Origin of the sequence: Micromonospora sp. DT43 (assembly GCF_049841645.1) — a bacterium.
Classification (GTDB): Bacteria; Actinomycetota; Actinomycetes; order Mycobacteriales; family Micromonosporaceae; genus Micromonospora.
Map to the genome: position 1 here is coordinate 1 of NZ_JBNCKR010000003.1, position 57,094 is coordinate 57,094.

Consider the following 57,094-nt stretch of genomic DNA (forward strand, 5'->3'; position numbering starts at 1 on the left):
AACGTCACCACACCAGGCCTCGCCACCAGCACCTCCACCACAACCAAGATCAGTTGCACTGAAGCCTAGAAACCACCCGGCGTGTCGTGGCAATAACGTCATGATCACCGGCGTCCGGGCGGGGGTTGGGGTCCGGGCCGGGGTCTGGGCGGGCACGTACGATGGGGGGGTGACTGATCTCCGGACCGGCAAGCGCGTGCTCCTGGCCAAGCCCCGCGGCTACTGCGCAGGTGTGGATCGCGCCGTGCAGACCGTCGAGGAGGCGCTGAAGCTCTACGGCGCCCCGATCTACGTCCGCAAGCAGATCGTGCACAACAAGCACGTCGTGCAGACCCTGGAGGCCCAGGGCGCGGTCTTCGTTGAGGAGAACGAGGAGGTGCCCGAGGGCGCCACAGTCATCTTCTCCGCCCACGGTGTGGCACCCGAGGTCTACGAGCAGGCCCGGGAACGCTCGTTGAAGGCCATCGATGCGACCTGCCCGCTTGTCACCAAGGTGCACCAGGAGGCGAAGCGCTTCGCCGCCGAGGACTACGACATCCTGCTGATCGGCCACGAGGGGCACGAGGAGGTCATCGGCACCGCCGGCGAGGCTCCCGCGCACATCCAGCTCGTGGACGGTCCGGACGGTGTCGACAAGATCACCGTCCGTGACCCGGAGAAGGTCGTCTGGCTCTCCCAGACCACGCTCTCGGTGGACGAGACGCTGGAGACGGTCGCCCGGCTCAAGACTCGGCTGCCGCTGCTCCAGTCCCCGCCCAGCGACGACATCTGCTACGCCACGTCCAACCGGCAGCACGTCGTCAAGGAGATCGCCCCCGAGTGCGACGTGGTGATCGTCGTCGGCTCGACGAACTCCTCCAACTCGGTCCGGCTGGTCGAGGTTGCCCTGGACGCCGGTGCCCGCGCCGGTCACCTGGTCGACTTCGCCCACGAGATCGACGACGCCTGGCTGACCGACGCCCGCACGGTCGGGGTGTCCTCCGGCGCGAGCGTCCCGGAGGACCTGGTCAACGATGTGCTGACGCACCTGGCCGCGCGCGGTTTCGCCGACGTCGAAGAGATCACCACCGCCAACGAGCGGCTGACCTTCTCGCTTCCGCAGGAACTGAAGCGGGACATGAAGGCCGCCGCGGCCCGCGGCTGAGCACGTCGGACACGCCGCGCCGCCTGCGCTTCGGCCGGGGAGCACGTCGGACACGCCGCGCCCCCTGCGCTCCGGGCGGGGAGCACGTCGGACGCGCCGCGCCGCCTGCGCTTCGGCCGGGAGCACGGCGGAACGCCGCGCCTCAAGCGGCGGATCGCGGCGGGAACGCCGTGCCGTTCCCATGCGTCGAAGGCGGCATGAGGACCTTTCGGCTCGTCGTCCCCGCCCTGGTCGTCTGCGCGGCGCTGAGCGCCTGCGGTGGGACGAACGGCCCCGCCACCCCCGACACGCCGTCGACAACGAGCGGGCAGCCCACCTCGGCCGCGCCGAGCACCCCCGTCCCGGCGGCCACGCCCACCCCGCCACTCAAGTCGCCGGGCGGGCCCACCGTCCCGCCGCCTGTCGGCGCCACCGAACTCACCGGCACGATCACCGCCGGGGTGGAGCCGAACTGCGTGCTGCTCGACGGGTACCTGCTGGTGGGTGGCCCGCGGGACGTGCTGACCGCCGGCGCCCGGGTCACCGTCACCGGCCGGGTGGAGAAGGGCACGATGACCACCTGCCAGCAGGGCACGCCGTTCGTCGTGGAGGGCGCCCACCGCAGCTGACGACCTCGGCGGCCGCGCAGCGGTCAGCGGTCCGCGTCGTCGAGCAGTTCGGGGGCCTGCGGCTGGCGGGGGGTCAACTCGATCTGGGCGGGGGTCGCCAGGTCGTCGTCCGAGACGCCCAGCTCGGCGAGCTTGCGGGCGCTGACCAGCACCCGCGCCTCCAGGGAGCCGACCGCCCTGTTGTAGGCGGTCACCGCGCCAGCCAGCGACGAGCCGAGCTTGCCCACGTGGTCACCGAGGGTGGAGAGCCGGCCGTACAGCTCCCGGGCGAGGGTGTGCACCGCCACCGCGTTGCGGGCCAGCGCCTCCTGTCGCCACGAGTAGGCCACCGTGCGGAGCAGGGCGACCAGGGTGGCAGGCGTGGCCAGCACCACGTTGCGGGTGAACGCGTGCTCCAGCAGCGTCGGGTCGCGCTGGAGTGCGACGTCGAGGAACGGGTCGGCGGGCACGAACAGGACCACGAACTCGGGCGAGCTGTCGAATGCGGTCCAGTACGACTTGGCGGCCAGGGCGTCGACGTGCCCCCGCAGGTGCCTGGCGTGCGCATCGAGGTGGGTGTCCCGGCCGCGCTCGTCGCGGGCCTCCATGGCGGTGAGGTACGCGTCGAAGGGCGCCTTCGCGTCCACCACCACCGACCGGCCGCCGTGCAGGCGGACCACCAGATCAGGGCGGACGACCTGGTCGTCGGTGGCGGCGGTGACCTGCTCGGAGAAGTCGCAGTGCTCCAGCATGCCGGCCGCCTCCACGATCCGGCGCAGTTGGTGCTCGCCCCAGCGACCCCGCACCTGCGGCGCGCGCAGCGCGGCGACCAGCTGCTTGGTCTCGGTGCGCAGCTCCCCGGAGACCGCGTTCATCGAGCGGACCTGCTCGCGCAGCTCGGCGTACGCGTCGACGCGGTCGTGCTCCAGTTCGGCGACCCGCTGCTCGTAGCGGCGCAGGCTGTCGTGCAGCGGCGCCACGGCACGGGCCACCGCCTCCTGGGACTGCGCGGTGGCCTCGTAGCTCAAAGCCCGCATGGACTGCTCCAGCCGCCCCTCGCCCTCCCGGGTCGCGGTCAGGGTGGCATCCAGCCGGGCGATCTCGGCCGCTGACCGGGACCGGGCCGCGAGCCAGCCCACCGCCCCGCCGGCACCAAGGCACACGATCACCACCAGCAACGTCGAGACGTCCATCACCGGAGCTTGCCAGACGGGTACGACGTGACACCCGGGGGTACGTTCGATGGCATGGAACTTGTGCTGTGCCTCGCGGTCGTGGTGATCGGGGCGCTGGGCGCCGCGGCGCTCATCCGCTCCCAGTCCACCGCCCGTCGGCGCACCGAGCTGGGCGACGCCCGGGCGGAGGCGCACCGCTGGTACGAGCGCCTCGGTGGTCAGCTGTTGACCCTGCAGGGCGACGAGCCGGCGGTCCGCCAGGCGCTGGCCGATGCCGGTGAGCGGTACAACGCGGCGGGTTCGCAGTTGGAGCAGGCGCGTACGCCGCACCAGTTCGCGCTCGCCCGGGAGACCGCGCTGGAGGGACTGGCGTACATCCGGGCGGCGCGGACCGCGCTGGGCATCGATCCCGGCCCCGAGGTGCCGGCGCTGGCCGCCGCGCGGGGCGTCGGGCAGCTCACCAAGGAGCGCGAGGTCGACGTGCAGGGGCAGACCTTCCGGGCCGGCCCGCAGCCCGGTCGGCAGACGCCCTACTACTACCCCGGTGGGCGGTACCAGGGCCGGCCGGTGCCGGCCGGCTGGTATTCGACGCCGTGGTGGAAGACCGCGTTGGGCGCGGGGGCCGGTGTGCTCGGCGGCATGCTGATCGCCGACGCGCTGTTCTCGCCGGCCTTCGCCGACCCGGGGTACGGCTACGACGAGGGCTACCAGGAGGGCTTCGGTGACGGCGCCGACTACGCCGGGGACCAGGGCGCCGATGGCGGTGACCAGGGTGGCGACGCCGGTGACCAGGGTGGCGACTTCGGCGGCGGCGGCGACCAGGCGGGCGACGTCGGCGGCGGTGACTTTGCCGGCGGCGGTGACTTCGGTGGTGGTGACTTCGGCGGCGGCGGCGACTGGTGAGCGCCCGGGCCGCTGACCGAGGGCGGCGACGCTGAGCACCGGCGGCGGCTGACCGGGTCGGCAGCGGCGAGCGCAGGGGCCGCCGACTCGTGAACATCACCTGCTGACACGTGCAACGGGCCCCGGTCGTGACGACCGGGGCCCGATTGCTGTGCTGACCTGTCAGCCGGTGTTGCGCATGCCGGCGGCGATGCCGTTCACGGTGGTGAGCAGCGCCCGCTCCAGGGCCGTGCCGTCGCTGGGTGCGCGCCGGCCACCCGGCGCGGTGGCCACGGCACGACCGGCCGCGCCGGACTCCCGGTACTGCCGCAGCAGGGCCACCTGGAGGTGGTGCAGCGGCTCCAGGTAGGTGTCCCGGACGGCCAGGGTGCGCTGGAGCACAGGCGAGTTCTCCAGCAGGGCGGGGGAGGCGGTCACCGCCAGCACCTCGCGCTTGGTCAGCTCGTACTCCCGCTCGATCTGCTCGAAGATGGGGTGCAGCTTCTTCGGCACCAGGGTCTCGACGTACCGGCGGGCGATGCTGAGGTCGGTCTTGGTCAGCATCATCTCGACGTTCGACAGGAACGTGCGGAAGAAGTGCCAGTTGCGGTGCATCTCGGCGAGGACGTCCGCCAGTCCGGCCTCCCGGGCGGCGGCCAGCCCGGAGCCGACGCCGAACCAGCCCGGCACGATCTGCCGGGTCTGCGTCCAGCCGAACACCCACGGGATGGCCCGCAGCCCGGACAGCCCGGCGCCGGTGTTGGGTCGCTTCGCCGGTCGGGAGCCGATGTTCAGCGCGCCCAGCAGCTCGGTGGGGGTGGACGCCCAGAAGTACGCAGGCAGGTCCGGGTCCTCGACGAGGGTCCGGTACGACCGGAACGCGGACTCGGAGACCACGTCCATTGTCGCGTCCCAGCGTTCCAGCATCTCGGCCGGCTGCCGGGGCGCGGTGTGCAGCAGCGTCGCCTGGAGGACCGCGGCGAGGGTCAGCTCCAGGTTCTCCCGCGCCAGCGAGGGCAGGGTGTACTTGTCGGAGATGACCTCGCCCTGCTCGGTCACCTTGATCGCGCCGTCGAGCGTGCCGTACGGCTGCGCCAGGATCGCCTCGTGCGTCGGGCCGCCGCCGCGCCCGACAGTGCCGCCGCGGCCATGGAACAGCCGCAGGCGTACGCCGTGCCGGGCGGCCACGTCACGCAGCGCGCGCTGGGCCCGGTGGATCGACCACTGACTGGTGGTGATCCCGGCTTCCTTGTTGGAGTCGGAGTAGCCGAGCATGACCTCCTGCACGTCGCCGCGGGCCGCGACGAGCGCCCGGTACGCGGGCAGCGACAGCAGCTCGTCGAGGATCTCGCCGCCGGCGTTCAGCTCACCCGGGGTCTCCAGCAGCGGCACGAAACCGATCCTGGCTCGGCTGCTGTGCACGTCGACAAGCCCGGCCTCGCGGGCGAGCACCACGGCGGCGAGCACGTCGTCGACGCCGAGGGTCATCGAGATGATGTACGACTCGATCACCTCGTTGCCGAACCGGTCCTGCGCCTCGCGGATCGTGCTGAACACGTCGAACGTCTTGCGGGCGCTCTCGGTCAGCGGGGTGTCCAGGGTGGAGAGCGGTCGACGGCCGGTCAGCTCGTCGGCGAGCAGCTTGGTGCGCTCCAACCGGCTCAACGACGGGTAGTCGGACACCTCGCCGACGGCGCCGTACAGCTGGGTGAGCACCTCGTGGTGCTTCTCGGCGTGCTCCCGGACGTCCATCGTCGCGAGGTGCAGGCCGAACGCGGAGACCGTCCGGATGGTGGAGGCCAGTCGGCCGACGGCGGTGAGCTGCCCGGAGTTGCGGGCCAGCGAGGCGCGCAGCAGGTCCAGGTCGGCGATCAGCTCGGCGGAGCCGCGGTAGTCGCGGCCCGGGACGTGCGCGGTGCCCTGGCGCAGCCGCTGCCGGGTGTTGGCCAGCTTGGCCTTCACGCAGCGCGCCTTGAGCCGGTACGGCTCCTCGGCGTTGACCCGACGGAACCGCTGCGCCACCTCGGGCAGCGCGTCGAGGTCGGCGGCGAGGCTGGCGGAGAGGTCCAGCGACACCCCGCGCAGTCGGCGGGACACCGACACCTCGTTGATCAGGTGGTCCATCGCCTTCTCGGTGGCCGCGATGCCGTGCTCGTGCTGGATGGTCAGCACCTCGCGGGTGACCGCCGGGGTGACGAACGGGTTGCCGTCGCGGTCGCCGCCGATCCAGGTGCCGAAGCTCAGCGGGCGGGCCGTCGGGGACGTCTCCACGCCGAGGGTGCGCAGCGTGTCGGCCAGGTCGTCCAGCACCTGCGGGGCGGCCTCGGCGTACAGGTCGCGCAGGTAGTAGATGGCGTTGCGGGCCTCGTCGGTCGGGTCGGGCCGGTCGAGGCGCAGCTCGTCGGTCTGCCACATCAGGTCCAGCAGTTCGGCCAGCCTGCGGTTGGCCGGGCCCTCGTCGCTGGCGCCGTAGAGGATCGCGTTGGCGGTCTCGTTGTCCAGCTCGTCGGCGATGGCCCGCAGCTTGGACAGGATCGAGCGGCGGGCCGCCTCGGTCGGGTGGGCGGTGAAGACCGGCCGGACCGCCAGCCGGCGGGCCGCGGCGGCGATCTCCTCGGCCGGCACCCCCCGCTCGGCGATCATCTTGGCCGCCTGGTCCAGCCAGCCGCCCTGCACGGCGCGGCGGCGACGCAGGTCCCGAGCGCGGTGCACCTGTTCGGTGATGTTGGCCAGGTGGAAGTAGGTGGAGAACGCGCGGGCCAGCTTGGTGCCGGTGGTCACGTCGAGCCCGCCGAGCCGCTGGGCGGCGGCCGGGACGTCGGAGCGGACCTGGGCGCGGATCTCCTCGACGAGGTCGAGCAGCGGGCGGCCCTCCTGGCGGGCCAGCGTCTGGCCGAGCAGGGTGCCGAGTCGGCGGATGTCAGCGCGCAGCGCGGCGTCCGGGCCGTCGTGGTCATGCTGGTCGGTCACGATGCGCTCCTTACGTGAGTACGAAGGACAGCGCTGTCCGACTCCCTGGATGGTATCCGCGCCGGGCCGGCTGGCAGGAGGGGCTCTCCGCATACCGGGCCGTGACACGGAACACCTCGGAGATCACTTCAGGGTCTTGCGCGGTGGATCGCCCGGCGCCCCCGTATCCGGGTCGCGCCGAGCAGGGCGGCAAGCGCGAGCACCGCCCAGAGCGCCAGACCGGTAAGCGGCCAGCCGATCGAGCGCATGTCGAAGTACACGGCCGACTTGATCAGGTCGGTGGCCAGGCCGGGGACGTTCCATCGGTGCATGCCGCGCAGCCAGGTGGGCAGGAACTCGGGGGCGTAGATGCCACCGGAGCCCGGGTTGCCGAGCACCACCAGCAACAGGATTACCAGCCCGGTGCCGAGGACGCCCAGCCAGCCCTGGACGGCGGCGGCGACCATCGCGGCGGCGAAGGCGGCCAGCATTCCCGTGCCCGCGATGGCCGGCAGATCGTGGTGCCAGACGTCAAGCACCGGGCCGACGATCACCGCCCCGGCGATGCCGAGCACCACGCTGTAGACGGCGAGCGCGCCGATGCGCAGTCCGGCGTCGCGCGGGGTGCGCGGGGCGGTGCCGGCGGAGATGCCGAGCACTGTCGAGGCCAGGTATCCGCCGAGGACGTACCCGATGGCGAGGTAGAAGGGGACCAGGCCGCGGGGGTCGGTGCCGGCCACCGGGACCTCGTCGGTCACCCGCAGCGGAACCCGGGCCTGCTGGGCGGCGCTGGTGAGCACCTGGATGACCAGGTCGGTGGCGGACGGCGCGCCGGCGCTGGCGGTGGTCAGGACGAGCCCGCCGTCGGGGGCCGCGCTGAGCACGGCGTACACCTCGCGGCTGGTCAGGCCGTCGTCGGCGGCGCCCGGGTCGGCGTACTCGATGGCTTTGATCTTGTTGGTCCGGTCGCGGACGGCGGCCAGGACCGTGCGCGCGGACTGGTCGCTGGCCGCCACGCCGACCGGCACGTCGCGGGGGTGGGGCTGGTGCAGCGCGCCGACGTACGCGGCGATGAAGGCGGTGGCCAGCGCGAGGGTGCCGAGCAGCAGACCGGTGGTACGGGGGAGCCAGTCGCGTACCCGGACCTCCGACGCCTCGTCCACCAGGCCAGCCTAAGGGGGCTTTTGCCCTGCTTGTGGCGTTTCTGCGGGCGGAAAACCCCTGGTGCCGGCGGTTAGCGTCTGATCATGGTGTCACCGAGCTACCCCGCCAAACCGAAGCCGGGCGACCGGGTCGCGGTCGTCTCCCCCTCCGCCGGACTGCCGGCGATCTTCCCGCACGTGCACGAGTTGGGGCTCCGCCGGCTGCGCACGGAACTCGGGCTGGAGCCCGTGGAGTACCCGACGACACGCGAGTTGGGGGCCGACCCGCGTGACCGGGCGCGCGACCTGACCGCCGCCTTCGCCGACCCGACGATCACCGCCGTGCTCGCCACCGTCGGCGGCGACGACCTGATCACTGTCACCCCGCACCTCGACGACGACGTGCTGCGGGCCAATCCGAAGCCCTACTTCGGCTACTCCGACAACACGAACGTGCTCAACCACCTCTACCGGCTGGGGATCGTCGCCTACCACGGCGGCTCGGTGCTTGTGCACCTCGGCCGGCCGGGCCGGCCACACCCGCTGACCTTCGACTCGCTGCGCGCCGCCCTGTTCACAAGCGGCTGGTACGAGTTGTCGCCCGCCCGCGAGTGGGGCGACCGACCCAACTCGTGGACCGAGCCGGAGACGTTGGCGCACGAGCCGGAGATGCTGCCGGGTGAGGGCTGGCGCTGGCAGGGGCCGGCGCGGGTCGTACGGGGGCGCACCTGGGGCGGCTGCCTGGAGATCGTGCACTGGCTGCTGGCCACCGACCGGGTGCCGAGCGTCGACGAGCTGACCGGGTCGGTGCTGGTCGTCGAGACCTCGCAGGAGATGCCCAGCGCCAAGGAGGTCTTCCGGATCGTGCGGAACCTGGGGGAGCGGGGGCTGCTCGCCGCCTTCCCCGCGATCGTCGTCGGCCGGCCCAAGGCCTGGGACTTCGACAAGCCGCTGACGGTGCCCGAGCGGCGGGCCTGGGGCGAGGCCCAGCGGGACGCCATCACCCGCGCCCTGGCGCCCTACAACCCGGACGCGGTCGTGGTGTTCGACGTCGACCTCGGCCACACCGACCCGCAGTTGATCATCCCCTACGGCGGGGAGATCCGCGTCGACGCCATCGAGGGCCGCATCGCGGTGCGCTACTGAGATCCGTGCACCGCCCGCAGCGGCGGGCGGTGCACGGTCGCAGCTCAGTCGGTCGCGCAGAGGACCGATCGCAGGGCGGCCAGGAAACCCTCGCTCGACGGCACCCTGGGCTGCCCCTGGACGTCCCGGTCGATGTCGAAGACGTTTGCGGCCAGGACGAGCTGCCGGGAGTTGTCGAGGCTGGTCACCGCAATGCTGGTGAAGCCCGGCCCGCCCCCGTCGGTCGTCCACACTCCGATCGCGCCCGACGCGCACGGCAGCATCACCCGCTGCACCCCCAGGCCGTACTCGCTCGGCGAGTCGCCCATCGGCACCACGGTCTCCAGTTCTCGCTGCTGTGCCGGCGCGAGCAGTCGTCCGCCGAACAACGCCCGATGGAACCGCGCCAGGTCAGCCGTCGTCGAGATCATCGCCCCGGCCGTCCAGTCGTACGACGGGCTGAACACCGTCACATCCCGGCCGGTCAGGTCGTAGCCGTGCAGATGCCGGCCGTGGATCTCCGGGTCGGTGATCGGGAACGAGGTCCGACTCAGGCCGAGCGGCCCGATGATCCGCCGCCGCACCTCGGTCGCCGCGTCCCGGCCGGTGACCGCCTCGATGACCAGACCGGCCAGCAGATAGTTGGTGTTCGAGTAGCGCCACGAGGCGCCGGGCGCGAAGTCCGGCCGGTGCGCCACCGCCAGGGCGATCACCGTACGGGGCGTGATGACCCGGTCCCAGTCGTGCTCGTCCAGGTACGGGGCCCAGAAGCTCCGTTCGCCGGTCGGGTCCCAGATGCCGCTGGTGTGGTTGAGCAACTGCCGCACGCTGACCGTCGAACCGTCGTTGCCGTTACCGTGGACGACCCCCGGCAGCCAGCGCTCGACCGGGTCGTCGAGGGTCAGTCGGCCCTCGCCCACCAGTTGCAGCAGCACAGTGGAGACGAACGCCTTGGTGTTGCTGGCGATCCGGAAACGATCCTCGGGCCGGGCCCGCGCTCCGGTCGCCCGGTCGGCCACTCCCGCCGCCAACTGCCACCGTCGGCCGTCCACCCGCCCGTAGGCCACCGCGGCGGGGAAGCCGTCCGCGACCAGTTGGTCGAGCGCGGCAGCCAGTGCCCGGCGTTCCGGTGCCTGATTGTCGGCGCGGACCGGTTGAGGTGGAACGGCGAGGGTGGCGACAATCGTGCCTACCGACACCACCACCGTCCAGAACGAACGCATCACGACCTGCTCCCATCGACGAAACGTGTGATGCCGTCGACAGTGCCGGCCTGTGGACCGCAGCGGCATGTGGCTCTCCCGCCGATGGGGTGGGGTTAACCCGACGGGTTGTCCGGCTGGGCGGACGGTCCGCATCCGGGCATGCTGATCCGGAACACCCGCTGCCGGCTCGTCCGGGACGGTGTCGTCCGGCACGGTCGGGAGGATCAGATGACGCGTCTCCGGCAGCTCCGCAACCAGGTCGGGTACGTGCTGGCCAGCCTGCCGCTGGCGGTGGTCGGGTTCGCGTACGCCGTCGTCACGGTGGTCGTCGGCGGGGCGCTCGCGTTGACGCTGCTCGGCCTGCCGCTGCTCTCCTCCGGCGTCCTCGGCGCTCGCGGTTGGGGGTGGCTGCACCGCGCGCTGGCCCGGGCGACGCTGGGGTTGCGGGTGGCGGGCCCGCGACCGGTCCGACGACGGCCCGGGCCGGTGGGGTACGTCCAGAGCGGCCTCGGTGATGCCACCGGCTGGCGGGCGCTGGCGTACCTGATCGTGAAGCTGCCGGTGACCCTGGTGGCGACGGCGGTGATCGCAGCCTTCCTCTGCTACCCGGTGTTCCTGCTCAGCCATCCCCTCTGGTGGTCGCAGCGCCCCGCCCTGCAACTCGGTGACTTCCTGTTCGACACCTGGCCCCGGTCGTTCCTGCTGGCCGGGATCGGCGCCGGGATGCTCCTCGCCGGCACCTGGCTGCTGCGCCTGATCCTGCTCCTGGACGGGCTGCTGATCCGCGGCCTGCTCGGCCCGACCAGCCTCGACGAGCGGGTCGACGACCTCGAAGAGGCCCGCGCGCTGGCCGTCGACGACGCCGCCGCGCTGCTGCGCCGCATCGAGCGCGACCTGCACGACGGTACGCAGGCGCAACTGGTCGCCCTGGCCATGAAACTCGGCCTGGCCAAGGAGAAGCTCGCCGGTGACGCCGCGCCCGAGGCCAGGGCGCTCGTGGAGACGGCACACCGGGACGCGAAGATCGCCATCACCGACCTTCGTGACCTGGCCCGGGGCATTCATCCGCCGATGCTCGACAACGGTCTGGAGGCGGCGCTGGACACCCTGGTGGCGCGGGGCGCCGTACCCGTGCGGCTACGGGTCGAGGTGCGCGACAGACAGTCACCTGCCGTCGAGACGACCGTCTACTACTGCGTCGCCGAGCTGCTCACAAACGTCGCCAAGCACGCGGCGGCCCAGCGGGCGACAGTCGAGGTACGGCAACTCGACGGCCTGCTGCGGGTGCAGGTCGCGGACGACGGCGGCGGCGGTGCCGTGATCGGGAAAACGACACACGCGCTGCCCGGCGGCGGGCTGGCCGGCCTGCGCGACCGGGCCCGCACCGTGGACGGCACGATGCGGATCGACAGCCCACCGGGTGGGCCGACGCTTGTCACCCTGGAACTCCCGGTGCGGCGATGACCGGGCTGCGCGTGGTCATCGCCGAGGACTCCGGGATCCTCCGCGACGGGCTCAGCTACCTGCTCGCCGACCGAGGTCACCTGGTGCTCGCCGCCGTTGCCGACCCGGAGGCGTTGCGGGCCGCCGTCGACGAACACCGCCCCGACGTCGCAGTGATCGACATCCGGATGCCGCCGACGTACACCGACGAAGGGCTGCGGGCCGCGCTCGCCGTACGCGCCGCCCATCCCGGTACGCCGGTGCTGCTCTTCTCCCAGTACGTGGAGACCCGGTACGCGGCGCAGCTCCTCGCTGGCGGTGCCGAGGGTGTCGGTTACCTGCTGAAGGACCGGGTGGCCGAGGTCGGCGAGTTCGTCGACGCCCTGACCCGCGTCGCCGATGGCGCGACAGTGCTCGATCCGGAGGTGGTGACGCAGCTCCTCGGCGCGGCCCGGGGCCCCGGGCGCCTGGCCGGCCTCTCGGAGCGGGAACGGGCCGTGCTGGCCCTGATGGCCGAGGGACGCGCGAACGTGGCGATCGCCTCCGCGCTGTTCCTCAGCGTGGGGGCGGTGGAGAAGCACATCACCAGCATCTTCGGCAAGCTCGGCCTGCCGCCCACCGAGACCGATCACCGTCGGGTCCTCGCGGTGTTGCGGTACCTCCAGTCCGGACGGTGACGCGTCGCCGTCGCACTCTGCCGGTGCCGTCGCTGTCCGCCGTCGCCGTCCGCCGTTGTGGCTGCCCGCTGCCCGCTGCCCGCTGCCCGTCGCCCGCTGTCCGCTGCCCGCTGCCCGTCGCCCGCTGTTGCTGTCGGCGTCGATGCGATCGAGGGCCGGCGATACGAGCAATTTTCTTCAAGACCGTGGACGGGCACGCCGGAAGGATGGATCACGTCGGTCCGGAGGCCGCCCCAGGGGGCGGCCCCTCGGGCACGCGGACCTGTTCGGGGAGGTCCGACGCCCCCGGCCGGGCCTTGGGCGGGCCGCGTTCGCGCGTGCCTGAGGAGGTGCCGCACGCCCCCCGTGCGGCACCTCCGACCGCCTTCGGTCAGGCCGCTCCGGTCAGGCCGCTCCGGTCAGGCCGCTCCGGTCGGGTCTTCGCCGGTCGCGGTGAGTAGGCGGCGCAGTCGGGCCGGTGGGTGGCCCACCTGCTCGCGGACCACCCGGGTCAGGTGTGCCTGGTCGGCGAAGCCGTACTCGCTGGCGAGCGCGCCGAGTGGCCGGCCGTCGGGCTCGGCGAGCGTGTCCAGCACCGCACGGACCCGCAACCGGTTGCGGTAGGCGGTCAGGCTGCTGCCGGTCATTCGTTGGAACACCCGGCTGAGGTGGTGGGGCGAACTGCCCACCTGCCGGGCCACCTCGTCCAGGCCCATCGTGAACCCGGAGTTGGCGAGCACCTCCCGGGCCTGGTCGGCGAGCCGCCGGTGCGCGGCAAGCGTCGCCGGCCGTCGACGGACGGCCCGCTCCACCTCGGCGCCCGGGTCGTCGGAGTGGAGGGCGCTGTGGTGCAGCAGGCGGGCCAGGAACCGCTGGAGCCGTTCGGCCATCTCGAACCCGTCCAGCCCACGCCGGAACTCGGCCACCAGCAGGCGGTGCGCCAGGTCCAGGGTGGCATCCGACGTGCCGGCCCAGCCGTCCTGGCCCAGCCAGCGCTCGGCGTCCGGCCGTTCCCTGAGCACCGCCGAATCGATCTCCAGGCAGGTGTACGAGTCGCCGCAGCCGAACGGGTGCGCCACCGCCATCTCGTCGCCGGGTCGGGTGAGCAGGACCGAAGTGGCGTCGGAGAGCCCCACCCTGCCGTTGAGCCGCCGCCGGTACGCCCCGGAACGACCCAGCACGATCTTGTGCCGGTCCTCCGCGGCGGTCTCCGTCCAGCCGTGGTCTTCCACGATGCAGCGCACCTGGTAGATCAACATCCCGTCCGGGTGCCCCAGCACCCGCCACCGCGCGGGCGTCGTGCGGCGACGCGGATCACTGCCGACTCCCTCAGCGGGCATCGCTTCCCCCTAGCGCGGCGACCGTCGACTCTCCGTAGGAATGGTGCCGACTCGCCATCCCCTCCGTCCAGCCCTCGCCCGACGCGGTGGATCAGCCGGCGCTGCTGTTGACGTTGGTCGGCCGCACACGGACCCGGCGTCGCGGTCGCGTGGTCACCGGCCGACGACGGCCTCAAGATCCGCACGACATCAGGGAAAGTGCTGCCTCCCGCGCCTCGGAAGCAGCAACTTCCGGGAAGTTGCGCGGATCTTGGGACCGGGGTGGCGTGCGGGGCGCGCGGTGCGGGAGGGAGGGGCGCGGGGCGACGCGCCGGGGTGACACCGGACCTGGGCGGAAGGGGGTGGCTGTCGGTGGACGGGGATAGGCTTGTGGGCGTGCACCCCCCGTCCGGCTGGACGAGGGGCCGCAGTCGTGTGCGTCGACTCCCCGGAAAGGTTTGCCTTGCTCACCGGTCTGTTCTCCGCCGCCCTGGCCGACCCCGGGCTGACCCGGGCGCGTGACCTGGCGCGCTCCGGTGCCGCCCAGGTCGACGGCCTCGACATCACCGCTCCCGCCGCGCTGCGTCCGTTCGCCGTCGCGGCGGTCGCCGCCGACGAGCAGGGGGCCGGGCGACCGGTGCTGGCGGTGACCGCCACCACCCGGGAGGCCGACGATCTGGCCGCCGCGCTCGGCGGGTTGCTGCCGCCGGAGCAGGTGGTGGTCTTCCCCTCCTGGGAGACGCTGCCGCACGAGCGGCTCTCCCCCCGCTCGGACACGGTGGGCCGCCGGCTGGCCGTGCTGCGCCGCCTCGCGCACCCGGAGGCGACCGACGCACACGGCGGCACCGGGCCGCTGCGGGTGGTCGTGGCACCCGTCCGGTCGGTGCTGCAACCGCAGCTCAAGGGCCTCGGTGACCTGGAGCCGGTGCAGCTCGCCGCCGGTGAGGAGGCGGATCTGGAGGAGGTCGCCCACCGCCTGGTCGACATGGCGTACGCCCGGGTGGACCTGGTCACCAAGCGCGGCGAGTTCGCGGTGCGCGGCGGCATCCTGGACGTCTTCCCGCCCACCGACGAGCACCCGTCCCGGGTCGAGTTCTGGGGCGACGAGGTGGAGGAGATCCGTACCTTCGCCGTCGCCGACCAGCGGACCATCGAGCAGGTTCCGCTGCTCTGGGCGCCGCCCTGCCGTGAGCTGCTGCTCACCCCGGAGGTGCGTGCCCGGGCCGCCGCGCTCGCCGAGCAGCACCCCGAGCTGGCCGAGATCCTCGACAAGCTGGCCGAGGGCATCCCGGTGGAGGGGATGGAGTCGCTGGCTCCGGTGCTTGTCGGCCCCGACTCGCTGGAGCTGCTGCTCGACGCCATGCCGGCCGGCACCCACGTCCTGCTGTGCGACCCGGAGCGGATCCGCACGAGGGCGCACGACCTGGTGCGTACGTCGGAGGAGTTCTTGCAGGCCAGCTGGGCCGCCGCCGCGGTCGGCGGCCAGGCCCCGGTGGACGTCGGCGCCGCCGCCTTCCGCACGCTCGGCGAGGTCCGCGCCACCGCCGGCGCGCTCGGCCAGCCGTGGTGGACGCTGTCCCCGTTCGGTCTGGTTGAGGCCGAGACGGCCGAGACGCGGCAGCCCTGGGAGGACGCGCCCGAGCAGGCCGCGGTCACCCCTGACGACGCCATCGCGGTGACCCTCGCCGCCCAGCCGGCGCCGCTCTACCACGGTGAGACGTCGCGCGTCGTCGACGACCTGAAGCGCTGGGCCGGCGAGGGCTGGTCGATCGCGCTGGTCTTCGAGGGGCACGGCCCCGCCCAGCGGGCGGTGGAGGTGCTGCGCGACGCCGGGCTGGGCGCCCGGCTGACCGAGGAGGTGCCGACCGCGCCGGCCCCCGGCGAGCTGGTCGTCACCTGCGGCGCGCTGAGCAGCGGGTTCGTCGACGAGGCGTCCCGTTTCGTGCTGCTCACCGGCAACGACGTGACAGGCGGTCGGGGCACCTCGACGCGGGACATGCGCAAGATGCCGAGCCGGCGGCGCAACACCATCGACCCGCTGGAGCTCAAGGCCGGCGACTTCGTGGTGCACGAGCAGCACGGCATCGGCCGGTACGTCGAGCTGGTGCAGCGCACCGTCAACGGCGCCAGCCGGGAATACCTGGTCATCGAGTACGCGGCCAGCAAGCGCGGCCAGCCCGGCGACCGGCTCTTCGTCCCCACCGACCAGCTCGACCAGCTCTCCCGCTACGTGGGCGGTGAGCAGCCGACGCTGCACAAGATGGGCGGCTCGGACTGGCAGAAGTCCAAGGCGCGGGCCCGCAAGGCGGTCCGGGAGATCGCCGCGCAGCTCATCCAGCTCTACGCCGCCCGCAAGGCGTCCAAGGGCCACTCGTTCGGCCCGGACACCCCGTGGCAGCGGGAGCTGGAGGACGCGTTCCCGTGGCAGGAGACGCCGGACCAGCTCGCCGCGATCGACGAGGTCAAGCGGGACATGGAGCAGACCGTCCCGATGGACCGGCTGATCTGCGGCGACGTCGGCTACGGCAAGACCGAGATCGCGGTCCGGGCGGCGTTCAAGGCCGTGCAGGACGGCAAGCAGGTGGCGGTGCTGGTGCCGACCACGCTGCTGGTGCAGCAGCACTACAACACGTTCGCCGAGCGGATGAGCCAGTTCCCGGTCGAGATCCGGCAGCTGTCGAGGTTCCAGACCCCGAAGGAGACCGAGCGGACGCTGGAGATGGTGGCCGACGGCACCGTCGACATCGTCATCGGCACCCACCGGCTGTTGCAGACCGCCACCCGGTTCAAGCAGCTCGGTCTGGTGATCGTCGACGAGGAGCAGCGCTTCGGCGTCGAGCACAAGGAGCACCTGAAGACCCTGCGGGCCTCGGTGGACGTGCTGAGCATGTCGGCCACCCCGATCCCGCGCACCCTGGAGATGGCGATCACCGGCATCCGGGAGATGTCCACGATCGCCACCCCGCCGGAGGAGCGGCACCCGGTGCTCACCTTCGTCGGCGCGCAGGACGACAGGCAGGTGGCGGCGTCCATCCACCGCGAGTTGCTGCGCGACGGTCAGGTCTTCTACCTGCACAACCGGGTCGAGTCGATCGACCGGGCGGCGCGGCGGCTGCGGGAGCTGGTCCCGGAGGCGCGGGTCGCCGTGGCGCACGGCCAGATGGGTGAGGACGCCCTGGAGAAGGTGATGGTCGGCTTCTGGGAGAAGGAGTTCGACGTCCTGGTCTGCACCACGATCGTCGAGTCGGGCATCGACATCCCGAACGCCAACACCCTGATCGTGGAGCGGGCCGACCTGCTCGGCCTGGCCCAGCTGCACCAGATCCGCGGTCGGGTCGGCCGGGGTCGGGAGCGGGCGTACGCGTACTTCCTCTACCCGCCGGAGAAGCCGCTCACCGAGCACGCCCACGAGCGGTTGGCCACCATCGCGCAGCACACCGAGTTGGGCGCCGGCATGTACGTGGCAATGAAGGACCTGGAGATCCGGGGCGCCGGCAACCTGCTCGGCGGCGAGCAGTCCGGTCACATCGAGGGCGTCGGCTTCGACCTGTACGTGCGGATGGTCGGCGAGGCGGTGTCGGCGTTCAAGGGTGAGCGGCCGGAGGAGGAGGTCGACGTCAAGATCGACCTGCCGGTCGACGCGCACCTGCCGCACGACTACGTGAGCGTGGAGCGGCTGCGCCTGGAGATGTACCGCAAGCTCGCCGAGGCCCGCGACGAGGAGCGGCTGACCGAGGTCGTGGCCGAGATGACCGACCGGTACGGCGAGCCGCCGGCCCCCGTGCAGAACCTGGTGGCTGTGGCCCGGTTCCGCCTGCTGGCCCGCCGGTACGGCCTGACCGACGTGTCCATGCAGGGCAAGCACGTGCGGTTCGGGCCGCTGCCGCTGCCCGACTCGAAGCAGATGCGGCTCAAGCGCTACCACCCGGACGCGGTCTACAAGCTGGCCACCGACCAGGTAAGCGTGCCCCGGCCGACCACCCGTCGGATCGGCGGCGAGCCCCTGCGGGACCAGGCGCTGCTCGAGTGGTGCGCGCAACTGCTCTCCGACGTGCTGGGCGCACCCGCCCCGCTTGTCGCCGCGGCCGGGTGAGGTGGGGGCCGTCACAGCGGGCGGAAGGGCATGAGAGAGTGACGGGCATGCGTGCTCGCCGTGTGATCGCCGCCGCCAGCGTCGCGGCTCTGGGTGTCCTCTCCCTCGCCGCCTGCGGGAAGTCCGCGCCGGACGTCGCCGCGTACGTCGGTGACAGGAGCTATTCGCTCGACCGGGTCAACGGGATCTACGACGAGGTGCAGGCGAAGTACGGTGACGCGGTCCGCCAGGAGGCCGGCCAGGCCAGCGCGACCCCGTCGCCCGAGCAGTTGCGGGCCCCCGTCACCCGGCAGGATGTGGTGAACCTCCTGGTCAGCCTGGAGCTGGGTAAGCGGTTGGCGGCTGCCAAGAACCTCCAGGTGCCCGACGAGGTCACCCCGCAGCAGCTGGAGCAGAGCCTGCGGGTGCCGGCCACCACCGAGTACGCCAAGCTCTGGGCGGAGTGGGTCGACCTGCTACAGGTGTTCAACCAGCAGCTTCCGCCCGCCGAGGTGAGCGACGAGTCGGTGATGGCCGTCTACCAGGCCCTGGTCAAGGCCGAGGCGATCGAGGGCGGGCTGCCTGTGGCCGACGTCCGCCAGAAGTTCGGCGAGGGAGCCTTCGTCGGCAGCGCCACCGCCCTCAGCGCCGCCCTCGAGGAGGAGGCGAACCGGGTCGACGTCTCGATCAACCCGCGCTACCGCGAGGTGGGGGTGCCCTCGTTGGTGAGCACCGGCCAGTCGGTCATCTTCTACTCGCTGCCGTACATCAACGAGGAGGGGCCGGTCACCGACATCTCCAGCCCGGACGCGGCGTCGCCGAGCGCGAGCCCGGACGCCGAGGGCACGGCCAGCTGAGCATGACGGCACGGATCGTCCTGCTGGTCACCTCACCCCGGTTGCCGGCCGGCCTGCTGACCTCGGCCGCCTGGGACGTCGTACGCCAGCATCCGGTCCTGGCCGGCGCGGAGAGCGAGTTGACCACGGCCGTGCGTCAGGCCGGCGCCGAGGTGACAGTCGTGGACGGCCCGGCGACGCAGCCCCTGCTGGACACGGTGGCGGCGCACGGCGCGGCGGTGTGGTTGGCCGGCCCGGCCGGCGACGAGTCGCTGGCCCGGGAGCTGGGCCTGCGGCTGGCCCGGGAGCCGGGGCTGGCCGAGTTGGAGCTGATGTACGGCTCGTGGGACCCGCCGGGGGCCCGGCTGCTCGACGCGGTGGCCGTGCTGGACCGGCTGGCCTCTCCGGGGGGCGACCCGTGGAAGCGGGCGCAGACGCACCGCAGCCTCGCGGGTTATCTGCTGGAGGAGAGCTACGAGGCGTACGACGCGATGGTCTCCGACGACACCGACTCGCTGCGTGAGGAGTTGGGCGACGTCCTGTTGCAGGTGGTGCTGCACGCGCGGCTCGCGGAGGACCTGCCCGAGGGCGAGCGGTGGACCATCGACGACGTGGCGGGTGGCCTGGTCGACAAGATGATCCGGCGCAATCCGCACGTCTTCGCCGGTGCCGAGGCGGGCACCCTGGAGGAGATCACCGCGAACTGGGAGCGGATCAAGCGCGTGGAGAAGGCCCGTGATTCCGTCCTGGACGGTGTGGCGTTCAGCCAGCCCGCGCTGGCCCTGGCCACGCAGATCCTGGACCGGGCCGCCCGCAACGGCCTGACCACCCCACTGCCGAACCCGGACGCTGAGCCCGACGACGAGGCGAAACTGGGCGCCACCCTCCTGACGATGGTCGCCAAGGCCCGCGAAGCCAACCTGAACCCGGAAGCGGCCCTCCGCAAAACAACCCTGACCCAAGCCCAAAAAATCCGCGAAACGGAAACCCAACCCCGCGACTGACCCGCGTTGATCATGAAGTTACTGCCACGACACGCCGAAGCGGGCGGCAACAACTTCATGATCGACCGAAGTGGGGTTGGGGGTGGGGGCGCGGGAGGGCTCGGTAGGGTGGGTTGGTGGAGGAGTTCGGGGTACTTGCGGAGCGGGTTGTCGAGGCACTGCTGGAGTCTCGGCCGGGGGTTGCCACCGCTGCCGGGGATCATCGGTTCGATGACCGGCTTCCGGATCTCTCCGTCGACGCGCTGGCCGCCGACCGGGTGATGCTCGCCGACGCGGCGAACGCGCTGTCCGAGCTGGACCCCGACGCGCTGGACGTCGACGAGCAGGTCGACCACGCGCTGCTCACCTCCTTCGTGGACCGGGAGCTGTTCGAGCTCACCGAGATCCGGTCACACGAGTGGGACCCGTTGCACCACAACCCCGGCCCGCTCCTGCACCCGCTACTGGCCCGCCCGTACGCCCCGGCCGAGGTGCGGTTGACGCAACTGGCCGGCCGGCTCGCCGACGTACCGGATGCCCTCGCCACCGCCCGCGCGACGCTGCGGGACATGCCGCGGATCCACGCCGAGACGGCGGTCGGGCAGTTCACCGGCACTGCCGCGCTGATCCGCGACGAGCTGCCGGGGCTGATCGCCCAGGCGCCGGGCCGGCTCGACGAGGTCGAGCCGGCGGCCACCGCCGCGCTCGCCGCGCTTGACGAGTTCGTCGCCTGGCTGCGTACCGGCCTGGCCGCCGACGCGGGCCCCGGCCGTGACCCACGACTGGGCCGCCGCCGCTGGGAGGCGCGGCTCTGGCACACCCTCGACACCGAGCTGGGGGCCGCCGAGATCCAGCGCCGCGCCTGGGCCAACCTGGACCGGATCACCGCGGAGATCCGCGCGGCGGCCGTCGAGCTGGTCGGTGGACCGGCAGACGACGCTGCGGTACGTCGGGCGCTGGACGTGCTCGCCGCCGAGCACCCGGACGACTCGACGATCGTCGAGCTGGCCGGGGTGACCCTGGACGAGGCGACCGACTTCGTCCGCCTCCACGACCTGGTCACCCTCGTCGACGACAGGTGCGTGATCCAGGAGATGCCGGAGTTCGCGCGGGGTGTCGCGGTGGCGTACTGCGACTCGCCAGGCCCGCTGGAGACGGCGCAGGTGCCGACCTTCTACTGCATCGCGCCCACCCCGGCGGACTGGTCGGCGCAGCGCGTGGACTCCTTCTACCGCGAGTACAACGATCACATGGTCCGCAACCTGACCGTGCACGAGGCGATGCCCGGCCACTTCCTCCAGCTCGCCCACGCCCGGCGGTACGTCGGTGGCACGCGGGTGCGGGCGCTGGCCCGGTCCGGCCCGTTCGTCGAGGGCTGGGCGGTGTACGCCGAGGAGCTGATGGCCGGGCTCGGTTTCGGTGGCCTGCCGGTGCGGTTGCAGCAGCTCAAGATGCAGCTGCGGATGACCATCAATGCGCTGCTCGACCAGTTGGTGCACGCCGAGGAACTGCCCGAGGCCGAGGCCATGGCGCTGATGACCGGGCGCGGCTTCCAGGAGGAGGGCGAGGCGGCCGGCAAGTGGCGTCGGTCCCTGCTCACCTCGACGCAGCTCTCCACGTACTTCGTCGGGTACAGCGAGGTGGCCGAGATCGCCGCCGCCCGCCCGCAGGGGGTGTCGGTGCGCGACTGGCACGACGCGATGCTGGCCCACGACTGCCCGCCTCCGCGCCACCTGCGCACCCTGCTGGACGTCTGACCCTGCCCTCCGGCCGCAGGTCCACCTCGCGGGATCACATTCACCATCGTTGTCCCCTAGGGTCGGCCTTGGCCGCTGACGGCCGGCAGGCGCGGCGTCCAGCCGCGGGAACGGGGGTTGTGGTGAGGCATACCATCAGGAGGCGTCCGCCCGGGTTCGGCGCGCGTGCCGGTCAGGTGCCGGGCCGAGGTCGGGCCTCCCGGCTGGTCGCGATGGCCGGCCTGCTCGGCGCGGGTGTCCTGCTGCCGATGCCGGCGTCGGCGGTCAGCGGGGGCACGCCGGCGGACGCGTCGTACGGCTTCGTCGCCAAGGTGGACGTCGGGGTGCGGGCCTGTTCCGGCGTGCTGGTCGACCCGCACTGGGTGGCCACGGCCAGCTCGTGCTTCACCGAGGACGGGCAGCCGGTGCCCGCCGGCCCGCCGTCGCGGGCCACGTCGGTGACGGTCGGCCGGATCGACTTGACCACGACCGCCGGGCAGACCCGGGCGGTGACCGAGCTGGTGCCGCACGCCGAGCGCGACCTGGTGTTGGCACGGCTCGCCGCGGCGGTCACCGACGTCGTCCCGGTGACGCTCGGCACGACCGCGCCGAGCGTCGGCGAAACACTCCAGGTGGCCGGCTTCGGTCGCACCGCCACCGAGTGGGTGCCGGACAAGCTGCACGTGGCGCCGTTCACGGTGGAGGCGGCAGCGGCGGCGACCGCCCAGATCGTCGGGCAGAACCCGCAGCAGGTGAGCACCTGCCGAGGCGACTCGGGCGGCCCGGCGCTGCGGCGGACGGCCGGCGGGCTCGAACTGGTCGGGTTGCACAGCACGTCCTGGCAGAGCGGCTGCCTGGGGGAGACCGAGACCCGGCAGGGAGCGACCGAGACCCGCACCGACGACCTGGCGGGCTGGTTTGGCGCCTCAATCGCAGCCGCGCCGGACTGGCAGGCCGGTCGGGCGTTGCAGATCGCCAGTGCGAACAACGGGAAGTGTCTCGTGGTCCCGTCCGCCCGCACGGATCATGCCGCGTCGTACTGGACCTGCGACACCCCGTACGCCGACCAGTTGTGGACGATGATCCCGGCCGACAGCGGCTACTTCCAGCTCAAGAACTCCAACAACGGCGAGTGCCTGGTGGCGCCCACCTGGGGCGGCGGCAACATCATCTCCTACCCCTGCGGCGCCTTCGCGGATCAGCAATGGCGGATCACCACCGGCGCGTTGCAGAGCCAGCTCCAGAACCGGCGCAACGGGCAGTGCCTGGTCGCCCCGTCCTGGGCCCCGAACGACGTGGTGCTCTACAACTGCGGTACCCCTGCGGACCAGTTCTGGATCCAGCGGGGCGTTGGTGGCGGCGGCACCGGTCAGGTCAGCGGGCTGGCGGGCAAGTGCCTGGACATCCCCGACGCCGCACCGGTCGACAACACCCAGATGCAGCTCATGACCTGCGGCACGAGCCGGGGTCAGGTCTGGACCCAGAGCGGCGTCGCGCTGACCGCCCTGGGCAAGTGCCTGGAGGCGCGGGGCAGCGGCACCGCGGACGGCACCGCCGTACAGATCGCGCCCTGCACAGGCAAGACGGCGCAGACCTGGGTCACCGCCGCCAACGGTGCGCTGCGCAATCCCAACGCGGAGAAATGTCTCGCCGTGCCGAACAACAACTCGGGCGACGGGACCAAGGTGATCATCTGGACCTGCAACGGTGGCGCCGACCAGCGGTGGACGCTGCCCTGACGGTGAGGTGCCGCCCGGCCGGCTCACGGCCGGGCGGCGACCAGATTCCGTCGGTTCGACCGTCGGCTACTGGCCGCCCGGCCGGCGGTCCACCACTCCGGCGCCGGCGGGCGGGTCGAACGCGGTCTTCTCCACCGTCTCGGAGTAGGCGCTCAACGCCAGCTCCATCGGTTTGCCGTCGACCGAGCCGAGGAAGCTGCCGAGCACGCCCTCGGTGGTCACGCAGGCGCTGAAGTCGCCGTCCGAGCGCTGCACCTCGACGCAGGCCGCGTGATGCCCCGCGACTGTGGTGTCGCTCTGCTTGATCACCGCCTGTGGGTCGAGTGCGGCGGCGGTCAGCAACCCGACCACCACCGGTGGGGTGACGAGACCCTGCCTGTTCGCCTCGGTGAAGAGCGCCACTGTGGGCTTGCTGCCCGGGCTGGGCGGCGCGACGAGCGTGCACGCCATCCGGGCGCCGGTCGCCGTGCAGCGGGTGACGGCGTCCGGCGTGACGGTGAGCCGCCCACCCGGGTAGGTGTAGGCGGAGCGGGCCGGATCCTGCGCCTGCACGATCGCGGCGGTCTGGCCGCCAGGCAGCTGGTAGTCGGCCGAGTAGGTCAACTCCAGCGCCCGATCGAGGCGGGCGGCGAGGTCGTTGACGAGATCCGAGCGACCCATGGCGCGGCCGGCGTCCTCGAATGTCTGACAGCCGGTGACCGTGAGCGACGCGATGACCGACACGGCGAGCATGCGGAGGGTGGTCGAGGCGGCGGGCATGACGACCAGCCTGGTGGATCAAGTCGGCGCAGCGCAAACCCGTTGCCGGTTGACGCCCGGAAATCCGGGAATGTCCGTCAGCGCGGGGCGACTCGGGTGCGCGGGCGACGCCGTGCCCGATCCCGCCGCCCGATACGCTGCGTTCAACACCTGCCTCAGCCGCACCGTCGCGGCCCACCCACGGACCGGATCACAACAACGAGGAGCGACTCAGTGGCAACCATCGAGGGAATCGTCGCCCGGGAGATTCTCGACTCGCGGGGCAACCCGACGGTCGAGGTCGAGGTCGGCCTGGACGACGGCACGGTGGCCCGCGCCGCAGTGCCCTCCGGCGCCTCCACCGGCGCGTTCGAAGCGATCGAGCTGCGCGACGGTGACGCCGACCGCTACCAGGGCAAGGGCGTGGAGAAGGCGGTCTCCAACGTCGAAGACAAGATCGTCGACCAGATCATCGGGTACGAGGCCAGCGAGCAGCGGCTCATCGACCAGAAGATGCTCGACATCGACGGCACCGACAGCAAGTCGGAGCTGGGCGCGAACGCCATCCTCGGGGTCTCCCTGGCGGTGGCGAAGGCGGCAGCCGGCAGTGCCGAGCTGAGCCTCTTCCGCTACCTGGGCGGCCCGAACGCGCACCTGCTGCCGGTGCCGATGATGAACATCCTCAACGGTGGGGCGCACGCCGACTCCAACGTCGACATCCAGGAGTTCATGGTCGCGCCGATCGGTGCGCCCACCTTCCGCGAGGCGCTGCGCTCCGGCGCCGAGGTCTACCACGCGCTGAAGTCGGTGCTGAAGAAGAAGGGCCTGTCGACCGGGCTCGGCGACGAGGGTGGCTTCGCGCCGAACCTGCCGACGAACGCGGCTGCCCTGGACCTGATCTCCGAGGCGGTCGAGAAGGCCGGTTACCGGCTCGGCACCGACATCGTGTTCGCCCTCGACGTGGCGGCCACGGAGTTCTTCGACAACGGCACCTACACGTTCGAGGGCGCCGCGAAGTCCGCCGAGGAGATGAGCAACTACTACACCAAGCTGGCCGGTGACTACCCGATCGTGTCGATCGAGGACCCGCTGGCGGAGGACGACTGGACCGGCTGGCAGACGCTCACCGCGTCGATCGGCGACCGGGTGCAGATCGTCGGCGACGACCTGTTCGTGACGAACCCGCAGCGCATCGCCCGCGGCATCGCGGAGAAGGCGGCCAACGCCGTCCTGGTCAAGGTCAACCAGATCGGTTCGCTCACCGAGACCCTGGACGCGGTGGACCTGGCCCACCGGGCCGGCTTCAAGTGCATGATGAGCCACCGCTCCGGCGAGACCGAGGACACCACGATCGCCGACCTGGCGGTGGCCACCGGCTGCGGCCAGATCAAGACCGGCGCGCCGGCCCGCTCGGACCGGGTCGCCAAGTACAACCAGCTGCTCCGGATCGAGGAGGAGCTGGCCGACGCGGCGCGCTACGCGGGCGCGGGTGCGTTCCCGCGTTACCGTTCGGCCTGAGAGGTTGTCGGGAAGCCCCGCAGCGGTCCTGGGGCTTCCCGGCGAACTCGGCAACACACGTAGCCTCGGGGGAGGGGTGGGACGATGCAGCGCCGCACACCGGGTGGTCAACGTCCCGCGCGTCGGCCGGGTCAGACCGGTCGACCGGGTGCTGGCCGGGCCACCCGTGGGTCGCTCCGGGACGCCGGCGTACGCGCCGAACCGCGCGGCGCCGCCGGTCGGGCGCCCGGCGCGGTCCGGGGCGCCGAGGGCGTACGCTCCGCGAACCGTCCGGCCGCTGCCCGGCGTACTGCCGCCGGCGGTTCCGTCAAGCGGCTCGCCGCACCCCATCCCCGTCGCTTCACCGGCCGGGCCACCGTGCTGTTCGCGGTGTTGATCGCCCTCGCCCTCGCGTACACCTATCCGGTGCGGGTCTACCTGGATCAGCAGGCCGACATCGAGCGGATGGAGGCCGCCCAGGCGGCGCAGGAGGAGGAGATCGCCAAGCTGACCGCGGAAGCGGCCAAGTGGCAGGACCCCGAGTACAAGATGACGCAGGCTCGGGAGCGGTTCTTCATGGGCCGGCCGGGCGAGAAGATGATGGTGGTGCTGAACGACCCGGTGGGCGCCGCCCGCGACGCCGGCAAGTCGCCCGGCTCGGGCGCACCGGCGGGACCGACGACCTGGTACGACACGCTCTGGTCGAGTGTGCGGGCGGCGGACACCCAGCAGCCGGGTAAGTGACCCACCGATCAGCACACCAGGAGAGACGAGCACCGTGACTGTCGCACCACCGCCGGAGTCGGCGGCGGATTCCGTACCCCTGCCGCAGCGGGAGCCGGCCACGGAGGCCGACCTGGCCGCGGTGGCGGCGCAGCTCGGCCGGACGCCCAGGGGCACCCGGGCGGTGGCCCACCGCTGCCCGTGCGGCCTGCCCGACGTGGTGGAGACGACGCCCCGCCTCGCCGACGGCACCCCGTTCCCGACGCTGTACTACCTGACCTGCCCCCGGGCCACCGCGGCGTGCAGCCGGCTGGAGTCGGCCGGGCTGATGCGGGAGATGGCCGACCGGCTGGCGACGGATCCGGAGCTGGCCGCCCACTACCGGGCCGCGCACGAGGACTACCTGGCCCGCCGCGAGGCGATCGGCGAGGTGCCGGAGATCGCGGGCATCTCCGCCGGTGGGATGCCGGGCCGGGTGAAGTGCCTGCACGTGCACCTCGGCCACGCCCTGGGCGCCGGCCCCGGCGTGAACCCGTTCGGTGACGAGACGTTGGCGCTTGTCGAGCCCTGGTGGGCGAGCGGCAGGTGCGTCGACGTGCCCCCCACGGAATGACGACGCAGGCCGAGGGTCGGATCCTGGTGCGGCGGGCCCGCACCGGGGACGTGCGGGGCATCCGCCGGTTGGTCGACACGTACACCGACGACCGGCGGCTGCTGAGCAAGGCCACCGTCACCCTCTACGAGGACGTGCAGGAGTTCCGGGTGGCGGTCCGGCCCGACGACGGCGTCGTGGTGGGCTGCGGGGCGTTGCACGTGATGTGGGAGGACCTGGCCGAGATCCGCACGGTCGCCGTCGACCCGTCCTGTCGTGGTCAGCGGATCGGGCACCGGCTGGTGAGTGAGCTGATCGACGCGGCCCGGGAGCTGGGCGTGGCGCGGATCTTCGTGCTCACCTTCGAGACCCGGTTCTTCGGCTCGTTCGGCTTCCGGGAGATCGACGGCGCTCCGGTGCCGCAGCCGGTCTACGAGCAGTTGCTGCGCTCGTACGACGAGGGTGTCGCGGAGTTCCTGGACCTGGAGCGGGTCAAACCGAACACGCTTGGCAACACCCGGATGCTGCTGCGCCTGTAGCTCAGGCGCGGCGGGGGTGGCTGGCGAAGAAGTCCCAGATCAGGTCGGTGGCGGTAACACCCGCGGCGGGCGCGGCGAGTTGACCGGAGGTCGCCCCCGGCCAGCTGTGGCCCATGTCGGCGATGGTGTAGACGCTCACCTCGCTGCCGTCCGCGCACCGGGCCTCGGTCCGCGTCACCCCCGGCACCCCGGACGCCTTCGACGCCGGCGTGCACCGGAGCCGTTGCTGCCAGGTCTTGATGCCCGCCTGGAACTTCGGGGCGTACTCGTCCTGACCGCCGATGAAGGTGATCACGGAGACGGGTGACTTCGGCACGTAGCTCTCATCAGTGGTCAGCGCACCGCTGTAGCCGCCGCTGACCACCCCGATTGCGGCGTACCTGCCGGTGGCCTCCACCGCCGCCCGGAAGCTCATGTCGCCGCCGTTGGAGATGCCTGTGAGGAAGACCCGGTTGGGGTCCGCCCGCCAGGTCTGGACCAGGTGGTCGGTGAGGGCGTTGAGGAAGCCGACGTCGTCGGCGTTGCCGCAGCAGGTCAGCGCGTTGTACCCACCGTCCAGCCCGTCCGGGTACGCGACCAGGACGTTGTCCCTGTCGCCCCGAGCCTCCAGGCCCGCCAGATCCCGGACGAGGTAGCCGGATCCGGGATAGAAGTGCAGCGCGATGACCAGGGCGGGCGCACGGCTCGGGTCGTACCCGGGTGGGGCGTGCAGCAGATAGCCGCGGTCGAGCGCGTTGTGCTTCAGGGTGAGCTGGTGGTCGCCCGGAGCCGGGCGTTCGCTCGACGCGGACGGGGTCGACGAGGGCTGCCCCCGCTCACAACCCGCGGCCACGACAATGAGGCAGAGCCCCGTCAACACCGCCACCGTTCGCCGCACGTCGGCCACCCCCCGTCGACCCCGCGTCCACACTGGAGGCGGTCGGTGCGCGGATCAACCCTTTCGGTCCTGACCGAAGGAGGGCAGGCTGTTTCTCATGCTTCGCCTCCAGCTCGGCCCGGCGGACCTCTGCCGGGTGCGGTTCGGCGATCGACTGCACCCGGTCGGCACCGCGCTGCTGGCCGGTCAGTGGCTGCGCGATCCGGCGGTCGCCGTGCTGGCCCCCGCGCTGGCCGAGCAGGCGCCGGCGGTCGAGGCGACGGGCGCGGCCCAGGCGGCCACCGCGATCCTGCGACACCTGCTGCCGGAGCGGGGGCGCCTGCCGGATTTCGTCACGCCCCTCGACGGTCTGGAGTCGCTGGCGGCGGGTCTGGAGGCCATCCGTGCCACCCCGGCTTGCCGGGTGCGCGCCGAGGCCACGGCGTCGTACGCCGGCGTGAGCGCCACCCCGCTGCGACGACGGTTCGCGGCGGCCGACCCGGAGGTGCTGGACCTGTTCGGCGGTGCCGTGGCCAGCTGGTTCGACACGGTGCTCGCGCCGCTCTGGCCCGACCTGGTGTCGACACACCGCCAGCAGGTGACCCTCGCCGGTCAACGACTCGCGCAGCACGGCCTCGCCGGGCTCTTCGCGGGGTTGCATCCGGCGATCCGGTGGCGTGAGCCGGTGCTGGAGGTGCGGACCTGGTGGAGCGGGGACGTGGCCGGAACCGGTCAAGGGGTGATCCTGCTGCCCTCTCCGTTCGCCGGGCTCCGCCCCCGGGTGCTGGTCCAGCCGGGACGGCCGATCCTGCTCGTCTATCCGGCGCCGATGCCGATCCGCGCCGACGCCCCGGAGGGCGATCCCCTCGGCCGACTGCTCGGCGCCACCCGCGCCGCGGTGCTGCGTCGTCTCGCCGGCGAGGGCGGGCTGACCACCACGGCGCTGTCCCGGTCGGTCGGGGTCAGTCTGTCGTCGGCCTCGGAGCACGCCACCGCGTTGCGGGCGGCCGGCCTGGTCGTCAGCGAGCGGGAGGGCGGGACCGTCCGACACCACGTGACGCCGCTCGGCGCGGGTCTGTTGGGCGTCGGGCCACCCGGAGGGCTGTCGTAGGGTTGCGGGGTGACGACGCGTGTGGCGGCCATCGACTGCGGGACCAACTCGATCCGACTGCTGGTCGCCGACCTGCCTGAGGAGTCGGCCGGGCCGCAGGCCCCGCTGACCGACGTGACCCGACGGATGGAGATCGTCCGGCTCGGGCAGGGCGTCGACCGGACGGGCCGGCTGGCGCCGGAGGCGATCGAGCGGACGCGTGTGGCGCTGGCGTCGTACGCCGCCGACATCGAGAAGCTGGGTGCCCAGCGGGTGCGGATGTGCGCCACCTCGGCCTCCCGGGACGCCGCGAACGCGGCCGACTTCACCGAGATGGTGCAGCGCACCCTGGGCGTGGCGCCCGAGGTGGTCAGTGGCGACGAGGAGGCCCGGCTGTCGTTCACCGGCGCGGTGCGCGGGCTGCCCGCCGACGCGTCGGAGCCGTTCCTGGTCGTCGACATCGGGGGTGGCTCCACCGAGTTCGTGGTCGGTGACCGGGCCGCAGGCGTGCGCTCGGCGATCTCCGTGGACATCGGGTGCGTCCGGATGACCGAGCGGCACCTGCCGGGCGACCCGCCGACGGCCGAGCAGGTCGCGGCCGCGGAGGCCGACATCGCCGCCGTCGTGGACACCGCGCTAGCGGCGGTGCCCGGCCGCGAGGCCGCCACCCTGGTCGGCCTCGCCGGTTCGGTCACCACGGTGGTCGCCATCGCCCAGGGCCTGCGGGAGTACGACCCGGAGCGCATCCACCACGCCCGGGTGTCGTACGAGGCGGTGGCGCGGGTGACGGCGGACCTGCTGGGTCAGACCCGCGCGCAGCGGCTGGCGGTTCCGGTGATGCACCCGGGCCGGGCCGACGTGATCGGGGCGGGCGCGCTGGTGCTCCGCGTGATCATGGAGCGGGCCGGAATGCCATCGGTGGTCGCCTCGGAGCACGACATCCTCGACGGCATCGCCTGGAGCCTCCAGTAGGCCACCCGCGCCCGTGATCGACTCGGTTTCGGTGAAATCGGGGTGTCCCTGGCATTGGGATGCCCCGATTTCCAGGAACTCGTGTGGATCAAGCCGCCCAGCCCCGCCCAGGCCCGCCCGGCCCCCGCTCGGCGCGTCGGGGGCGAATCGTTGACGGTACTTCGCATTGCGCACTAGTGTGCAATGCGTGGACACCACACAGTTGTTGAAGGGCGTGCTCGATCTGGCCGTCCTCGCCGTCCTTCGGGAGGAGGACGGTTACGGGTACGACATCCTGCGCCGGCTCCGCGAAGCCGGCCTGGAGGAGATCGGCGACGCCTCGGTCTACGGCACGCTGCGCCGTCTCTTCGCCGCCGGCCTGCTCACCACCTACGTCGTGCCGAGCGAGACCGGCCCGCACCGCAAGTACTACTCACTCAACGCCGCCGGGCGTGACCAGTTGACCCGCTCCGGCAAGCTCTGGCGCTCGTTCGCCACCACCATGGACACTCTGCTCGACGATCGGGGGCTGGCGGCATGACCGTCACGGAGCAGGAGATCACCGACTATGTGGCGCGGGTTCGGGCCGCTCTGGCCGACCTGCCGCCCGACCGGCGCAACGAGCTGACCGAGGATCTCGCCGACCATCTCACCGAGGTTGCCGCCGAGGGCGACGGCACCCTCGTCGAGCGGCTGGGCGAGCCCGAGACGTACGCCGCCGAACTGCGCGCCGCGGCGGGCGTCGGTGTGGGCGGTGGACGCAACCTCGACCAGCGGGTCGCCACCGCGGTGATCCGGGCCCGCAGCCGGCTGCGGGCCGTCGACGTGCGGCTCGGCCCACCCCTGGGGTACGAGACGGCGAGTGACTTCCTCCGGTTGCTGCGCCCCGCCTGGTGGGTGCTGCGCGGATACCTCGCGGCGATGCTGGTCACGGTGGTCACCACCGGCGGCGACTTCGGCGTGCTGCCCCGGCTCGGTGGTGAGCTGCTGGCCGGCCTCATCATGCTGATTGGTTTCGTGCTCGCCTCGATCTGGCTGGGTCGCCGTTCGGCCCAGTTGAGTCGCTGGCCGCGCTCGGCGTTGCAGGTCGGCAGCGCGGTGCTGGTGGTCTTCGCGCTCTCCGCCCTGGTGCAGGCCGAGGACCGGATGCGCTACGGCGACTACGGCTACCAACCGACCTCGGTCGACAACCCGTACGACCGGATCATGGACGTCTTCGTCTACGACAGCGAGGGTCGGCTGGTGGAGAACGCCCGCCTCTTCGACGAGAACGGCAACCCGATCCGACTGGGCTACCCGACTTGCGAACAAGCGCTCAACAGCCCGGACAAGCCGTCGCTGCGGGCCTATCCGCTCTGTCCGGAGCAGGCCCCCTTCGGGCCCCGCGGCCCGGGCATGCCCGTCCCGCCCCGGACACCCGCCACCACGCCGGAGCCAACCACCACACCAACTCCGACAGTCACCGGTCAACCCACGGCGAGCCCGAGCGAGACGCCGAGTGGCACTCCCAGTGGCGGCCCGACTCCGACCAGGACGAGCTGACGGGTGATGTGAACCAGATCATGCACATGTTGCTGGGAAATAGCTGAACGGACGAGGCGAGCGGGACGACACCGGAAATCAATGATCGTTACGGTGTCGTCTGCTCATCCACCCCTCGGAAGGAACCCCCGTGTCAGAGCAGGTCGCACCGCCCTCCGCGTCCGACGCCGCGCCGCAGCCGCCGGTCGGCGAGACGCCCGCCCAGCCGGTCGGCGAGACGCCCGCCCAGCCGGCCGTCGAGACGCCGCCCCCGGCCGAGCCGGAGGCGAAGAAGTCCGGTGGGAAGAAGGCGCTCGGCATCATCGGCGCGATCGTCGTGTTCCTCGTCGTCGCCGGCCTGAAGTTCGGTCTCGCCTCGGCGATCGGCAACTTCCTGAACAAGGACGAGACGGCCGACGCCAAGGCCGGCGACTGCATCGCCGAGCTGCCGGAGATCAAGGGCGACAAGGAGGAGAAGGTCGACGGCGCCAAGGTCGTCGAGTGCACCTCCACGGACGCCGCGTACAGCGTGGTCGGTCGGATCGACGGGCAGACCGAGACCCAGGCCAAGTCCGAGACCACGTGCAACGAGTTCTTCAAGGAAGACCAGGAGGGGTACGTCTTCTACAGCATCGAGTCGGGCAAGAAGGGCTACGTGCTCTGCCTGACCAAGAAGGCCTGACCGACAGGGCCTGACCACGAAGGCCTGACCGACAGGGCCTGACCGGGCTGCGACACCGACGACGGCGGCGGGGAGAGTTTCCCGCCGCCGTCGGCATACCCGGAGTCACCGCCCGGCGAACGGGAGGTGAATGCCACTGTTCCGGCGTCTTCCGGGCGGGGGGCGCGGCATGGCAGGCTACCGGCACGTAGGACCACTGGGCGACCAGCCAACGATGACTGACCGCTAGGAGGACGGCCGATGGGCGACATGGTGAGCTACCGCAGCAACGGGGGGACGAGCGAGGGGTATCTCGCGATACCCGCCAGCGGCACGGCCAGCCCCGCCGTCATCGTGATCCAGGAGTGGTGGGGTCTCGTCCCGCACATCCGGTCGGTCGCGGACCGGTTCGCCGAGGCCGGCTTCGTCGCCCTGGCCCCGGACTTCTACCACGGTGAGACCACAAGCGAGCCGGACGAGGCGCAGCGCCTGCTGCTGGGAATGCGGATGGACGAGGCGGCGAAGGACATCGCCGGCGCCGCCGACTACCTCGCCGGCCGGCCGGAGGTCACCGGCAAGGTCGGTGCCGTCGGGTTCTGCGCAGGCGGCAGCCTGGCCCTCTGGTCGGCGACCCTCTCCGAGCGGATCGTCGCGAGCGTCGGCTTCTATCCCGTGCTGCCCTGGGAGTCGATGCGCCCCGACTGGGTCGACTACGCCGGCAAGGCGGCGGTCATCCACTGTTCCGAAGAGGACGGCACCTCGACCGACGAGGGTGTGCAGACCGCACGCCGGGCCATCGAGGAGGCCGGCGGCACCTGCCAGCTCTACGACTACCCGGGCAGCTCGCACGCGTTCTTCAACGACGACCGGCCGGAGGCGTTCGACCAGCGATCCGCCGCCAGCGCCTGGGCCCGTACCCTCGAGCTCTTCCGGGCCAAACTTGGCTGAGTCGCGTACCCCCGACCAGGTCGTCGCCCGCGCCGCGCGGGCGACCGACCTGGCCGACCTCGACGCGGCGGTCAGCGACTGTTTCGCCTGCCCCCGGCTCGTGCGATGGCGGGAGGAGGTGGCCCGCACCCGGCGGGCCGCCTTCCGCGACCAGGAGTACTGGGGTCGACCGGTGCCCGGCTTCGGTCCCGCCGACGCGCGGATCGCCATCCTCGGGCTCGCGCCCGCCGCGCACGGCGGCAACCGCACCGGCCGGATCTTCACCGGCGACCGCTCGGGCGACGTGCTCTTCGCGGCCCTGCACCGGGCCGGGCTGGCGAACCAGCCGACAAGTGTCGCCGCCGACGACGGGCTCACCCTGCGCGACACCCGCATCTTCTCCGCCGTCCGCTGCGCACCGCCGGACAACAAGCCCACCCCGGACGAGCGGGACACCTGCGCGCCCTGGCTGCACCGTGAGGTCACGCTGATCCGGCCCACCCTGCGCGTCGTGGTGGCGCTGGGCGCGTTCGCCTGGGCCGCGTGGTGGCCGGTGCTGCGCCAGGTGTACGGGCAGCGCCCGCCCAGCCCGCGACCGGTGTTCGGCCATGGGGCACACTGGTCCGGCGCGGCCGTGCCGGAGTTGCTCGGTTGCTACCACGTCAGCCAACAGAACACCTTCACCGGGCGGCTGACACCGGGGATGTTGGACGATGTCTTCGGCCGGGCCAAGCAGCTCGCCGAAGTGGACTGAGAACGCGTGGGGTGGTGGCGATGACGAACGGAACACGTCCGCCCACGCCGTCCCCGGTCGCCGGCTCGGGTGTGGTCCGCCCGGTGCTCGGCCTGCTGCGCCGCTGGTGGCCGGTGGGTACGGTGGTGGCGCTGCTCGCGGCCGCCGCACTGGCCTCGGCGCACTCGTCGATCGGCGCCAGTCAGATCCCGCCGGCTGCGGACAACGTGCCGTGGGTGCCCGAGTATCCGACGGACATTCCGACGCCACCGCCGTCGATCCCTGTCGAGCCGAGGGACGCCGGCGAGGCCACCCAGGCGCACATCCCGCAGTGGATCGCCACCGTGGCGATGGTTCTGCTCGGGCTGGCCATCCTCGCGGTGCTGGGTTACCTCGGCTGGCTTCTGATCCGCGGTGCGTTGCGCCGCACCACCCGGGCGCTGCCGGCGCAGCGGGCCCGGCGTACGGCCGAGGGCACCGCCCGCGAGGTGGTCGCCGCCCTGGACGCCGGCCTGGTGGAGCTGGACGACCAGGCCACCGATCCACGCGTCGCGGTGATCGCCTGCTGGGTACGCCTGGAGGAGGCCGCAGCTGTGGCCGGCGTGGCGCGGCAGCCCGGCGACACCCCGACCGACCTGGTCACCCGGCTGCTGCGGGGCGATCCGTCGACAGGGGTCCCGGCGATCGTCAGCGCCGACGTGCTTGCCGAGTTCGCGCACGTCTACCGCGAGGCCCGGTACGCCACACGGGACGTCGACGAGGGCACCCGCGACCAGGCCCGCGCCGCGCTGCGGCGGTTGCGCGGTGAACTCACCATCGTGACGGCGGGCGCTCCGGAGGTGCCGTCATGAACGGGACGGTGGAACGGTGAGCGGCAGCGCCAGCATCGACGACCTGCTCACCTTCGAGGAGGAGCGGCCGAGGCGGGACGACCGTGATCGGGGTGGCCGGGCCGGGCGCGTGTTCCGGGCCCTGGCCGGCAACGCCGCCATGGTCGCCGTGCTGGTCGTCGGGCTCCGGGCGGTCGGTCTGCAGATCTCGCTGATGATCCTGATCGCCGGGGTGTTCGCGGTGTCCGCGGTGCGCCGGATCGCCGCCGCCCTCGCGGCGCCACCGCCGCCGGCGTCCCGGCGCTCCTCCACCACCCAGTACGAAGACGGCACCTGGAACTGGGGCGCCCGGGACGCGCTGCGCACCGCCATCAACGGCTGGGAACTCCCGCTGGACTGGTCCACGACGCGACCCGAACGCTTCACCGGGGTCATCCTGCCCCGGCTCGCGGAGCTGGCCGACGAGCGGTTGCGTCTGACGCACGCCGTGACCCGCGAATCCGACCCGGTCCGCGCCCGTGCCCTGCTGGGTGACCGGCTGTGGACGTTCCTGGAAAGCCCGCCCCGCCGCCCCCCGTCGCCGCGCGATCTCGCGGTGATCGTCGCCGAACTGGAGAAGATCTGATGAACGACGTGGACCGGAGCATGTCCGCCGCAGAGGTCGGTCGCCTGGCCCGGGCCGTCCTGGACGCGGTCGGCACCGTCGTCGTCGGCAAGCGGGACGCGTTGGAGCTGGTCCTCGCCGGGATCCTGGCCGGCGGGCACGTGCTCCTGGAGGACCTGCCCGGTCTGGGTAAGACGCTCACCGCGCGCTCCTTCGCCCAGGCGCTCGGGTTGGACTTCCGTCGACTCCAGTTCACCCCGGACCTGCTCCCCGCCGACGTCACCGGCTCCTTCCTCTACGACCAGCGCAACGGCGACTTCGCCTTCCGCGCGGGGCCGGTCTTCACCAACCTGCTCCTCGCCGACGAGATCAACCGGACGCCGCCGAAGACCCAGTCCGCGCTCCTGGAGGCCATGCAGGAGAAGCAGGTCTCGGTGGAGGGCGTGACGTACAAGCTGGACGAGCCGTTTCACGTGCTGGCCACCGCCAACCCCATCGAGTACGAGGGCACCTACCCGCTGCCCGAGGCGCAGCTGGACCGGTTCCTGCTGCGGGTCTCCTTCGGCTATCCGGAGCACGAGGAGGAGTGGGAGGTCCTGCGCCGCCGGATGGGCCGCCGTCGCGAGGAGGCCGACATCAAACCGGTAGTCGACGCCGCCACCCTGCGGGCGATGCAGGCCGCCCTTGAGGACGTGGTGGTGGAGGATTCCATCGGCCGGTACATCGTGTCCCTCACCGCAGCCACCCGGGAACACCCGTCGGTGCTGGTCGGCGCCTCGCCGCGAGGGTCGTTGGCGCTGCTGCTGCTGGCTCGGGTGCGCGCGGTGTTCGGTGGCCGGGACTACGTGGTGCCGGAGGACGTCAAGGAGGTGGCGGCACCCGCCCTGGCCCACCGGATCACCCTGCGCCCGGAGATGTGGCTGCGCCGCGTCGACCCGGCCTTCGTCGTGGGTGAGGTGTTGGAGGCGACGCCCGCCCCGGCCAGTGGCGCGCTGCCCAGCTACGCCGCCGGCGGGCTCCGGCGCTGATGACCGGCCCGAGCGTGCCCGAGCCGCGATCCGCCGAACCGGAGTCGACAGATGGCTGGGCGCCCACTCCGGCGCTCGGCCGCGCGGTGCTGCTCGCCGGCCTGCTGCTGGTGGCGGGGGTCCTGCTGGGGCGGGTCGACCTCGTCGTGCTGGCTTCCCCTTTCGCGCTGGGTACCGCGTACGCGCTGCGCCGCCGGCCCACGACGTTGCCGCAGGTCTGGATCACCGCCGGGGACGACGCGCCGCTTGTCGAGGGTGGCGAGGTGTCGGCGGCGGTCAGTGTCGGCAATCCGGACACGGTCGACTACGACCTGGTGGTGGTGCGGTCCCGGGTCTCGCCGTGGTTGCGGATCAGCCGTGCCGGCTTCGCCGGCGTCGACGATCCCGCGGCCTCCGACGCCCCGCCCTCCGACGCCCCGACCGCCGAAGCGTCGCCCGCTGCTGGCACGCCCGCCGGCACCGGCCGTTCGGTCGCCGACCGGCCGTTCGTCACCTCGGTGCCCGCCGCCGCGGCGGTGGACCTGGAGTTGGCCGGCCGGGCTCTGCGCTGGGGTCGGCACCCGGTCGGTCCGGCCGGCGCGCGGGTCGCCGCGGCGGGTGGCCTGCTCGTCTCCCGAGCGGTGCTCACCGATGCGGTAGGGGTGCGGGTCTATCCGCGTACCGAACCGTTCGAGGCGGTGGAGGCGATGCCCCGCGCCGCCGGCCTGGTCGGCGCGCACCACTCCCGCCGGCCCGGTGAGGGCGGCGAACTGGCCGGTGTACGGATCTTCGCCCCCGGTGACCGGCTCCGCCGAGTCGACTGGCGGGTGTCGCTGCGCGCCCGGCAGCTGCACGTGGCGGCCACCCTCTCCGACCGGGACGCCGAGGTGGTGGTGCTGCTCGACGTGCTCGCCGAGGCCGGGCGCTCCGGCGGCGTGGACGGCTCCGCCTCGGTGCTGGACACCACGGTGCGGGCCACCGCGGCGATCGCCGAGCACTACCTGCACCGGGGCGACCGGGTGTCGCTTCTGGAGTATGGGCCGGGAGCCCGCCGCCTGCGCGCGGCCGCCGGTCGCCGGCAGTACCTGACCGTCCTGGAGTGGCTGCTCGACGTGCGTGCCGACGCCTCCCAACACGAGCCGTACGACCAGGTCTTCGGCCCGCAGCAGCTCTCCTCGGACGCGTTGGTGGTGGTCCTCACCCCGCTGCTCGACGAGCGGTCGGCGCAGATGTTGGCGCGGCTGGCCCGCGGCGGCCGGTTCGTGGTGGCTGTCGACACGCTGCCGGCCAACCTGGCGCCGCCGAAGGATCGGGGCTGGGCCGAGGTGGCGTACCGCCTGTGGCGGCTGGACCGGGAGACCATGATCGGGCAGCTCCGCGAACACGGCGTGCCCGTCGTGCGATGGGCGGGCGCGGGCAGCCTGGACCAGGTGCTGCGGGACGTGGCGCGGCTGGCGACGGCCCCAAGGGTCGGTTCCCGGTGAGCGCGAGGAGTGAGCCGGGTTTGCGAGCCCCGCAGTCGCGAACGATCGGCGGCCCGGTGAGCGCGAGGAGTGAGTTGAGATGATCGACGCGGTCGCCGGGCGGGTTCGGGCTGCTCAGGAGGCGGTGGCCCGGATCAGCGCCGTCCCGCTGATGGTCCGGGCTGCGATCTTCGTCGTCGCGCTGGCCGGGTTGGCGCTGGCGTTTCCCGCCGAGGTGTTGACCGGGCGGCCGCTGTTGTTCCTGGCGGTGGCCGCGCTGCTGCCCGCGCTGGGTCCGCGTCGGCTGTGGCCGACCTTTGTGGCGCTGGTCATGGTCGGTGGCTGGTTGCTCGCCACCGACGGGTACGGCCGACCGGTGGCGTTGTGGCGGCTGCTCGCCGTCGCCGCGCTGCTCTATCTGGGGCATTCCCTGTGCGCGCTTGCGGCGCTGCTGCCCTACGACGCGGTGGTGGACCCTGAGCTGGTCACCCGGTGGTTGCTGCGGGTGGCGGCGGTGCTGTTGGGTACGGCCGTGCTGGGGGTGCTGCTGTTGCAGGCGGCGGGCCTGGGCGGGGAGGCCGGTCATCAGTGGGTCACCGTGCTGGGGCTGCTGGTGGCGGTGGGTGTCGTCGCGTTGCTGGGTTGGCTGCTGCGGCGTAGGTGAACACGTGGGACGGCAGGGTTACGCAGGTCACAGGGGTTGTGTTCCGTCACAGATGGGGGGCGCGAGCGGGATTACCTGAGCCGGGCGGGGAAAGATAGATGGCGTGAATCCGAAGCGGATCCTTGTGGTGGGTGCCGGGCACGTTGGTCTCTACGCGGCCCTGCGCCTGTCAAAGAAGCTCAGCTCCCGTGAGGCTGAGGTCATCGTCGTGGACCCCCAGCCCCACATGACCTATCAGCCGTTCCTGCCCGAGGCCGCGGCGGGGAACATCTCCCCCCGGCACTCCGTGGTGCCGCTGCGGCGCGAACTGCGCCGGTGCAAGGTGGTGGCGGGAACGGTCACGCGCGTCGAGCACGACCGCAAGGTGGCCACCGTGCAGCCGATCGTCGGCCCGGCCCGGGAGATCGCGTACGACCATGTGATCGTGGCGCCGGGTTCGGTGTCCCGGACGCTGCCGATCCCGGGCCTGCACGAGCAGGGCATCGGGTTCAAGACCATCGGTGAGGCGATCTACCTCCGTAACCACGTGCTGGACCGGCTGGACGTCGCGGCCGTGACCCCGGACCCGGAGGTTCGCCGCTCGGCGCTGACCTTCACGTTCGTCGGCGGTGGTTACGCGGGCATCGAGGCGCTCGCCGAGATGGAGGACATGGCCCGCGACGCGCTGCGCTACTACCCCGAGCTCGAGCCCGAGGACATGCGCTGGGTGCTCGTGGAGGCCACCAACCGGGTCCTGCCCGAGGTCGATCGGGACATGGGCGCCTACACGGTGCAGCAGCTCATGAAGCGCAACATGGACATCCGGCTGGACACCCGCCTGGAGTCCTGCGTCGACGGGGTGGTCAAGCTCTCCGACGGGGACAGCTTCCGGTCCGACACGATCGTCTGGACGGCAGGTGTGAAGCCGTCGCCGATGCTGGACGCGACTGACTTCCCGCGTGACGATCGTCGGCGGGTCACCTGCATTCCCACGCTCCAGGTGGTCGACGGTGACCGGGTGATCGAGGGCGCGTGGAGCGCCGGTGACTGCGCGGCCGTACCGGACCTGACCAAGGAGCCGGGCAACTTCTGCTCGCCGAGCGCGCAGCACGCTGTGCGTCAGGCGGCGCGGATGGCCGACAACATCGCGGCGGTGATCCGGGGTCGTGAACCGGTCAACTACAAGCACAAGCACGCAGGCAGCGTCGCGAGCCTCGGGCTGCACAAGGGCGTCGCCCAGGTGTACGGCATCAAGATGACGGGCTGGCCGGCCTGGGTCATGCACCGGACGTACCACATGAGCCGGATCCCCTCGTTCAACCGCAAGGTCCGGGTCGTGGTGGACTGGTCGCTGGCGTTCTTCCTCAAGCGTGAGGTCGTCGCCCTGGGTCAGCTGCACGATCCGCGCGAGGAGTTCGTCGAGGCATCCCAGCCGGTCGGCGCGCCGCGCGTCTGAGCAAACTGGACGAAAGGGCCTCTCCCGCTTGGGAGGGGCCCTTTCGCGCTACTCGGCTCAGACCCGCCAGGTCCAGACGTCGGCGACGCGGGTGGCCGGACCGTACAGCTGTTCCAGGGTCGCCCGCAGGCTGTCGGCGTGCGGCGCGTCATCGGCCAGCGCCACGCAGGACGCGCCCCAGAAGTCGACGTCCCGGGCGGCCTGCCGGCGCTGTTCGTCACCGATGGCCGGCTGGTCACCGCGGCGGGCCACGTCGGCCAGCAGGGCGGAGGTGGGCTGCTTGAAGGTGCCCATGGCGGCGGTGCCACCGCGCCCGTACGGGCCGATGAAGAACCCCTCGGGCAGGCCGAAGCCGGCGTCGGCGGCAGCCGCCCAGCGCATCGGCCACGGGTCCTTGGGGGTGGGCAGCGGCACCGGTACCAGTACCCCGCCCGGCTGGACACACTGCCGCCAGTGCCCGCCGGTGATGAACTCCGGCACGGCTGGCCGCGCGGCGGTCGGTAGGGGAGTCGGAAAGAGCGGCAGCAGCGCCGCGACGACGGCGAGCGGCACCAGCCGCCGTGCCCGGCCGGTGCCGCGCAGTGCCCGGTCGACGGCCAGGACCAGCAGCGTCGCCACGATCGGGAGCAGCGCCAGACCGAACCGCATCGGTAACGCGCCGTCCACCACCGGCAACCCGGCCAGCAGGGCGTACGGGCCGGGCAGCGCGGTGCGGGTGCCGCCGAACACCACCTCCGGGCCGAGGGAGAGCGTGCCCATCACAAGCGCCGCCACCACGCAGGCGAGCACCAGCCGCCGCCGGCCGGCCCAGACCGCGCAGGCCGCGGTGACCAACAGCAGCGGCCAGCCGAGGAACGTGTTGTACTCGGCGGGGCCGGTGGTCAGCCGGGACGCCTCGTCGCTGCCGGCGATCGACAGCGGAGAGACCGCCCACCAGCTGCCGAGGTCGGCCGAGAAGTAGGCCGGGCTGAACATCCCGTCGGCGACGCCCTGCGGCCCGGCGAACTGGAACCACAGCGGGTAGCCGAGCACCAGCAGCGCCAGGCCGGCGGCGATCGCCAGACCGCCGGCGAATCCGGGCAGTGCCCGCCGGGCGAGGTCCCGGTCGGCGACGGCGTAGCTGATCGCCATCACCAACAGTGTGACGGCGCAGAGGAACAGGACCTCCTCGCCGATGAGGACCTGTGCGGTGACGGCTGCGGCCAGTCCGACGGCAGAGCTGATCATCCGTCGTCGGTCCGGACCGACCGACCGGGCGTGGCCCGTCTCGTCGGGTGTCGTGGGGCGGGGGTCGGACGCCCGGAGCAGCCGGACCACCAGCCACACGATCACCGGCAGCAGCCACTGCGCCGTCATGTGCAGGTGGCTGTTTGACTGCGAGATCATGCCCGGACCAAAGCCGCACAATCCACCGCCGAGCGCGGCGGCGAGGCGGTGGGCGCGCAGCGTGCGGTGGAACAGCAGGTACCAGGCGAGGGCGGTACCGGCCAGGTTGGCGGCGGCGAGCAGCGCGAACGTGGTGGGGGCGCCGAGCAGAAGGGTGATCGGCGCGCAGGCCACCCCGAGCGCGATGACAGTGGTGTTGGCCATCAGGTTGACGCCGTCCGGGGCGTTGAGCCGGTCGGTGAGCAGGTGGAAGTCACCGAGCAGCGCCCTCGCGTCGACCGCCAGGAACCATTCGTAGAGCGCCTGGTCCTCGGGGTTGAGCGCCAACGTGCGACCACCCGGGTCGGGCCACAGCCCGTGGGTCAGCCAGCCGGCCAGCGCCACCCAGAGCACCGCGACCAGCAGGTCCGTCCGGTGGCGGCGGACGGTGGCCGGCAGCCGGGCGGCCCGGGTTCGGCGGTCGACCTGATCGTCGGAGCGGAAGACCTGCTCAGGTGCGGCGTCGGGGGTCGTTGGGGCTGCGCTGCTCACGGCATCGACCCTAATGTGGCCAGCCCGGCGGGGTACGCCGGGTCGCCGCCGACCGGCTACGGTGACACTGCACCGTGCGTGTCGGCGTGCGGGTGCCACCCGCCCGGGTGGTGGAAAGGCAGACACGGCCGCCTTAAAAGCGGCTGCCGAAAGGCATGCGGGTTCGACCCCCGCCCCGGGCACCAGCCGCCACGGCCCCCACGTTCCCATTCGTGATCACCAGGAGTGGGTCGGGCAGTTTACTCTTGGGGAGCACGTTCACGTGCAAACGACCCCCTGAGGGAGGCCAGACAGTGAAGACCTCGAACCCGGTGCTCGCCCGGCTCGGCCAGGCGGCCGAGCGGGAGCGCTCCGCCGGGTACGCCCCGGCCGGGCCGTACGGACAGCCCGGCATTCCCCAGCAGTACCCGTCCCAGGCCGGTTACCCGGCCGCGCCGCCCGCTGTGGCGCCCATGACCGTCGACGACGTGGTGGTCAAGACCGTCGCGCTGCTCGGCATCCTCGGCATCAGCGCCGCAGCCGCCTGGGTGCTCGTGCCCGACGCGCTGGTCGGTGCTGCCTGGGGCGGCGCGGCGGTGGTCGGCCTGGTGCTCGGCCTGATCATCTCGTTCTCCCGGATGGCCAACCCCGCGCTGGTCATCGCGTACGCGGTCGTCGAGGGTGTCTTCGTCGGCATGGTCAGCAAGGCGTTCGAGTCGGCCTACGACGGCATCGTGCTCCAGGCCGCCGTGGCGAGCTTCGGCATCTTCTTCCTGATGACCATGATCTACAAGGCGAAGATCATTCGCGCCACCCCGGTCTTCGTCAAGGTCGTGAGCGCGTCGATCGTCGGCCTGGCGGCCGTCATGCTGATCAACCTGGTGCTGGCGCTGTTCGGCGTCAACACGGGCCTGCGTGACGGCAGTCCACTGGCCATCGGCTTCAGCCTCGTCTGCATCGTGGTCGCCTCGCTGAGCTTCGTGCTCAGCTTCAAGGAGATCGAGGACGGCGTCCGTATGGGCCTGCCCCAGCGCTACTCCTGGGTGGCCGCGTTCGGCATCCTGGTCAGCCTGGTCTGGCTCTACATCGAGATCCTGCGCCTGCTGAGCTACTTCCAGGGCGACGACTGACCTCGTCCGTCCCGTCCGACCGGCGCCCGCTCCCGCTCTCGTGGGGGCGGGCGCCGTCGTCCGCGCCGTTTCACCGCCGCCGCCGGGCCGGGCGGGGCAGAGTGACTGCGGGGGGTACGCGGGCGAAGGAGGCGACGGTGCGCAGCAACAACCCGGTGCTCAACCGGCTGGACGAGACCGGTCGGTTGGAGTCCCGGGTGGTCAGCTCCCGCGACGTCGAGCCGATGACAGTCGACGACGTGGTGCTGCGTACCGTCGGGTTGCTCCTGCTCACCGGGGCGGCAGCGGCGGTGTCCTGGGCGGTGGTGCCCGACGCGGTGTGGCTCGGAGCCGCGCTGGCCGGCAGTGCCCTGGCCTCGATCGTGCTGGTTCTGGTCATCTCGCTGCGGGGGATCACCAACCCGGTGCCGATCGTCGGTTACGCGTTGCTCCAGGGGCTGCTGCTGGGGGTAGCCAGCAGGGCCTTCGAGCAGGTCTACCCGGGGATCGTGGTGCAGGCGGTGGCCGGCACCTTCGGCGTCTTCCTCGGCATGGCGGCGCTGTACCGGGCGCGGGTGATCCGGGCGACGCCCCGGCTGGCCCGACTGGTGATCGGCACGCTGCTCGGCATCGCCGTGCTCAGCGTGGTCAACCTGGTGTCGTACCTGATCTCCGGGCGGCCGGGCCTGGAGGTCTACAGCGTCAGCGGGGAGGTCGGCTGGCTGCCGTACGCCTTCTCGGTGGTGGCGATCATCGCCGGTGCGTTCAGCTTCATCCTCGACTTCGACCTCGTCGAGCGTTCGGTGCGCGACGGCCGACCCCGCCGGTACGCGTGGCTGAGCGCGTTCGGCCTGCTCACCGGCCTGGTCTTCCTCTACTGGCAACTGCTGCGGCTGCTCAGCTACCTCCGCCGCTGACCGGCCCGGCTCCCGGCGCGGCATGATCGACTCGGTTTTCCTGATGTCGGGGTGCCCGGGTCGCGGTGATGCCCCGGTTTCCGGGAAATCGAGTCGATCTCGGGCGACGCACGGGCCGGCCGTAGACTCGGCGGCGATGAGCGCAGCGGAGTTGGAGCGGACCGTGCAGTTGCTGGTCCGCCAGGTCGGGCACTGGGAGCAGCCGCGCTGGGCGGCGGCCGCCACCACAGGCAACGTTCCCCGAGCCGACCTGGTGCACAGGTTGGTGCAGGAGATCGCCAATCTGGCCGCCGACGCCGAGGGGCAGCCGCGCCGGACGGTGCCCCGACTGAACAACGACCTGGCGCTGCCCGATCAGGTGCGGGTGGTGACGGCCGACCTGCTGGCCGCCGGGGCCGACGCCGAGGTGCTGGCGCGGGCCGCCGCCGAGGTGACGGCGACCCGCAGCTCGCTCTGACGTCGGCTCAGTTCAGCCGCTCCAGCACCATGGCCATGCCCTGGCCGCCGCCGACGCACATGGTCTCCAGGCCGATGGTCTTGTCGTGCCACTCCAGCGCGTTGAGCAGGGTGCCGGTGATCCGGGCGCCGGTCATGCCGAACGGGTGGCCGACCGCGATCGCGCCGCCCATGACGTTCAGCTTCTCCTCCGGGATGCCCAACTGCCGGTAGGAGGGGATGACCTGCGCGGCGAACGCCTCGTTGATCTCGACGAGGTCGACGTCGTCGATAGTCATGCCGGCCCGCTTCAGCGCCTGCCGGGACGCCTCGACCGGTCCGAGGCCCATGATCTCCGGCGACAACGCGGTCACGCCTGTGGAGACGATCCGGGCCAGCGGGGTCAGGCCCAGCTCCTCGGCCCGCTGGGCGCTCATCACCACGACGGCGGCGGCGCCGTCGTTGAGGGGGCAGCAGTTGCCGGCGGTGATCCGGCCGTCCGGGCGGAACACCGGCTTCAGGCCGGCGACCGCGTCCAGGGTGACGCCCGCACGGGGGCCGTCGTCGGTGCTCACCACGGTGCCGTCCGGCGTGGTGACCGGGGTGATCTCCCGGGCCCAGAAGCCGTCGGCGATGGCCTTCTCGGCGAGGTTCTGACTGCGTACGCCGAACTCGTCCATGTCGGCGCGGGTCACGTCGTACACCTGGGCCAGGTTCTCCGCGGTCTGCCCCATGGTCAGGTAGATGTCCGGCAGGTCGCCGGCCTCGCGCGGGTCGGTCCACACCTCGGCGCCGCCCTGCGCGCGGCGCTTCGAGCGCTCGGCGGCCGCCGCGAAGCGCGGGTTCTCCCACCTGCCGCCGACAAGCGCCTGCGCCTCCGGTGGCAGACCGTCGGAGCTGCCGCGGGCGTAACGGGAGACCATCTCGACGCCGGCGGAGACGAACACGTCGCCCTCTCCGGCGCGGATGGCGTGCAGGGCCATCCGGGTGGTCTGCAACGAGGAGGCGCAGTACCGGGTCAGCGTGGCGCCGGGAACGGTGTCCAGCCCGAGCAGGGTGGCCACCACACGGGCCATGTTGAAGCCCTGCTCACCGCCGGGCAGGCCGCACCCGAGGTAGATGTCGTCGATGGTGGTCGGGTCGAGTTGGGGGATCTTGTCCAGGGCGGCCTGGACGATTGTCGCGGCGAGGTCGTCGGAGCGGACATCGCGCAGGGACCCCTTGTGCGCCCGGCCGATGGGGGAGCGGGCGGTAGCGACGATGACGGCGTCGCGGGACGACTCAATCGGCATGAGCCAACGTTAACCCGCCGGTAACATGGCGCGGAAGAAGCGGGCGCGGCGGGAAATGTCACCCCGGCCGGGTGTGCTCTAGCGCCGGGAGGCCACCGCTGCGGCGGCCACGACGGCCGGCAGCAGGGCGTGCGCCCACACTCGGTAGCCGTCGGCGGAGGGGTGGAAGCCGTCGTGGCAGAGCGTCCCCGCGTCGGCCCGGAAGACCGGCCCGGTCTCGGTGGCCAGGTCGACCACCGCGCCGCCCGCCTCCAGCACCGCAGTGGTCTGCGCGCGGGCGATCCGCCGCCCGGACCAGCCGACCAGCTGACGCAGAGGCGGCGCGATGGCGCGTACGGCGCCGAGGTCGGGGCAGGTGCCCACCACCACCTCGACGCGTGCCTCCCGCAGCCGGTGCACCGCCGCCGCGAGGTAGGCCGACGCGTCGGCGGGCCGGCGCAGCCCGGTGGCGTCGTTCGCGCCGATCAGGATCAGCGCCACGTCTGGCCGCTCGCCGAGCAGGGCCCGGGCGACCTGGGTGGCCAGGTCCGTCGAGCGGGACCCGGAGACGCCGACGCTGGACAGGTGCACCCGCCGGCCGGTCGGGCCCTCGGCGAGCAGATTGGCCAACTGTCCGCCGATGGTGTCCTCGAGGCGGTCGACGCCCACGCCCAGCGCCGAGGAGTCACCGAGCAGCACCAGCCGCAGCGGCGCGGCGTCGGCCCGACCGATAGTGGCCCGCAACGCCAGCCCCAGCTCCGGCTCCGCGTAGCGCCTGTGCCGCGCGACGAACGCCTCGCCAGCCAGTACGGCGGCGCCGCCCACCGTGCCGGCGAGCAGCGAGAACGCCGCCGCCCGACCCAGCCGGCCGGGGAGACCGGCGGTCACGCCTCGCTCGCTGCGCTCGTTCATGCCAGTCCCTCCACTGTCGAGGTGTCCGTCGCGGAGCCGGGCTGCGGCACCGCGTTGACACCGAAGAACGCCCGGCGACGCAGCTGCGCCCACCGGCCGGCCGGCCCTCGGTCGCGGCCCCGGACCTGGGTGCCGCTGACCTCGGTGCCGGCGTGCCGGGCCGCCTCCTGCGCGGCCCTTGGCAGCGACCGTACGCCCTCGCCCCGCGCCGGTGTGGCCCGTCGTTCCTGCCCCGCGCCGAGCGCGGAGAGCACCGTCGGCAGCAGCGCGGCGGCGGCCATCGCGTACCCCTCGGCGGACGGGTGGAACCGGTCCCAGGCGAACATCCGGTGTGGTTCGGCGGCGAAGCGTGGGCCGAGCAGGTCACCGAGGGACACCGTCCAGCCGCCCGCCTCGACCACCGCCACCGTCTGGGCGGCGGCGAGCTGGCGACTCCACCGGTGCGCCAGCCAGCGCAGCGGTGGTTGGATCGGTCGGATCGCACCGAGGTCGGGGCAGGTGCCGACGACCACCTCGCAGCCGGCGTCGCGCAGCGCGTGGACCGCCTCGACCAGGTAGCGCACCGCCAGGCCGCGCGGGGTGCGGTTGGTGATGTCGTTGCCGCCGATGAGGATCACCGCGATGTCCGGCGCGCACTCCAGCGCCGCCTCCACCTGGTGCCGGAGCGCTGCGGAGATGGCGCCGACCACAGCGAAGCGGCGCACCTGGACCGGCCGGTGCAGCCGCCGGGACAGCCCGGTGGCCAGCAGCGCTCCGGGTGTCTCCCGGCGGCGGTGGACCCCGTAGCCGGCTGCCGACGAGTCGCCGAGCACGACCATGGTGAGCGGGGGGCCGGGGAACTTCGCGCCGTACGTCCCGTCGCAGCGCGGCGGCGGGGCCTCGGCCATCGGGATGGTGCGCCGGGCCTGACGGGCCTGGCCGAGCAGCACCCCGCCGGTCGCCATCGCGGCCGCCGCGGTGGCGCCCGTCCCGATAGCCGCCACCCGGGCGATCCGCCAGGCGTGCCGCCAGCGCGGACCGACGGGTACGACAGAACCAGCCACCCCCATATGCCGACATTATCGCGCCGGCCCGACACACCGCTGTCGTCGTCCCGGCTCGGGAGTGCCTGGAAACCGACGCGACGGGGTACTTCTGCGCTGGAGGCCGGCCGACTTGCGCCGACCCGCCACGCTGATCCGGCGGAGAGGAGCGCGACGATGGGGAAGACACTGAAGCGCAGCGCGGCGTTCACGGCCCTGGCGCGGGCACTGGCGGCGGGGGCGCGCGGCGGGCCCTCGATGGGCACCCGACTGGCGGCGCTGCCCCGGATGATCCGCGCCACGACCCGGGGGGAGTACGACGGTGGCCTGCGGCTGGCGCTGATGACGGCGGCCACGGCGTACATCGTCTCGCCCATCGACCTGCTGCCGGAGATCCCGCTGGCGATCTTCGGGCTGGCCGACGACGCGGTGATGATCACCTGGCTGGCCGGCAGCGTGCTCGCCGAGACCGACCGTTTCCTCGAGTGGGAGGCCCGACGCAGCTCGGTCATCCCCGGGGGGCTGGTGCCCTGACGGCACGTACGCTGGTTGGCGAGGATACGTCTGCCCGGCCGCCGTCGCCGGCGCCGCAACGAAGGGCACACCGTGCAGTACTACGACAACGTCGTCGACATGATCGGTAACACGCCGCTGGTCCGCCTGCGCAACGTCACCGAGGGCATCCAGGCCACCGTGCTCGCCAAGGTGGAGTACCTGAACCCCGGCGGCTCGGTGAAGGACCGGATCGCGCTGCGCATGGTCGAGGACGCCGAGGCCGCCGGCCTGCTCAAGCCGGGCGGCACCATCGTCGAGCCGACCAGCGGCAACACCGGTGTCGGGTTGGCCCTGGTGGCCCAGCTCAAGGGCTACAAGTGCGTTTTCGTCTGCCCCGACAAGGTCAGCCAGGACAAGCAGGACGTGCTGCGGGCGTACGGCGCCGAGGTGGTGGTCTGCCCGACCGCTGTCGCTCCAGAGGACCCGCGCTCGTACTACAACGTCTCCGACCGGCTGACCCGCGAGATTCCCGGCGCGTGGAAGCCCGACCAGTACAGCAACCCGGCGAACCCGCGCTCGCACTACGAGACGACCGGTCCGGAGCTGTGGAAGCAGACCGGGGGCGGGCTCACGCACTTCGTGACCGGCGTCGGCACCGGCGGGACGATCTCCGGCATCGGCAGGTACCTGAAGGAGGCGTCCGAGGGCCGGGTGAAGATCATCGGCGCTGACCCGGAGGGTTCGGTCTACTCCGGCGGCACCGGTCGGCCGTACCTGGTCGAGGGCGTCGGCGAGGACTTCTGGCCCGAGACGTACGACAGGGGTGTGGCCGACGAGATCGTCGAGGTCTCCGACAAGGCGTCGTTCGAGATGACCCGGCGGTTGGCCCGCGAGGAGGGCCTGCTGGTCGGCGGCTCCTGCGGGATGGCAGTGGTGGCCGCGCTGGAGGTGGCCCGCAAGGCCGGCCCGGACGACGTCGTCGTGGTGCTGCTGCCCGACGGTGGCCGGGGCTACCTGTCCAAGATCTTCAACGACTCGTGGATGGCCCGGTACGGCTTCCTGGACAACTCGGGTCACGAGCCGACGGTGGCCGACGCGTTGGCCAGCAAGCCGGGCGGCCTTCCCGAGCTGGTGCACGTGCACCCGACCGAGACGGTCCGCGACGCGATCGACTACATGCGCGAGTACGGCGTCTCGCAGCTGCCGGTGCTCAAGGCCGAGCCGCCGGTGGTGACCGGTGAGGTCGCCGGCTCGATCGCCGAGCGCGACCTGCTCGACGCGCTGTTCACCGGTCAGGCCCACCTGCACGACACCATCGAGCGGCACATGGGTGACCCGTTGCCGATGATCGGTGGCGGCCAGCCGGTGAGCGAGGCCGTCGGCCTACTCGAGAAGTCCGACGCCGCGTTGGTCCTGGTCGACGGCAAGCCCAAGGGCGTCCTCACTCGCCAGGACCTCCTGGCCCACCTGGGCGCCCACTAGACGGTGCGGGGGCGGATGCGCGAGGCTCCTCAGAGGGGGCGGCTGTAGCGGACCTGAGGGGTGCGGGCCGTGCCGATGTGCTCCTCGCGCTCCACACCCGTCGACGTCCAGCCGCCGCGCTCGTAGAAGGAGCGTGCGTGCGTGTTCTCCCGGAGCACCCAGAGCGCGGCACGACGCCAACCCCGGGCGCGCATGGCGTCCAGGGCGTCCACCATCAGCGCCCGACCGACGCCCCGGCCCTGCTCGATCGGGTCGAGGTGGATCGCGTTGAGCAGCCCGGTCGCGGGGTCGTCCTCGTCGTCCGGGCCCACGTAACTGAACCCGACGAGCGCTCCCGCGCGCTCGGCCACTGTCATCCGGTGGGTGTCCCGCTCCCACTGCCACCGCTCGGCCCAGTACCGCCCCATCGCCTCCGGCGTGGGGTCGGCCAGGGCATCGGCGGACAGGAACGGCGAGTACGCGGCGACCCGGGAGCGCTGGTGCAGAGCGCCCACCGCCAACAGGTCGTCATCGGTCGCGGGGCGGAGCGTGACAGTCACCCGGCCGAGGCTACCCGGCGCGGCGGGACCTGCACGGTGGTCAGATCCTCGGCGATGACCAGGTCACCATCGAAGTGGGCGCGCGCCTCGTCGAAGAACCGGCGCGAGTCGGGATAGCGCTGCGAGAAGTGCGTGAGCACCAGCGTGCGTACCCCCGATTCGGTCGCCACCCGCGCGGCCTGCGCCGCGGTCAGGTGGCCGACCTCGGCGGCGAGCGCGGCCTCCGACTCCAGGAAGGTCGACTCGATGACCAGCAGGTCGGCGTGCTCGGCCAGGGCGTACACGCCGTCGCAGAGGCCGGTGTCCATCACGAACGCGAACCGCTGCCCCGGCCGGGGCACGCTCACGTCGTCGCGGGTGACGCGACGCCCGTCGAGGTCCAGGTGCCCGACGCGGATCAGCTCGCCGACTGCCGGACCGGCGATGCCGTACGCGGCCAGCTTCTCCGGCAGCATCCGGCAGCCGTCCGGCTCGACAAGCCGATAGCCGTACGTCTCGATGGGGTGCCGCAGCCGACGGGCCTCCAGCGTGCCGCAGCTCAGGGCGATCAGCTGACCGTCGATATCGATCGGGGTGACCGCCAGCTCGGCCGTTTCGTAGAAGGAGGTGGCGTGCCGCAGTCGGGCGAAGTATTCCGCGCCGCCCGCCGGGAAGTGCACGGCGACCGGGTGCGGCACCCGGTCCAGCGAGAGGCGCTGGATGGTGCCGGGCAGGCCGAGGCAGTGGTCGCCGTGGAAGTGCGTGACGCAGATCCGGGTCAGGTCGGTGGCGGTGACGGTGGTGTGCAGAAGCTGCCGCTGGCTGCCCTCGCCCGGGTCGAAGAGGATCACCTCGTCGTCCCAGCGCAGCACGTACCCGTTGTGGTTGCGCTGCCGGGTGGGGGCCTGGCTGGCCGTCCCGAGCACCACCAGCTCGCGCATGGACATCGCCGGTCCTCCGGATATGGAGCGACCCCCGGGGCGCTCCGCGCTGGTGCGCGGGCCGGCTGGACTTGGCCGGCACCCCGGGGGTCGGGTGGCTGTCGTGGATTCGCCGCACCGCTGCCACACGGTCTCGACGGTCGTACTGGTTGCCCGCCTTACGGCGGACGGATCACTGTCGAGGACAGCGGCTAGCTGACAGCCACCTCACGAGTCCGATTGCTATACAAGTCTGGACCACCTCCTTTCACGTGTACGGCCACGTTATCGAGTTCCCGCCGGGCTCTGCAACGGATTTCGATCACAGGGCCGAACGGAAATGCCCGGCCACCTTCTCGGCAGCCGGGCATCGCGGTCGTACAGGTGGCGGAGGTCAGCTCGCGGTGCGAGCCACGCCCACCGGGCAGCTCAGCCCGTTCGGGCCGTGGTTGCAGTACCCGTTCGGGTTCTTCGTCGGCGCCAAATATTGCTGGTGGTAGTCCTCGGCGAAGTAGTAGCTGCCGAGCGGGGCGATCTCGGTGGTGATCTCACCCTTGCCGGCCCGGGTCACGATCGGCTGGAAGGCGTCCCGGGACGACTCCGCGATAGCCCGCTGCTCGTCGGTGGTCGTGTAGATCGCCGACCGGTACTGGGTGCCGACGTCGTTGCCCTGGCGCATGCCCTGGGTCGGGTCGTGGTTCTCCCAGAAGACCTTCAGCAGGTCCTCATACGTGATCTTGCTGGGGTCGTACACCACCTGGACGACCTCGGCGTGCCCGGTCCGGCCGGAACACGTCTCCTCGTACGTCGGGTTCTTGGTGATGCCGCCCGCGTAGCCGGCGGAGGTGGTGTAGACGCCGGGCAGCGTCCAGAACAGCCGCTCGGCACCCCAGAAACAGCCCATGCCGAAGACGGCGACCTGGAGGCCCTCCGGGAACGGGCCCTTCAGCGGGGTGCCCAGCACCTCGTGGCGGTCGGCGACAGGCATGGCGATCTGCCGGCCCGGTAGGGCCTGCTCGGGCGAAATCATCTCGGCGTTCATACGGCGCAGGAACACGGTGGGACTCCTCTCGTACCTCTCCCAGCGTGTAACACCGGTAGGTCTTCCTTCCTTACCCGCGTCACTCCGACTCAGGCACCGCCGTCACGGGCGGCGGCGATCCGATCGGCGTAGGTCTGTGCCTCGCCGTCGTCGGTGTACCTGGTGCGCGGCCAGAAGAAGCCCCGCAGGCCGTCGCCCCTGGTACGCGGCACCACGTGGGTGTGCAGATGCGGGACGGACTGGGACACCTTGTTGTTCATCGCCACGAACGTCCCACCCGCCCCCAGGGCGGCCTCGACCGCCACCGCGAGCCGCTGGACCAGCGCGAAGTAGCCGGGCAGCAGGTCGGCAGGAAGGTCGGCGAGGGTCACCAGGTGCACCCGGGGCACCACCAGCACGTGCCCCTTGAACACCGGACGGGTGTCCAGGAACGCCACCCCGTCCGGTTCGTCCGCGACCCGGAACGCCGGCACGTCACCCGACACGATCCCGCAGAACACGCACCCGCTCATCGCACCAGGCTATGTCGCCGGCCCCTGCGGGACGCGCCCCCCGTACACCCATCGACTGTGGTAGTCATTTACCGGTCTGAATCATATGGGGGGAAGGACACGCACTTGCGCATCAGAAGAGGCACGACCCTGGCGTTGGCGGTACTGACCGCCGGGCTGCTCACCGCCGCGATCCCGGGCCAGGCCCAGGCGGCCGCGGTGCCGACCGTCACCCCGCTGCCGTTGAAGACGGTGGCCGACGTGGTGTCGGCAGGTGACCGGGTCTTCGTCAGCGGTGGCCGTACCTCGACCGACGTCGTGGTGACCAGCGCGACGGGCACGGTGGTCGGCACCCTGTCCGGCCTGCCCGGCCCCACCGACCTGCTGCTCAGCGCCGATCGGCGGACGCTCTACGTGGCGCTGCCCAAGGCCAACGCCATCGCCGCCTTCGACACCGGCTCGCTCGTCGAGTCGGCCCGGTACGACACCGGCGCGGGCGAGTGCCCGTCGTCGCTGGCGTTGACCGGGCGCTACCTGTGGTTCGGTTACGGCTGTGACCAGTGGGGCGGCAACATCGGCCAGATCGACCTCGGCCGGCAGCCGGCCCGGTTGACCACCCAGGTGGTCAGCCAGGACTACCACGATTACCCGCTGCTCACCGCCGCCGGCCAGAACCGGTCGGTGCTGCTGGCCGGGCAGCCGTCGTTGAGCCCGTCGTCGGTGTACGCGTACGGCATCGGCGCCGGCGGAGCACTTACCACCCTGCGGACGAACGAATGGTCGGTGCTCGGCAGCAACCTGCGGGACATCGCGCTCGACCCGACCGGCACCACCCTCTACACCGCCGCCGGAGCGCCGTACGAGGTGCAGGCGTTCCCGTTCGCCGACATCTCCACCCCGTCGGCGACCTATCCCACCGGGGCGTACCCGAACGCCGTCGAGGTCTCTCGCGACGGCACCCGGATCGCGGCCGGTGCGGACGCCACCTACGACCCGGACGTGTTCGTCTTCACTCCGGACGGCACCGAGCTGGCCCGCTTCGAGCTCGGCGACGAACTCGGCGACGGCGCGCTGGCCTGGTCGCCGAACGGCGCCCGCCTCTACGCGGTCGCCTGGGACTGGACCGGGGTCGACCAGGCCACCCTGCACGTCCTGCCGATCCCGGCAGGCTGACCGGCCCGCCGGCCCCTGGGCGGCACGTGGGGGTCGGGCCGGACGGCCCGACCCCCACCCGCGGCGCGGGTTCCGTTCCAGCCGGCCCGAGCGGGGCACTAGCCTCACCAGAATGAGTCACGGCTTCGAGACGCTCGCCATCCACGCCGGTCAGGACCCTGAGGCCCGCACCGGCGCGGTGATCCCGCCGATCTACCAGACCAGCACGTACGCACAGGACGCCGTCGGCGCGCCCCGGCTCGGCTACGAGTACAGCCGCTCCGGCAACCCGACCCGCGACGCCCTCCAGGAGTGCCTGGCCGCGCTGGAGGGCGGGCCGGTGGGCCTGGCCTTCGCCAGTGGGCTGGCCGCGGAGGACACCCTGCTGCGGGCCGTCTGCCAGCCGGGCGACCACGTGATCATCCCGGACGACGCGTACGGGGGCACCTACCGGCTCTTCGCCCGGGTGGCCCAGCGCTGGGGCCTGGAGTTCACCCCGGTCAAGGTCTCCGACGTGGACGCGGTCCGGGCCGCCGTGCAGCCCGGCCGGACGAAGATCATCTGGGTGGAGACGCCGACGAACCCGCTGCTCGGCATCGCCGACATCGCCGCGCTGGCCGGTGTGGCGCACGACGCCGGCGCGCTGCTGGTTGTCGACAACACCTTCGCCTCGCCGTACCTGCAGCAGCCGATCGCGTACGGCGCGGACGTGGTGGTGCACTCCACCACCAAGTACATCGGCGGGCACTCCGACGTGGTGGGCGGCGCGCTCGTCGTCGCCGACGCCGCGCTCGGCGAGGAGCTGCGCTACCACCAGAACGCGATGGGCGCGATCAACGGCCCGTTCGACGCCTGGCTCACGCTGCGCGGCATCAAGACCCTCGGCGTACGGATGGATCGGCACTGCGACAACGCCGAGCGGCTCGCCGCGTACCTCGACGGGCACGCCAAGGTGGCCGAGGTGCTCTACCCCGGGCTCCCCTCGCACCCCGGTCACGAGGTCGCCGCCAAGCAGATGCGCCGGTTCGGCGGCATGATCTCGTTCCGGGCCGCCGGCGGCGAGGACCACGCCGTGGAGATCTGCAACCGGACCACGCTCTTCGTGCTCGCCGAGTCGCTGGGCGGCGTGGAATCCCTGATCGAACACCCCGGCCGCATGACACACGCAAGTGCTGCCGGCTCGCCGCTTGAAGTTCCCGGCGATCTCGTGCGACTGTCTGTCGGCATCGAGACGGTCGACGACCTGCTCGCCGATCTGGAGCAGGCGCTCGGCTGACCGCTGGGGAGGATGGCCGTGCAGGACATCATGGCGACCTGGGTCGGAGCGACCGCCAAGCAGATCGCCCGGGGCGTACGCCGGGGTGACATCTCAGCCACCCAGGTCGTCGCCGACCACCTGGAGTACATCGCCTCGGCCGACCGCGAGCTGGCCGCGTTCCGCGCCGTTCGCGGTGGCGAGGCGATCACCGAGGCCGAGAAGGTCGACGAGCAGGAGGACCTTGCCAACCTCCCCCTGGCCGGGGTGCCGGTGGCGGTCAAGGAGAACACCCCGGTCGCCGGGCTGCCCACCTGGAACGGGTCGGCAGCCGTACGCACCGACGTCGCGGAGGCCGACCACGAGGTGGTCCGCCGGCTGCGCGGCGCCGGCGCGGTGATCCTCGGGGTCACCCGCATGCCGGAGCTGGGGCTGTGGGCGCTCACCGACGACGACAGCGCGGTCACCCGCAACCCGTGGGACAACACGCGTACCCCCGGTGGCTCCTCGGGCGGCGCCGCCGCGGCGGTCGCCGCCGGTCTGGTGCCGATCGCGCACGCCAACGACGGGCTCGGCTCGATCCGCATCCCGGCCGCCTGCTGCGGCCTGGTCGGTCTCAAGCCCGGTCGGGGCGTGGTGCCCTGCCAGCTCGGCGCGGACGACTGGTTCGGCCTCACCGAGCACGGCATGCTCACCAGCACCGTCGCGGACGCGGCGGTCGGCTTCTCGGTGCTCGCCGGCCGGCGAGCGGAGAAGCTGGTCCCGCCGCAGCGGCTGCGGGTGGGCGTCTCACTGCGCTCGCCGGTGCGCGGCGTCTCCCCGGACGCGCCCAACCGGGACGCGGTGGCCACCGCCGGCCGGCTGCTCGCCGCCGCGGGGCACGACACCGTGCCGGCCGACCCGGTCTACCCCACGGCTCTGGGCCTACAGGGCATCGCGACCTGGTTCGCTGCTGCCGCCGCCGACGTCCGGGCCGCCGGGCTGGACCGCCGTGGCCTGCAGCGCCGTACCCGGCGGCACGTCGCGCTTGGCGAGTGGGCGCAGCGCCGCGGCTACGTCCGGGAGGCCGACCGGGCCGCCTGGCGGCAGCGGTCGGTCGACTTCTTCACCGACCACTCGGTCGACCTGCTGCTCACGCCAGCGCTGGCCAGCGCGCCGCCGGAGGCCGCGCGCTGGTCCGAGCGGTCCTGGCGGGCCAACATGTCGGCGAACATCCGGTACGCCCCGTACGCCGCGCCGTGGAACATCGCCGGCCTGCCGGCGATCGTGGTGCCGGTGGGCCGTCGACCGGACGGCCTGCCGGTCGCCGTGCAGATCGTCGGTCCGCCCGGCTCGGAACTGCTCCTGCTCGGCGTGGCCGGTCAGTTCGAGATGGCCGCCCCGTGGCCGCGCCACGCCCCCGGTTACCCCCTCGTCGGCACGGGGTCGCCGGCCGTCGCATGATCGTCTAACGTGTGCGCGCACCGTCGCGCGGACCCGAAGGACAACCATGCGCTGCCAGACCTGCGGGGACGCCACGTCCACCGAGCACAACGACTGCCAGCGCTGCCACACACCGCTGGGGCAGCCCGCCGTCACGCCGGGGTTGCCGACCTACCGCGTCCGCGGGATCGGCCTGGCCGCAAACGTCGCCGTCGGCGCGACCGCCGTGTTCTACGTGGTGGTGTCGCTGTCCCCGCTGATCGGCATCGTGATGGCCCGACAGGCCATGGCCAACGACGACCCGGACCTGTTGCTCGGCGCGGCCGTCGTCGCAGGGCTGTTGGCGCTGCCCATGGTGGTGGCGCACCTCACCGCCGCCGTGCTGGTGATCATCTGGACGTGGCGGGCGCGGAAGAACACCGACGCCTTCCCGGGCGCGCTGCCGACGCTCGGGGCCGGCTGGGCGATCGCCGGTTGGCTGGTGCCCTTCGCGAACTTCGTGGTGCCGGCCCGGGTGGTGGCGGGCGTGGCGCGGGACAGCCTCTGGCGGCGGTTCACGCCCACCCTCGTGGTCGTCTGGTGGTGCGCCTGGCTGGTGTTCAGCGTCGGCGGGCGACTGACCAGTCGCGCCGACGACCGGGCGTACGGCACATTGCCGGAGACTCCGTTCACCGACGCCGGCTACCAGGCGTACGTCGACTACTACGGCGACTCCCTGCTCCGCAACGCCCTGCCGGCGGTGGCCTGCGCGGTCTCCGCGGTGACGCTGATCCTGCTGATCCACCGGATCTCCGCCGCACAGGAGGCCCGGATCGCCCGCGCCGCGCCGGTGTGGCCGGCCGCCCAGGTGTGGCCGGCCCAGGTGTGGCCGGCGCCCCCGGCGGTTCCGGCGGCCCCGGTCCAGCCCTCGGCGGCGTCGGACGCGCCCACT

The 57,094-nt window shown here is 72.4% G+C and carries 51 protein-coding genes, 1 tRNA gene and 1 pseudogene (1 of these 53 cut by a window edge); 38 read left to right on the top strand and 15 right to left on the bottom strand.

Annotation, left to right across the window (positions count from 1 at the left end; genetic code table 11):
- Positions 1-100 precede the first annotated feature (100 nt).
- Together ACLQ26_RS07800 and ACLQ26_RS07805 are read left to right on the top strand one after the other, a co-directional pair.
- Complete coding sequence (locus tag ACLQ26_RS07800; protein WP_425743798.1) at positions 101-1,144, top strand: 4-hydroxy-3-methylbut-2-enyl diphosphate reductase; 1,044 nt, start codon at positions 101-103, stop codon at positions 1,142-1,144.
- Between the two features lie 197 nt (positions 1,145-1,341).
- On the top strand, positions 1,342-1,752 hold the full coding sequence (locus ACLQ26_RS07805; RefSeq protein WP_425743800.1) for a hypothetical protein: 411 nt from the start codon (positions 1,342-1,344) through the stop codon (positions 1,750-1,752).
- A gap of 23 nt (positions 1,753-1,775) precedes the next feature.
- Here ACLQ26_RS07805 and ACLQ26_RS07810 read toward each other — a convergent pair whose 3' ends face one another.
- A complete protein-coding gene (locus tag ACLQ26_RS07810) occupies positions 1,776-2,924 on the bottom strand; it encodes a DNA recombination protein RmuC (RefSeq protein ID WP_425743801.1) in 1,149 nt (382 codons plus the stop codon).
- Between the two features lie 54 nt (positions 2,925-2,978).
- Between ACLQ26_RS07810 and ACLQ26_RS07815 the strand changes: the two genes are divergently transcribed.
- Complete coding sequence (locus ACLQ26_RS07815; RefSeq protein ID WP_425743802.1) at positions 2,979-3,809, top strand: hypothetical protein; 831 nt, start codon at positions 2,979-2,981, stop codon at positions 3,807-3,809.
- Positions 3,810-3,971: 162 nt separating this feature from the next.
- On the opposite strand, the gene ppc is transcribed toward ACLQ26_RS07815, so the two are convergent.
- Positions 3,972-6,758, bottom strand: a complete 2,787-nt coding sequence (gene ppc / locus ACLQ26_RS07820) for a phosphoenolpyruvate carboxylase (protein WP_425743803.1) — start codon at positions 6,756-6,758, stop codon at positions 3,972-3,974.
- 128 nt (positions 6,759-6,886) lie between these two features.
- Positions 6,887-7,900, bottom strand: coding sequence for a hypothetical protein (locus ACLQ26_RS07825; RefSeq protein WP_425743804.1), 1,014 nt, complete (start codon positions 7,898-7,900; stop codon positions 6,887-6,889).
- A gap of 84 nt (positions 7,901-7,984) precedes the next feature.
- Here ACLQ26_RS07825 and ACLQ26_RS07830 point away from each other — a divergent pair, with 84 nt between their 5' ends.
- Positions 7,985-9,025, top strand: coding sequence for a S66 family peptidase (locus ACLQ26_RS07830; RefSeq protein ID WP_425743805.1), 1,041 nt, complete (start codon positions 7,985-7,987; stop codon positions 9,023-9,025).
- Between the two features lie 44 nt (positions 9,026-9,069).
- Here the strand turns inward: ACLQ26_RS07830 and ACLQ26_RS07835 are convergent, their stop codons facing one another.
- Entirely contained in the window at positions 9,070-10,227 is a 1,158-nt protein-coding gene (locus ACLQ26_RS07835) for a serine hydrolase domain-containing protein (RefSeq protein ID WP_425743806.1), read from the bottom strand.
- Between the two features lie 210 nt (positions 10,228-10,437).
- On the opposite strand from ACLQ26_RS07835, the gene ACLQ26_RS07840 reads away from it, so the two are divergent.
- Complete coding sequence (locus ACLQ26_RS07840) at positions 10,438-11,673, top strand: sensor histidine kinase (protein ID WP_425743807.1); 1,236 nt, start codon at positions 10,438-10,440, stop codon at positions 11,671-11,673.
- A 5-nt stretch (positions 11,674-11,678) separates the two neighbouring features.
- Positions 11,679-12,329 carry a response regulator gene (locus ACLQ26_RS07845; RefSeq protein ID WP_425744386.1) on the top strand — a complete coding sequence of 217 codons (651 nt, stop codon included), beginning with the start codon at positions 11,679-11,681 and terminating at the stop codon, positions 12,327-12,329.
- Positions 12,330-12,727: 398 nt separating this feature from the next.
- Here the strand turns inward: ACLQ26_RS07845 and ACLQ26_RS07850 are convergent, their stop codons facing one another.
- The gene (locus ACLQ26_RS07850; protein ID WP_425743808.1) at positions 12,728-13,648 is read right to left on the bottom strand and encodes a helix-turn-helix domain-containing protein; all 921 of its coding nucleotides are present in this window, start codon (positions 13,646-13,648) and stop codon (positions 12,728-12,730) included.
- A 442-nt stretch (positions 13,649-14,090) separates the two neighbouring features.
- On the opposite strand from ACLQ26_RS07850, the gene mfd reads away from it, so the two are divergent.
- The 5 genes from mfd (at position 14,091) to ACLQ26_RS07875 (ending at position 22,993) form a co-directional block, all read left to right on the top strand.
- Positions 14,091-17,720 carry a transcription-repair coupling factor gene (gene mfd / locus ACLQ26_RS07855; protein WP_425743809.1) on the top strand — a complete coding sequence of 1,210 codons (3,630 nt, stop codon included), beginning with the start codon at positions 14,091-14,093 and terminating at the stop codon, positions 17,718-17,720.
- Between the two features lie 47 nt (positions 17,721-17,767).
- Positions 17,768-18,556 carry a hypothetical protein gene (locus tag ACLQ26_RS07860; protein WP_425743810.1) on the top strand — a complete coding sequence of 263 codons (789 nt, stop codon included), beginning with the start codon at positions 17,768-17,770 and terminating at the stop codon, positions 18,554-18,556.
- Positions 18,557-18,558: 2 nt separating this feature from the next.
- Positions 18,559-19,539, top strand: coding sequence for a nucleoside triphosphate pyrophosphohydrolase (locus tag ACLQ26_RS07865; protein WP_425743811.1), 981 nt, complete (start codon positions 18,559-18,561; stop codon positions 19,537-19,539).
- Positions 19,540-19,655: 116 nt separating this feature from the next.
- Complete coding sequence (locus ACLQ26_RS07870; RefSeq protein ID WP_425743812.1) at positions 19,656-21,275, top strand: DUF885 domain-containing protein; 1,620 nt, start codon at positions 19,656-19,658, stop codon at positions 21,273-21,275.
- A gap of 122 nt (positions 21,276-21,397) precedes the next feature.
- Positions 21,398-22,993: a ricin-type beta-trefoil lectin domain protein gene (locus ACLQ26_RS07875; RefSeq protein ID WP_425743813.1), complete on the top strand. Its 1,596-nt coding sequence runs from the start codon at positions 21,398-21,400 to the stop codon at positions 22,991-22,993.
- A 66-nt stretch (positions 22,994-23,059) separates the two neighbouring features.
- Here the strand turns inward: ACLQ26_RS07875 and ACLQ26_RS07880 are convergent, their stop codons facing one another.
- Positions 23,060-23,752 carry a hypothetical protein gene (locus tag ACLQ26_RS07880; RefSeq protein WP_425743814.1) on the bottom strand — a complete coding sequence of 231 codons (693 nt, stop codon included), beginning with the start codon at positions 23,750-23,752 and terminating at the stop codon, positions 23,060-23,062.
- Between the two features lie 213 nt (positions 23,753-23,965).
- Between ACLQ26_RS07880 and eno the strand changes: the two genes are divergently transcribed.
- From eno to ACLQ26_RS07900, 4 genes are all read left to right on the top strand, one after another.
- The gene (eno, locus tag ACLQ26_RS07885; protein ID WP_007455677.1) at positions 23,966-25,249 is read left to right on the top strand and encodes a phosphopyruvate hydratase; all 1,284 of its coding nucleotides are present in this window, start codon (positions 23,966-23,968) and stop codon (positions 25,247-25,249) included.
- 84 nt (positions 25,250-25,333) lie between these two features.
- Positions 25,334-25,972, top strand: coding sequence for an FtsB family cell division protein (locus ACLQ26_RS07890; RefSeq protein WP_393293556.1), 639 nt, complete (start codon positions 25,334-25,336; stop codon positions 25,970-25,972).
- A gap of 34 nt (positions 25,973-26,006) precedes the next feature.
- Positions 26,007-26,564, top strand: coding sequence for a DUF501 domain-containing protein (locus ACLQ26_RS07895; RefSeq protein WP_425743815.1), 558 nt, complete (start codon positions 26,007-26,009; stop codon positions 26,562-26,564).
- A complete protein-coding gene (locus ACLQ26_RS07900) occupies positions 26,561-27,082 on the top strand; it encodes an amino-acid N-acetyltransferase (protein WP_425743816.1) in 522 nt (173 codons plus the stop codon). Before ACLQ26_RS07895 ends, ACLQ26_RS07900 begins: the two co-directional genes overlap by 4 nt.
- Position 27,083: 1 nt before the next feature.
- Here the strand turns inward: ACLQ26_RS07900 and ACLQ26_RS07905 are convergent, their stop codons facing one another.
- Positions 27,084-27,959: an alpha/beta hydrolase family esterase gene (locus tag ACLQ26_RS07905; RefSeq protein WP_425743817.1), complete on the bottom strand. Its 876-nt coding sequence runs from the start codon at positions 27,957-27,959 to the stop codon at positions 27,084-27,086.
- 97 nt (positions 27,960-28,056) lie between these two features.
- On the opposite strand from ACLQ26_RS07905, the gene ACLQ26_RS07910 reads away from it, so the two are divergent.
- The 13 genes from ACLQ26_RS07910 (at position 28,057) to ACLQ26_RS07970 (ending at position 39,824) form a co-directional block, all read left to right on the top strand.
- Complete coding sequence (locus ACLQ26_RS07910; RefSeq protein ID WP_425743818.1) at positions 28,057-29,049, top strand: ArsR/SmtB family transcription factor; 993 nt, start codon at positions 28,057-28,059, stop codon at positions 29,047-29,049.
- Between the two features lie 21 nt (positions 29,050-29,070).
- Positions 29,071-30,000 carry an exopolyphosphatase gene (locus ACLQ26_RS07915; RefSeq protein ID WP_425744387.1) on the top strand — a complete coding sequence of 310 codons (930 nt, stop codon included), beginning with the start codon at positions 29,071-29,073 and terminating at the stop codon, positions 29,998-30,000.
- 187 nt (positions 30,001-30,187) lie between these two features.
- On the top strand, positions 30,188-30,520 hold the full coding sequence (locus ACLQ26_RS07920; RefSeq protein ID WP_007455685.1) for a PadR family transcriptional regulator: 333 nt from the start codon (positions 30,188-30,190) through the stop codon (positions 30,518-30,520).
- Positions 30,517-31,521, top strand: a complete 1,005-nt coding sequence (locus tag ACLQ26_RS07925) for an HAAS signaling domain-containing protein (RefSeq protein WP_425743819.1) — start codon at positions 30,517-30,519, stop codon at positions 31,519-31,521. The genes ACLQ26_RS07920 and ACLQ26_RS07925 overlap by 4 nt, the downstream gene beginning before the upstream one ends.
- 130 nt (positions 31,522-31,651) lie before the next feature.
- Positions 31,652-32,182, top strand: coding sequence for an LppU/SCO3897 family protein (locus ACLQ26_RS07930; protein ID WP_425743820.1), 531 nt, complete (start codon positions 31,652-31,654; stop codon positions 32,180-32,182).
- A gap of 240 nt (positions 32,183-32,422) precedes the next feature.
- Positions 32,423-33,109, top strand: coding sequence for a dienelactone hydrolase family protein (locus tag ACLQ26_RS07935; protein WP_393293572.1), 687 nt, complete (start codon positions 32,423-32,425; stop codon positions 33,107-33,109).
- Positions 33,102-33,842, top strand: a complete 741-nt coding sequence (locus ACLQ26_RS07940) for a uracil-DNA glycosylase (RefSeq protein ID WP_425743821.1) — start codon at positions 33,102-33,104, stop codon at positions 33,840-33,842. Before ACLQ26_RS07935 ends, ACLQ26_RS07940 begins: the two co-directional genes overlap by 8 nt.
- Before the next feature lie 20 nt (positions 33,843-33,862).
- On the top strand, positions 33,863-34,672 hold the full coding sequence (locus tag ACLQ26_RS07945) for a DUF4129 domain-containing protein (protein ID WP_425743822.1): 810 nt from the start codon (positions 33,863-33,865) through the stop codon (positions 34,670-34,672).
- Positions 34,673-34,688: 16 nt separating this feature from the next.
- The gene (locus ACLQ26_RS07950) at positions 34,689-35,276 is read left to right on the top strand and encodes a hypothetical protein (RefSeq protein ID WP_425743823.1); all 588 of its coding nucleotides are present in this window, start codon (positions 34,689-34,691) and stop codon (positions 35,274-35,276) included.
- Complete coding sequence (locus ACLQ26_RS07955) at positions 35,276-36,283, top strand: AAA family ATPase (protein WP_393293582.1); 1,008 nt, start codon at positions 35,276-35,278, stop codon at positions 36,281-36,283. Before ACLQ26_RS07950 ends, ACLQ26_RS07955 begins: the two co-directional genes overlap by 1 nt.
- A complete protein-coding gene (locus tag ACLQ26_RS07960; RefSeq protein WP_425743824.1) occupies positions 36,283-37,746 on the top strand; it encodes a DUF58 domain-containing protein in 1,464 nt (487 codons plus the stop codon). The genes ACLQ26_RS07955 and ACLQ26_RS07960 overlap by 1 nt, the downstream gene beginning before the upstream one ends.
- A gap of 82 nt (positions 37,747-37,828) precedes the next feature.
- Positions 37,829-38,389, top strand: coding sequence for a hypothetical protein (locus tag ACLQ26_RS07965; protein WP_425744388.1), 561 nt, complete (start codon positions 37,829-37,831; stop codon positions 38,387-38,389).
- 103 nt (positions 38,390-38,492) lie between these two features.
- On the top strand, positions 38,493-39,824 hold the full coding sequence (locus tag ACLQ26_RS07970; RefSeq protein ID WP_363678580.1) for an NAD(P)/FAD-dependent oxidoreductase: 1,332 nt from the start codon (positions 38,493-38,495) through the stop codon (positions 39,822-39,824).
- 57 nt (positions 39,825-39,881) lie between these two features.
- Here the strand turns inward: ACLQ26_RS07970 and ACLQ26_RS07975 are convergent, their stop codons facing one another.
- Positions 39,882-41,741, bottom strand: coding sequence for a hypothetical protein (locus ACLQ26_RS07975; RefSeq protein WP_425743825.1), 1,860 nt, complete (start codon positions 41,739-41,741; stop codon positions 39,882-39,884).
- 101 nt (positions 41,742-41,842) lie between these two features.
- Between ACLQ26_RS07975 and ACLQ26_RS07980 the strand changes: the two genes are divergently transcribed.
- From ACLQ26_RS07980 to ACLQ26_RS07995, 4 genes are all read left to right on the top strand, one after another.
- Positions 41,843-41,926, top strand: a tRNA-Leu gene (locus ACLQ26_RS07980).
- Between the two features lie 108 nt (positions 41,927-42,034).
- The gene (locus ACLQ26_RS07985) at positions 42,035-42,850 is read left to right on the top strand and encodes a Bax inhibitor-1/YccA family protein (protein ID WP_425743826.1); all 816 of its coding nucleotides are present in this window, start codon (positions 42,035-42,037) and stop codon (positions 42,848-42,850) included.
- A 137-nt stretch (positions 42,851-42,987) separates the two neighbouring features.
- Positions 42,988-43,746, top strand: a complete 759-nt coding sequence (locus ACLQ26_RS07990) for a Bax inhibitor-1/YccA family protein (RefSeq protein ID WP_425743827.1) — start codon at positions 42,988-42,990, stop codon at positions 43,744-43,746.
- A 136-nt stretch (positions 43,747-43,882) separates the two neighbouring features.
- The gene (locus ACLQ26_RS07995; RefSeq protein ID WP_425743828.1) at positions 43,883-44,203 is read left to right on the top strand and encodes a hypothetical protein; all 321 of its coding nucleotides are present in this window, start codon (positions 43,883-43,885) and stop codon (positions 44,201-44,203) included.
- Positions 44,204-44,210: 7 nt separating this feature from the next.
- Here the strand turns inward: ACLQ26_RS07995 and ACLQ26_RS08000 are convergent, their stop codons facing one another.
- The 3 genes and pseudogenes from ACLQ26_RS08000 to ACLQ26_RS08010 form a co-directional block, all read right to left on the bottom strand.
- On the bottom strand, positions 44,211-45,473 hold the full coding sequence (locus ACLQ26_RS08000; RefSeq protein WP_425743829.1) for an acetyl-CoA C-acetyltransferase: 1,263 nt from the start codon (positions 45,471-45,473) through the stop codon (positions 44,211-44,213).
- 78 nt (positions 45,474-45,551) lie between these two features.
- On the bottom strand, positions 45,552-46,364 hold the full coding sequence (locus ACLQ26_RS08005; protein ID WP_425744389.1) for an SGNH/GDSL hydrolase family protein: 813 nt from the start codon (positions 46,362-46,364) through the stop codon (positions 45,552-45,554).
- Positions 46,347-47,413: pseudogene (locus ACLQ26_RS08010) on the bottom strand (SGNH/GDSL hydrolase family protein); the annotation flags it as partial. The pseudogene ACLQ26_RS08010 and the gene ACLQ26_RS08005, both read right to left, overlap by 18 nt.
- A 150-nt stretch (positions 47,414-47,563) precedes the next feature.
- On the opposite strand from ACLQ26_RS08010, the gene ACLQ26_RS08015 reads away from it, so the two are divergent.
- Entirely contained in the window at positions 47,564-47,920 is a 357-nt protein-coding gene (locus ACLQ26_RS08015) for a YkvA family protein (protein ID WP_425743830.1), read from the top strand.
- A gap of 72 nt (positions 47,921-47,992) precedes the next feature.
- Complete coding sequence (locus ACLQ26_RS08020; protein ID WP_425743831.1) at positions 47,993-49,363, top strand: cystathionine beta-synthase; 1,371 nt, start codon at positions 47,993-47,995, stop codon at positions 49,361-49,363.
- 29 nt (positions 49,364-49,392) lie between these two features.
- Here the strand turns inward: ACLQ26_RS08020 and ACLQ26_RS08025 are convergent, their stop codons facing one another.
- The 4 genes from ACLQ26_RS08025 to ACLQ26_RS08040 all read right to left on the bottom strand — a co-directional run bounded on the left by ACLQ26_RS08025 (position 49,393) and on the right by ACLQ26_RS08040 (position 52,355).
- Entirely contained in the window at positions 49,393-49,902 is a 510-nt protein-coding gene (locus ACLQ26_RS08025; RefSeq protein ID WP_425743832.1) for a GNAT family N-acetyltransferase, read from the bottom strand.
- Complete coding sequence (locus ACLQ26_RS08030; protein ID WP_425743833.1) at positions 49,899-50,828, bottom strand: ribonuclease Z; 930 nt, start codon at positions 50,826-50,828, stop codon at positions 49,899-49,901. Before ACLQ26_RS08030 ends, ACLQ26_RS08025 begins: the two co-directional genes overlap by 4 nt.
- Before the next feature lie 367 nt (positions 50,829-51,195).
- A complete protein-coding gene (msrA, locus tag ACLQ26_RS08035) occupies positions 51,196-51,858 on the bottom strand; it encodes a peptide-methionine (S)-S-oxide reductase MsrA (RefSeq protein WP_425743834.1) in 663 nt (220 codons plus the stop codon).
- Positions 51,859-51,932: 74 nt separating this feature from the next.
- The gene (locus ACLQ26_RS08040; RefSeq protein WP_425743835.1) at positions 51,933-52,355 is read right to left on the bottom strand and encodes an HIT family protein; all 423 of its coding nucleotides are present in this window, start codon (positions 52,353-52,355) and stop codon (positions 51,933-51,935) included.
- 105 nt (positions 52,356-52,460) lie between these two features.
- Here ACLQ26_RS08040 and ACLQ26_RS08045 point away from each other — a divergent pair, with 105 nt between their 5' ends.
- The 4 genes from ACLQ26_RS08045 to ACLQ26_RS08060 form a co-directional block, all read left to right on the top strand.
- Complete coding sequence (locus ACLQ26_RS08045) at positions 52,461-53,507, top strand: YncE family protein (protein ID WP_425743836.1); 1,047 nt, start codon at positions 52,461-52,463, stop codon at positions 53,505-53,507.
- A gap of 112 nt (positions 53,508-53,619) precedes the next feature.
- The gene (locus ACLQ26_RS08050; protein ID WP_425743837.1) at positions 53,620-54,762 is read left to right on the top strand and encodes a cystathionine gamma-synthase; all 1,143 of its coding nucleotides are present in this window, start codon (positions 53,620-53,622) and stop codon (positions 54,760-54,762) included.
- Between the two features lie 12 nt (positions 54,763-54,774).
- Complete coding sequence (locus ACLQ26_RS08055; RefSeq protein WP_425743838.1) at positions 54,775-56,184, top strand: amidase; 1,410 nt, start codon at positions 54,775-54,777, stop codon at positions 56,182-56,184.
- A 46-nt stretch (positions 56,185-56,230) separates the two neighbouring features.
- On the top strand, positions 56,231-57,094 hold the 5' portion of the coding sequence (locus ACLQ26_RS08060) for a DUF4328 domain-containing protein (protein ID WP_425743839.1). Its footprint extends 6 nt past the window's final position; 864 of the gene's 870 nt are visible here — the first part of the coding sequence; it begins with the start codon at positions 56,231-56,233; the stop codon falls past the right edge of the window.

Coding starts and splice junctions, on each gene's coding strand:
- ACLQ26_RS07925 (WP_425743819.1), top strand. CDS start 30,517: ATGACCGTCACGGAGCAGGAGATCACCGACTATGTGGCGCGGGTTCGG.
- ACLQ26_RS07995 (WP_425743828.1), top strand. CDS start 43,883: ATGAGCGCAGCGGAGTTGGAGCGGACCGTGCAGTTGCTGGTCCGCCAG.
- ACLQ26_RS07840 (WP_425743807.1), top strand. CDS start 10,438: ATGACGCGTCTCCGGCAGCTCCGCAACCAGGTCGGGTACGTGCTGGCC.
- ACLQ26_RS08055 (WP_425743838.1), top strand. CDS start 54,775: ATGGCCGTGCAGGACATCATGGCGACCTGGGTCGGAGCGACCGCCAAG.
- ACLQ26_RS07800 (WP_425743798.1), top strand. CDS start 101: ATGATCACCGGCGTCCGGGCGGGGGTTGGGGTCCGGGCCGGGGTCTGG.
- ACLQ26_RS07900 (WP_425743816.1), top strand. CDS start 26,561: ATGACGACGCAGGCCGAGGGTCGGATCCTGGTGCGGCGGGCCCGCACC.
- ACLQ26_RS07955 (WP_393293582.1), top strand. CDS start 35,276: ATGAACGACGTGGACCGGAGCATGTCCGCCGCAGAGGTCGGTCGCCTG.
- ACLQ26_RS07945 (WP_425743822.1), top strand. CDS start 33,863: ATGACGAACGGAACACGTCCGCCCACGCCGTCCCCGGTCGCCGGCTCG.
- ACLQ26_RS07835 (WP_425743806.1), bottom strand. CDS start 10,227: ATGCGTTCGTTCTGGACGGTGGTGGTGTCGGTAGGCACGATTGTCGCC.
- ACLQ26_RS07960 (WP_425743824.1), top strand. CDS start 36,283: ATGACCGGCCCGAGCGTGCCCGAGCCGCGATCCGCCGAACCGGAGTCG.
- ACLQ26_RS07860 (WP_425743810.1), top strand. CDS start 17,768: ATGCGTGCTCGCCGTGTGATCGCCGCCGCCAGCGTCGCGGCTCTGGGT.
- ACLQ26_RS07815 (WP_425743802.1), top strand. CDS start 2,979: ATGGAACTTGTGCTGTGCCTCGCGGTCGTGGTGATCGGGGCGCTGGGC.
- ACLQ26_RS08030 (WP_425743833.1), bottom strand. CDS start 50,828: ATGTCCATGCGCGAGCTGGTGGTGCTCGGGACGGCCAGCCAGGCCCCC.
- ACLQ26_RS07910 (WP_425743818.1), top strand. CDS start 28,057: ATGCTTCGCCTCCAGCTCGGCCCGGCGGACCTCTGCCGGGTGCGGTTC.
- ACLQ26_RS08040 (WP_425743835.1), bottom strand. CDS start 52,355: ATGAGCGGGTGCGTGTTCTGCGGGATCGTGTCGGGTGACGTGCCGGCG.
- ACLQ26_RS07865 (WP_425743811.1), top strand. CDS start 18,559: ATGACGGCACGGATCGTCCTGCTGGTCACCTCACCCCGGTTGCCGGCC.
- ACLQ26_RS08005 (WP_425744389.1), bottom strand. CDS start 46,364: ATGAACGAGCGCAGCGAGCGAGGCGTGACCGCCGGTCTCCCCGGCCGG.
- ACLQ26_RS08000 (WP_425743829.1), bottom strand. CDS start 45,473: ATGCCGATTGAGTCGTCCCGCGACGCCGTCATCGTCGCTACCGCCCGC.
- ACLQ26_RS07810 (WP_425743801.1), bottom strand. CDS start 2,924: ATGGACGTCTCGACGTTGCTGGTGGTGATCGTGTGCCTTGGTGCCGGC.
- ACLQ26_RS07880 (WP_425743814.1), bottom strand. CDS start 23,752: ATGCCCGCCGCCTCGACCACCCTCCGCATGCTCGCCGTGTCGGTCATC.
- ACLQ26_RS07890 (WP_393293556.1), top strand. CDS start 25,334: ATGCAGCGCCGCACACCGGGTGGTCAACGTCCCGCGCGTCGGCCGGGT.
- ACLQ26_RS08015 (WP_425743830.1), top strand. CDS start 47,564: ATGGGGAAGACACTGAAGCGCAGCGCGGCGTTCACGGCCCTGGCGCGG.
- ACLQ26_RS07830 (WP_425743805.1), top strand. CDS start 7,985: ATGGTGTCACCGAGCTACCCCGCCAAACCGAAGCCGGGCGACCGGGTC.
- ACLQ26_RS07935 (WP_393293572.1), top strand. CDS start 32,423: ATGGGCGACATGGTGAGCTACCGCAGCAACGGGGGGACGAGCGAGGGG.
- ACLQ26_RS07850 (WP_425743808.1), bottom strand. CDS start 13,648: ATGCCCGCTGAGGGAGTCGGCAGTGATCCGCGTCGCCGCACGACGCCC.
- ACLQ26_RS08050 (WP_425743837.1), top strand. CDS start 53,620: ATGAGTCACGGCTTCGAGACGCTCGCCATCCACGCCGGTCAGGACCCT.
- ACLQ26_RS07805 (WP_425743800.1), top strand. CDS start 1,342: ATGAGGACCTTTCGGCTCGTCGTCCCCGCCCTGGTCGTCTGCGCGGCG.